This is a genomic window from Arthrobacter sp. P1_C12_2, assembly GCF_056406415.1.
This window is the reverse complement of sequence record NZ_JBFUAF010000017.1, coordinates 57,672-111,546: the sequence shown is the minus strand read 5'-3', so window position 1 is coordinate 111,546 and position 53,875 is coordinate 57,672. Positions and strand designations below refer to the sequence as shown.

51 protein-coding genes are annotated in these 53,875 nt (G+C 66.1%); 22 read left to right on the top strand and 29 right to left on the bottom strand.

Annotated features, from left to right (window positions below; all coding sequences use genetic code 11):
* Nucleotides 1-237: hypothetical protein (locus tag AC1DZQ_RS17185; RefSeq protein WP_476964624.1), on the bottom strand; the 237-nt coding region annotated here is incomplete at its 3' end.
* 148 nt (nt 238-385) lie between these two features.
* On the opposite strand from AC1DZQ_RS17185, the gene AC1DZQ_RS17180 reads away from it, so the two are divergent.
* The 8 genes from AC1DZQ_RS17180 to AC1DZQ_RS17145 all read left to right on the top strand — a co-directional run bounded on the left by AC1DZQ_RS17180 (nt 386) and on the right by AC1DZQ_RS17145 (nt 5,648).
* Nucleotides 386-1,345, top strand: coding sequence for a P1 family peptidase (locus tag AC1DZQ_RS17180; protein ID WP_476964623.1), 960 nt, complete (start codon nt 386-388; stop codon nt 1,343-1,345).
* A 188-nt stretch (nt 1,346-1,533) separates the two neighbouring features.
* Nucleotides 1,534-1,755, top strand: a complete 222-nt coding sequence (gene infA / locus AC1DZQ_RS17175) for a translation initiation factor IF-1 (protein ID WP_009358723.1) — start codon at nt 1,534-1,536, stop codon at nt 1,753-1,755.
* A 69-nt stretch (nt 1,756-1,824) separates the two neighbouring features.
* Complete coding sequence (gene rpmJ, locus AC1DZQ_RS17170; protein WP_009358722.1) at nt 1,825-1,938, top strand: 50S ribosomal protein L36; 114 nt, start codon at nt 1,825-1,827, stop codon at nt 1,936-1,938.
* A gap of 174 nt (nt 1,939-2,112) precedes the next feature.
* Complete coding sequence (rpsM, locus tag AC1DZQ_RS17165) at nt 2,113-2,487, top strand: 30S ribosomal protein S13 (protein ID WP_028275004.1); 375 nt, start codon at nt 2,113-2,115, stop codon at nt 2,485-2,487.
* A gap of 52 nt (nt 2,488-2,539) precedes the next feature.
* Nucleotides 2,540-2,941: a 30S ribosomal protein S11 gene (gene rpsK / locus AC1DZQ_RS17160; RefSeq protein WP_018773682.1), complete on the top strand. Its 402-nt coding sequence runs from the start codon at nt 2,540-2,542 to the stop codon at nt 2,939-2,941.
* A 133-nt stretch (nt 2,942-3,074) separates the two neighbouring features.
* Nucleotides 3,075-4,085, top strand: a complete 1,011-nt coding sequence (locus AC1DZQ_RS17155; protein WP_277526269.1) for a DNA-directed RNA polymerase subunit alpha — start codon at nt 3,075-3,077, stop codon at nt 4,083-4,085.
* Nucleotides 4,086-4,162: 77 nt separating this feature from the next.
* Nucleotides 4,163-4,726: a 50S ribosomal protein L17 gene (rplQ, locus tag AC1DZQ_RS17150; protein WP_476964622.1), complete on the top strand. Its 564-nt coding sequence runs from the start codon at nt 4,163-4,165 to the stop codon at nt 4,724-4,726.
* 31 nt (nt 4,727-4,757) lie between these two features.
* A complete protein-coding gene (locus AC1DZQ_RS17145) occupies nt 4,758-5,648 on the top strand; it encodes a tRNA pseudouridine synthase A (protein WP_476964621.1) in 891 nt (296 codons plus the stop codon).
* On the opposite strand, the gene AC1DZQ_RS17140 is transcribed toward AC1DZQ_RS17145, so the two are convergent.
* Nucleotides 5,645-7,342, bottom strand: coding sequence for a sensor histidine kinase (locus tag AC1DZQ_RS17140; protein ID WP_476964620.1), 1,698 nt, complete (start codon nt 7,340-7,342; stop codon nt 5,645-5,647). The two genes, AC1DZQ_RS17145 and AC1DZQ_RS17140, sit on opposite strands and share 4 nt — an antisense overlap.
* A 208-nt stretch (nt 7,343-7,550) precedes the next feature.
* Between AC1DZQ_RS17140 and AC1DZQ_RS17135 the strand changes: the two genes are divergently transcribed.
* The gene (locus AC1DZQ_RS17135; protein WP_476964619.1) at nt 7,551-8,318 is read left to right on the top strand and encodes a response regulator transcription factor; all 768 of its coding nucleotides are present in this window, start codon (nt 7,551-7,553) and stop codon (nt 8,316-8,318) included.
* Nucleotides 8,319-8,383: 65 nt separating this feature from the next.
* Here AC1DZQ_RS17135 and AC1DZQ_RS17130 read toward each other — a convergent pair whose 3' ends face one another.
* The 19 genes from AC1DZQ_RS17130 to AC1DZQ_RS17040 form a co-directional block, all read right to left on the bottom strand.
* Nucleotides 8,384-8,875, bottom strand: coding sequence for an Hpt domain-containing protein (locus tag AC1DZQ_RS17130; RefSeq protein ID WP_476964618.1), 492 nt, complete (start codon nt 8,873-8,875; stop codon nt 8,384-8,386).
* A gap of 131 nt (nt 8,876-9,006) precedes the next feature.
* Nucleotides 9,007-9,891, bottom strand: a complete 885-nt coding sequence (locus AC1DZQ_RS17125) for a type II secretion system F family protein (RefSeq protein WP_476964617.1) — start codon at nt 9,889-9,891, stop codon at nt 9,007-9,009.
* A 7-nt stretch (nt 9,892-9,898) separates the two neighbouring features.
* On the bottom strand, nt 9,899-10,834 hold the full coding sequence (locus AC1DZQ_RS17120; RefSeq protein WP_476964616.1) for a type II secretion system F family protein: 936 nt from the start codon (nt 10,832-10,834) through the stop codon (nt 9,899-9,901).
* Nucleotides 10,835-10,841: 7 nt separating this feature from the next.
* Entirely contained in the window at nt 10,842-12,347 is a 1,506-nt protein-coding gene (locus AC1DZQ_RS17115; protein WP_476964615.1) for a CpaF family protein, read from the bottom strand.
* Nucleotides 12,348-13,538 carry a CpaE/TadZ family protein gene (locus tag AC1DZQ_RS17110; RefSeq protein ID WP_476964614.1) on the bottom strand — a complete coding sequence of 397 codons (1,191 nt, stop codon included), beginning with the start codon at nt 13,536-13,538 and terminating at the stop codon, nt 12,348-12,350.
* Nucleotides 13,535-14,308: a Flp pilus assembly protein CpaB gene (gene cpaB / locus AC1DZQ_RS17105; RefSeq protein WP_476964613.1), complete on the bottom strand. Its 774-nt coding sequence runs from the start codon at nt 14,306-14,308 to the stop codon at nt 13,535-13,537. The genes AC1DZQ_RS17110 and cpaB (AC1DZQ_RS17105) overlap by 4 nt, the downstream gene beginning before the upstream one ends.
* 44 nt (nt 14,309-14,352) lie before the next feature.
* A complete protein-coding gene (locus tag AC1DZQ_RS17100; protein ID WP_476964612.1) occupies nt 14,353-15,393 on the bottom strand; it encodes a pilus assembly protein TadG-related protein in 1,041 nt (346 codons plus the stop codon).
* The gene (locus AC1DZQ_RS17095) at nt 15,381-15,755 is read right to left on the bottom strand and encodes a TadE/TadG family type IV pilus assembly protein (protein ID WP_476964611.1); all 375 of its coding nucleotides are present in this window, start codon (nt 15,753-15,755) and stop codon (nt 15,381-15,383) included. Before AC1DZQ_RS17095 ends, AC1DZQ_RS17100 begins: the two co-directional genes overlap by 13 nt.
* A 112-nt stretch (nt 15,756-15,867) precedes the next feature.
* On the bottom strand, nt 15,868-16,107 hold the full coding sequence (locus tag AC1DZQ_RS17090) for a Flp family type IVb pilin (RefSeq protein ID WP_476964610.1): 240 nt from the start codon (nt 16,105-16,107) through the stop codon (nt 15,868-15,870).
* Between the two features lie 64 nt (nt 16,108-16,171).
* On the bottom strand, nt 16,172-16,411 hold the full coding sequence (locus tag AC1DZQ_RS17085) for a Flp family type IVb pilin (RefSeq protein ID WP_476964609.1): 240 nt from the start codon (nt 16,409-16,411) through the stop codon (nt 16,172-16,174).
* Nucleotides 16,412-16,664: 253 nt separating this feature from the next.
* On the bottom strand, nt 16,665-17,546 hold the full coding sequence (locus AC1DZQ_RS17080; protein WP_476964608.1) for a type II secretion system F family protein: 882 nt from the start codon (nt 17,544-17,546) through the stop codon (nt 16,665-16,667).
* A 16-nt stretch (nt 17,547-17,562) separates the two neighbouring features.
* Nucleotides 17,563-18,513: a type II secretion system F family protein gene (locus tag AC1DZQ_RS17075; protein ID WP_476964607.1), complete on the bottom strand. Its 951-nt coding sequence runs from the start codon at nt 18,511-18,513 to the stop codon at nt 17,563-17,565.
* Between the two features lie 2 nt (nt 18,514-18,515).
* Nucleotides 18,516-19,988, bottom strand: coding sequence for a CpaF family protein (locus AC1DZQ_RS17070; protein WP_476964606.1), 1,473 nt, complete (start codon nt 19,986-19,988; stop codon nt 18,516-18,518).
* A complete protein-coding gene (locus tag AC1DZQ_RS17065; RefSeq protein WP_476964605.1) occupies nt 19,985-21,190 on the bottom strand; it encodes a CpaE/TadZ family protein in 1,206 nt (401 codons plus the stop codon). The genes AC1DZQ_RS17070 and AC1DZQ_RS17065 overlap by 4 nt, the downstream gene beginning before the upstream one ends.
* Nucleotides 21,187-21,969, bottom strand: a complete 783-nt coding sequence (cpaB, locus tag AC1DZQ_RS17060; RefSeq protein WP_476964604.1) for a Flp pilus assembly protein CpaB — start codon at nt 21,967-21,969, stop codon at nt 21,187-21,189. Before cpaB (AC1DZQ_RS17060) ends, AC1DZQ_RS17065 begins: the two co-directional genes overlap by 4 nt.
* 19 nt (nt 21,970-21,988) lie before the next feature.
* The gene (locus AC1DZQ_RS17055) at nt 21,989-23,014 is read right to left on the bottom strand and encodes a pilus assembly protein TadG-related protein (protein ID WP_476964603.1); all 1,026 of its coding nucleotides are present in this window, start codon (nt 23,012-23,014) and stop codon (nt 21,989-21,991) included.
* Complete coding sequence (locus AC1DZQ_RS17050) at nt 23,002-23,397, bottom strand: TadE/TadG family type IV pilus assembly protein (RefSeq protein ID WP_476964602.1); 396 nt, start codon at nt 23,395-23,397, stop codon at nt 23,002-23,004. Before AC1DZQ_RS17050 ends, AC1DZQ_RS17055 begins: the two co-directional genes overlap by 13 nt.
* A 109-nt stretch (nt 23,398-23,506) precedes the next feature.
* Nucleotides 23,507-23,710 (bottom strand): Flp family type IVb pilin, encoded by a 204-nt coding sequence (locus tag AC1DZQ_RS17045; protein ID WP_476964601.1) that lies wholly within the window; start codon nt 23,708-23,710, stop codon nt 23,507-23,509.
* Nucleotides 23,711-23,979: 269 nt separating this feature from the next.
* Entirely contained in the window at nt 23,980-24,681 is a 702-nt protein-coding gene (locus AC1DZQ_RS17040) for a prepilin peptidase (RefSeq protein ID WP_476964600.1), read from the bottom strand.
* 319 nt (nt 24,682-25,000) lie between these two features.
* Between AC1DZQ_RS17040 and rplM the strand changes: the two genes are divergently transcribed.
* The gene (gene rplM / locus AC1DZQ_RS17035; protein ID WP_015937805.1) at nt 25,001-25,444 is read left to right on the top strand and encodes a 50S ribosomal protein L13; all 444 of its coding nucleotides are present in this window, start codon (nt 25,001-25,003) and stop codon (nt 25,442-25,444) included.
* Nucleotides 25,445-25,480: 36 nt separating this feature from the next.
* Entirely contained in the window at nt 25,481-25,990 is a 510-nt protein-coding gene (rpsI, locus tag AC1DZQ_RS17030) for a 30S ribosomal protein S9 (protein WP_018773707.1), read from the top strand.
* A gap of 83 nt (nt 25,991-26,073) precedes the next feature.
* Here the strand turns inward: rpsI and AC1DZQ_RS17025 are convergent, their stop codons facing one another.
* Nucleotides 26,074-27,840 carry a glycosyltransferase family 39 protein gene (locus tag AC1DZQ_RS17025; protein WP_476964599.1) on the bottom strand — a complete coding sequence of 589 codons (1,767 nt, stop codon included), beginning with the start codon at nt 27,838-27,840 and terminating at the stop codon, nt 26,074-26,076.
* Between the two features lie 161 nt (nt 27,841-28,001).
* Nucleotides 28,002-29,240 (bottom strand): bifunctional glycosyltransferase family 2/GtrA family protein, encoded by a 1,239-nt coding sequence (locus AC1DZQ_RS17020; RefSeq protein ID WP_476964598.1) that lies wholly within the window; start codon nt 29,238-29,240, stop codon nt 28,002-28,004.
* 197 nt (nt 29,241-29,437) lie between these two features.
* On the opposite strand from AC1DZQ_RS17020, the gene glmM reads away from it, so the two are divergent.
* On the top strand, nt 29,438-30,799 hold the full coding sequence (gene glmM, locus AC1DZQ_RS17015; RefSeq protein WP_476964597.1) for a phosphoglucosamine mutase: 1,362 nt from the start codon (nt 29,438-29,440) through the stop codon (nt 30,797-30,799).
* A 156-nt stretch (nt 30,800-30,955) separates the two neighbouring features.
* On the opposite strand, the gene AC1DZQ_RS17010 is transcribed toward glmM, so the two are convergent.
* Together AC1DZQ_RS17010 and coaA are read right to left on the bottom strand one after the other, a co-directional pair.
* Complete coding sequence (locus AC1DZQ_RS17010) at nt 30,956-31,876, bottom strand: M15 family metallopeptidase (RefSeq protein ID WP_476964596.1); 921 nt, start codon at nt 31,874-31,876, stop codon at nt 30,956-30,958.
* A gap of 5 nt (nt 31,877-31,881) precedes the next feature.
* On the bottom strand, nt 31,882-32,847 hold the full coding sequence (gene coaA, locus AC1DZQ_RS17005) for a type I pantothenate kinase (RefSeq protein ID WP_476964595.1): 966 nt from the start codon (nt 32,845-32,847) through the stop codon (nt 31,882-31,884).
* 145 nt (nt 32,848-32,992) lie between these two features.
* Here coaA and glmS point away from each other — a divergent pair, with 145 nt between their 5' ends.
* The 8 genes from glmS (at nt 32,993) to AC1DZQ_RS16965 (ending at nt 45,764) form a co-directional block, all read left to right on the top strand.
* Nucleotides 32,993-34,885, top strand: coding sequence for a glutamine--fructose-6-phosphate transaminase (isomerizing) (gene glmS, locus AC1DZQ_RS17000; RefSeq protein WP_476964594.1), 1,893 nt, complete (start codon nt 32,993-32,995; stop codon nt 34,883-34,885).
* Between the two features lie 4 nt (nt 34,886-34,889).
* Complete coding sequence (locus AC1DZQ_RS16995) at nt 34,890-35,237, top strand: holo-ACP synthase (protein WP_018773713.1); 348 nt, start codon at nt 34,890-34,892, stop codon at nt 35,235-35,237.
* A gap of 68 nt (nt 35,238-35,305) precedes the next feature.
* Nucleotides 35,306-36,844: an NAD(P)H-hydrate epimerase gene (locus AC1DZQ_RS16990; protein ID WP_476964593.1), complete on the top strand. Its 1,539-nt coding sequence runs from the start codon at nt 35,306-35,308 to the stop codon at nt 36,842-36,844.
* 91 nt (nt 36,845-36,935) lie between these two features.
* Nucleotides 36,936-39,296 (top strand): glycogen debranching protein GlgX, encoded by a 2,361-nt coding sequence (gene glgX, locus AC1DZQ_RS16985; protein ID WP_476964592.1) that lies wholly within the window; start codon nt 36,936-36,938, stop codon nt 39,294-39,296.
* Nucleotides 39,293-41,617, top strand: a complete 2,325-nt coding sequence (gene treY / locus AC1DZQ_RS16980; RefSeq protein WP_476964591.1) for a malto-oligosyltrehalose synthase — start codon at nt 39,293-39,295, stop codon at nt 41,615-41,617. The genes glgX and treY overlap by 4 nt, the downstream gene beginning before the upstream one ends.
* A 40-nt stretch (nt 41,618-41,657) precedes the next feature.
* On the top strand, nt 41,658-43,463 hold the full coding sequence (gene treZ / locus AC1DZQ_RS16975; RefSeq protein ID WP_476964590.1) for a malto-oligosyltrehalose trehalohydrolase: 1,806 nt from the start codon (nt 41,658-41,660) through the stop codon (nt 43,461-43,463).
* 15 nt (nt 43,464-43,478) lie between these two features.
* A complete protein-coding gene (gene mgrA, locus AC1DZQ_RS16970) occupies nt 43,479-44,516 on the top strand; it encodes an L-glyceraldehyde 3-phosphate reductase (protein ID WP_476964589.1) in 1,038 nt (345 codons plus the stop codon).
* Between the two features lie 162 nt (nt 44,517-44,678).
* Nucleotides 44,679-45,764, top strand: coding sequence for an inositol-3-phosphate synthase (locus AC1DZQ_RS16965; protein ID WP_476964588.1), 1,086 nt, complete (start codon nt 44,679-44,681; stop codon nt 45,762-45,764).
* A 90-nt stretch (nt 45,765-45,854) separates the two neighbouring features.
* On the opposite strand, the gene AC1DZQ_RS16960 is transcribed toward AC1DZQ_RS16965, so the two are convergent.
* The 3 genes from AC1DZQ_RS16960 to mshA form a co-directional block, all read right to left on the bottom strand.
* Nucleotides 45,855-46,772, bottom strand: a complete 918-nt coding sequence (locus AC1DZQ_RS16960) for an endonuclease domain-containing protein (RefSeq protein ID WP_476964587.1) — start codon at nt 46,770-46,772, stop codon at nt 45,855-45,857.
* 134 nt (nt 46,773-46,906) lie between these two features.
* Complete coding sequence (locus AC1DZQ_RS16955) at nt 46,907-48,619, bottom strand: formate--tetrahydrofolate ligase (RefSeq protein WP_476964586.1); 1,713 nt, start codon at nt 48,617-48,619, stop codon at nt 46,907-46,909.
* Between the two features lie 80 nt (nt 48,620-48,699).
* Complete coding sequence (gene mshA / locus AC1DZQ_RS16950) at nt 48,700-49,965, bottom strand: D-inositol-3-phosphate glycosyltransferase (RefSeq protein WP_476964585.1); 1,266 nt, start codon at nt 49,963-49,965, stop codon at nt 48,700-48,702.
* A gap of 173 nt (nt 49,966-50,138) precedes the next feature.
* Between mshA and AC1DZQ_RS16945 the strand changes: the two genes are divergently transcribed.
* Nucleotides 50,139-50,705 (top strand): N-acetyltransferase family protein, encoded by a 567-nt coding sequence (locus tag AC1DZQ_RS16945; RefSeq protein ID WP_476964584.1) that lies wholly within the window; start codon nt 50,139-50,141, stop codon nt 50,703-50,705.
* Nucleotides 50,706-50,766: 61 nt separating this feature from the next.
* Here the strand turns inward: AC1DZQ_RS16945 and AC1DZQ_RS16940 are convergent, their stop codons facing one another.
* Nucleotides 50,767-52,200 carry a family 4 glycosyl hydrolase gene (locus AC1DZQ_RS16940; RefSeq protein ID WP_476964583.1) on the bottom strand — a complete coding sequence of 478 codons (1,434 nt, stop codon included), beginning with the start codon at nt 52,198-52,200 and terminating at the stop codon, nt 50,767-50,769.
* An 80-nt stretch (nt 52,201-52,280) separates the two neighbouring features.
* Between AC1DZQ_RS16940 and AC1DZQ_RS16935 the strand changes: the two genes are divergently transcribed.
* Complete coding sequence (locus tag AC1DZQ_RS16935) at nt 52,281-53,372, top strand: carbohydrate kinase family protein (protein ID WP_476964582.1); 1,092 nt, start codon at nt 52,281-52,283, stop codon at nt 53,370-53,372.
* Nucleotides 53,373-53,875: the final 503 nt, after the last annotated feature.

Below are 53,875 nucleotides of genomic sequence, written 5' to 3'. Positions count from 1 at the left end.
GGCACTCTGCCGCTTCGGTGTCATGGCACCCTCACGCGAGGACCGCTTACCCGTGGGAGTCGCAGCAAACTCATCATGATCCCGAGCGTAAGCCCAAATCCCGACCGCATGCCCCGAAATCCCATACTCACGCAACACCGCACCCTTTTGACCACGCGGGGCAGCCTCGTACTTCTCCAGGATCGAAAGCTTCTCCTCAAGAGTCCGGAACGGCACCTTCCCAGTCGACTTCGTCATGCCCAACCCGCCMGCCTGTCGCGAAGACAATCTGTCTCACGACAGGCTGACAGAGAGGGAATACCGGTAGCGCCAGGGATTTTGCGTGTCGCAGGGTAGCTGGCACCGCTGCGGGCAGTGGTTTGCGCCTGGGGCGCACAATAGAGCCATGGGAGCAACGGGAGCGATCACCGACGTCGCCGGGATCCGGGTAGGCCACGTCCAGAAGTCCGGCGACGGCTGGCTGAGCGGGGTGACGGTGGTTCTGCCGCCGCCGGGCACGGTGGGCTCGGTCGATGTCAGGGGCGGCGGACCCGCGACGCATGAGACGGACTCGCTGGATCCCACCACGCTGTCCCAGACCGTGGACGCCGTGGTCCTGACCGGGGGGAGCGCGTTTGGCCTCGCCGCGGCGCACGGCGCCCAGCGCTGGTGCGAGGAGAACGGCCGCGGCTTCCCGGTCCCCGGCGGGCTGGTTCCGATCGTGCCGGCGGCCGCGATTTTCGACCTTGGCCGCGGCGGCGATTTCTCTGCCCGCCCCGGCGAGGCGATGGGCTACGCGGCGACGGCCGCCGCCGCCGGGCAGCCGGAAGGGCACGACGTCGGCCGCGGCAACGTCGGCGCCGGCACAGGAGCGGCAATCGGCCGGGGTCAATACAAAGGGGGAGTGGGCACCGCCTCCATCACTTTAGACAATGGGGTCGTTGTAGCGGCGCTAGCGGTCGTTAATGCGCTGGGACTCCCATTTGGCACATCGCCGCAACGGGTGGAACCCGCGTCGGATGGCCCGAGCACGCAGGAACCGCCCCCGCTGAACACCACCCTCGTCGTCGTCGCCACCGATGCCGTCCTGGACAAGGCAGACTGCAAGCGGACGGCCTCTGCGGCCCATGCCGGACTGGCCCGGGCCCTGGCGCCGAGCCACACCCTCGCCGACGGCGATACCGTGTTCGCCCTGGCGACGGGCGCGGTCGCGCTTGACCGCAGCACAACGACGGCCCGGCAGATAAGCCTCATTACCCTGCAGAGCGCGGCCGCCGACGTCGTCCGGCTGGCCATCCTCGACGGGATCGCGCGGGCGGAGGCAGTGACTACGGCCGCCGGGACGTTAGGTGCGTACGGACGCTGAGTGCGCTACGATGGACGGTTTTATCTCAGGATTTAACAATCGGGCCGCAATGGCGTAGTGTTGTCTGTTGGTTGTCTGCCCCGGTGTGCCCTTTTGGGGTTCGGTGGCACCAGCCAATCAATCAAAAACGTCCGCGGTCATGACCGGTGCAAACCGGGAGGCTGCGGCAACAACAGTTAGCGGAGGGTATGGCCAAGAAGGACGGGGTCATTGAGATCGAGGGCGTTGTGACCGAGGCGCTGCCCAACGCGATGTTTCGCGTTGAGCTCACCAACAAGCACATCGTTCTGGCACACATCTCTGGAAAGATGCGCCAGCACTACATCAGGATCCTCCCCGAGGACCGCGTAGTGGTGGAGCTGAGCCCTTACGACCTGACACGTGGTCGTATCGTCTACCGCTACAAGTAAACACTGGGCGGCCAGGGCAACAGCCGAGGGCCGGTCCAGCTGACCAACTGCAACACGCAAAGGAACGCCATGAAGGTCAAGCCGAGCGTCAAGCAGATCTGCGAAAAGTGCAAAGTGATCCGCCGTAATGGCCGGGTCATGGTGATCTGCGAGAACCCGCGCCACAAGCAGCGCCAGGGCTAATTTCCTTCACGGGAAACCCTGGGTTGCTAACCCACGCAAGTAAATAAAGGCAGCACAAGCTGAACTGGGACGTATTGAGCCCGGACAGCTAACCCCCGGTCGGAGGCTGGGGCCGCACTGAAACTGCGGGTGTACTGCCTACGACCTCCGGTTTATACAAGGAGTACTGCCAATATGGCTCGTCTCGCTGGCGTAGACATTCCCCGCGAAAAGCGGTTGGAAATTGCGCTTACTTACATCTACGGCGTGGGCAAGACCCGTGCACACGAAACCCTGGCTGCTACCGGCATCAGCGCTGACGTTCGGGTCAAGGACCTGACCGACGCGCAGCTGGTTGAGCTGCGTGACTACATTGAAGGCAACTACAAGGTTGAGGGTGACCTTCGCCGCGAAGTGGCCGCTGATATCCGCCGCAAGGTTGAAATCGGCAGCTACGAAGGTATTCGCCACCGCAAGGGCCTGCCCGTACGCGGACAGCGTACGAAGACCAACGCACGTACCCGCAAGGGCCCGAAGCGCACCGTCGCAGGCAAGAAGAAGGCCCGTTAATCCCTGAGGGATTAACGAGGCTTTCCCCCAATAACTTTCTGTAGGAGAAAAAATGCCCCCGAAGACTCGTGGCGCGGTTCGCAAGCCGCGTAAGAAGGACAAGAAGAATATCGCGCTGGGCCAGGCGCACATCAAGAGCACCTTTAACAACACCATCGTGTCCATCACGGACCCGAACGGTGCTGTCATCTCCTGGGCTTCGTCCGGTGAGGTTGGCTTCAAGGGCTCGCGTAAGTCCACCCCGTTCGCTGCCCAGATGGCCGCCGAAGCCGCCGCAAAGCGTGCACAGGAGCACGGCATGCGCAAGGTTGACGTGTTCGTCAAGGGACCGGGTTCCGGACGCGAAACCGCCATCCGCTCGCTGCAGGCCGCTGGCCTCGAGGTTGGCTCCATCCAGGACGTCACCCCCAGCGCCCACAACGGCTGCCGTCCGCCGAAGCGCCGCCGCGTCTAAGGCTTTCCAGCGCCCAGGAGCTTGCCCGGACCCTCATCGGTCCGGGCAGGCCCGGCCGCGTTAAGTCTTCAGACCGATCTTTCCACCACCTGTGTTGCGTCATATAGCGGATGCTCGCCGAAAGGAAACCTAAGTGCTCATTGCACAGCGCCCCACCCTCTCCGAAGAGGTCGTCTCCGAAAACCGCTCACGGTTCATCATTGAACCGCTGGAGCCGGGCTTCGGTTACACCCTCGGAAACTCCCTCCGCCGTACCCTGCTCTCCTCCATCCCCGGTGCCTCTGTAACGAGCATCCGGATCGATGGCGTGCTGCATGAGTTCACCACGGTTCCGGGTGTCAAGGAAGATGTCACTGAGATCATCCTGAACATCAAGAGCCTGTCGGTTTCCTCCGAGCACGACGAGCCGGTTGTTGCTTACCTGCGCAAGCAGGGCCCGGGAGTCGTCACCGCCGCGGACATCGCTCCGCCGGCCGGCGTCGAATTCCACAACCCGGATCTGCACATTGCCACGCTGAACTCGAAGGGCAAGTTCGAACTCGAACTGACCATCGAGCGCGGTCGCGGCTACGTTTCGGCAGCTCAGAACAAGTCCGGCGACTCCGAGATCGGCCGTATCCCGGTCGACTCGATCTACTCGCCGGTCCTGAAGGTTACTTTCCGCGTGGAAGCTACCCGTGTTGAGCAGCGCACTGACTTCGACAAGCTCATTGTCGACGTCGAGACCAAGCAGGCAATCGCCCCGCGCGACGCCGTTGCTTCGGCAGGTACCACCTTGGTGGAACTGTTCGGTCTGGCCCGCGAGCTGAACACCGCAGCTGAAGGTATCGAGATCGGCCCGTCGCCGACGGACGCTGCCCTGGCAGCCGACATGGCCCTGCCGATCGAGGATCTGGACCTGACGGTCCGTTCCTACAACTGCCTCAAGCGTGAGGGCATCCACACCGTGGGTGAACTCGTTGCCCGCTCCGAGGCTGACCTCATGGACATCCGTAACTTCGGTGCGAAGTCCATCGATGAGGTCAAGGCCAAGCTGGTCGAACTGGGCCTGTCCCTCAAGGACTCCCCTCCCGGTTTCGATCTCGCAGCGCGTGCCGCAGCCATCGAAGAGGACGACGCCGCGTTCAGCGACGACGAGCTCTAACCAACAGATCTTGGCCGGCTGGCTGGATGCACCATGGTGTGCGCAGCCCAACGGCTTCCATATGAGGAGAAACTATTATGCCTACCCCCGCTAAGGGTCCGCGCCTCGGAGGCGGAGCGGCTCACGAGCGTCTTATGCTCGCGAACCTGTCCGCCGCACTTTTCGAGCACAAGCGGATCACCACCACGGTCACCAAGGCCAAGCGCCTGAAGCCGTACGCCGAGCGCCTGGTGACTTTCGCCAAGCGTGGCGACCTCGCTTCCCGCCGTCGTGTACTCGGCCTGATCAGCAACAAGGGCATCGTCCACGAGCTGTTCACCGACATTGCACAGGCAGTGGAGAACCGCGATGGCGGCTACACCCGCATCACCAAGATCGGCAACCGCAAGGGCGACAACGCTCCCATGGCTGTCATCGAACTGGTTCTTGAGCCGGTTTCCGCGAAGCAGGCCGTCGTAGCCGAGGCTACCTCCGCCGCCAAGCGCGATGCAGACAAGAAGGACGCCGAGAAGGCCGAAGCAGCTCCGGTTGCCGAGACCGAAGAGGCTCCCGAGGCTGAGGTCGTTGAGACCGAAGCCGCTGCCGAAGAGGCTCCGGCCGCTGAGGAAGCAGCTGTTGAGTCCGAGAAGGACGCGAAGTAATTCGCTAAATCTTTCTTATAGACTTAAGTCTATGAACGAGCTCAAACCCGCTGCCCCCGTCTTGGGGGGCGGCGGGTTTTTGCGTATCCGGATGGATGTGGCGTACGACGGCGGCGCGTTCAGCGGGTGGGCCGTGCAGCCGGGGCTGCGCACCGTCCAGGGCGTCCTGGAGGAGGCCCTCGCGCTGCTGATCCGCCGCCCCATCCGGGTCACGGTCGCCGGGCGCACCGACGCCGGCGTGCACGCCCGCGGCCAGGTGGTCCACCTGGACCTCAGCGAGGCGGAATGGCTGGGCTTGAACCGGGGCGCCGAACTGGATCCCGCCGTCGCCCTGCTCCGCCGCATCCGCGGCGCCTTGAGCCGGGGCCTAGGCGACCTCAGCGGGGCCATAGAGGTCCACAGGGTCAGTGTGGCGCCCGACGGCTTCGATGCCCGGTTCTCCGCCCTCTGGCGGCGCTATTCCTACCGGATCGCGGACGGCCCCGCGCTCTGGGACCCGCTGGGACGCGCCTCGACCCTGTGGCATAGGGAACCGCTCGACGTCGGCCTCCTCAACGAGGGCGCCGCACCGCTGCTCGGGCTGCAGGATTTCCGCTCCTACTGCAAGCCCCGCGAAGGCGCGACGACCATCCGTGAACTGCAGCGCTTCGAATTCGCGCGCGGCACCGACGGGGTGATTGTTGCCACCGTCCAGGCCGACGCGTTCTGCCACAACATGGTCCGCTCCCTGGTGGGCTCGGCGTTGTATGTGGGGGAGGGCGTAGAGGCCCCGGGCTGGCTTTACGAGCGGCTCCTCGCCCGGCAGCGCGACGCCCGCTCCGTGCTGGCAGCCCCGCATCCGCTGGTACTCGAGGAAGTGGCCTACCCGACAGCTGGCGGCATGCTGGCCCGGGCCGAACTGACCCGGGCCCTGCGCGCCTAGAACGCGGCCGGGGGTCCGTCGGAGGGCAGCTCGAGGGTGAAGGTGCTGCCGTGCCCTGGACGGGTGCGGCACGAGATGGATCCACCGTGCCGTTCCACAATGGCCTTGGTGATGGACAGCCCCAGGCCGGCACCCGGAATGGATCCGTCACGGACGGCCGGGCTGCGGAAGAAGCGCGTGAAGACCCGCCCGGCGTCGGCGGCGGTCATGCCCATCCCGGTGTCCTCGACGTGCAGGCGCACCAGGCCGTCGCCGGTGCTGGCGGAGACCCGCACCGATCCGCCGTCGGGTGAGTACTTGATTGCGTTGGAGACGAGGTTGTCCAGGGCCTGGCTGATCCGGAGCGGGTCCACGTGGGCCCAGAGCGGCCCCTGGACGTCCATGGCGAGGCAGACGCGGGACGCCTGGGCGTGGGCCTGGGCCGAGCCGAGGCTGGCCTCCACGAGCCCGGCGAGGTCAGTGCGGCGGGGATGGACATGAACTGCGGCGCTGGCGGACATGAGAAGGTCCGAGACCAGGGCCAGCAGGCGCTCCGCGTTGCGCTGCGCCACCTCGACACGGCGTACCACCGGGCTGTCCAGGCCCTCCGTGTCCGCAAGTACCAGGTCCAGGTTGCCGATGATGGACGTCAGCGGCGTGCGGAATTCGTGGGAGACGGTGGAGACCACCTCGTCCTTCGCTCCCAGGGCATCCACCAGGCCGGTGACCTCGTTGAAGACCACCACGGCGCCGCGGAAGTCGCCGGCGTCGTTCTTCAAGGGCCGGGCTCCCGTCGAGACCACCCGGCTGGCCGCCGCCTCACCGAAGCAGACTAGGTAGTCGGCAAAGGACTCACCGGCCAGCGCCCGGCGGATGGGACGTCGTTCCACCGGCAACGGGGTGCTTCGGTCCTGCCCGGTCAGCAGGAGCTGGCCTTCCTCCTCCGGCAGTACGTCCGCCGCCGGTTCGGCCGTCGGGCGGGGCGCCGCGGCCGCTGATTGCTCCAGTTCGGTCTGCCACGTGTTTGTCAGCAGGCGGCGGCCGCCGGCGTCCACTGCCACGATCCCGACGTCGACGGTGTCAAGAATGGTGTTCAGGAGCCGTTCACGTTCCCGGCTGTCCGCGAGCAGGACCTCCAGCTCGGCTTCCTTGGACTTGATCCGCCACTGCTCGTGCCGCAGGCGCGCCCGCGCGAAACGCATGGCCAGGGAGACCGCGAGCATCATCAGCGGCACCAGCATGGCTTCGGCCGTGCGGGCTGCAGGCGGTGCCGAGTGATCCGCCAGGAGCCAGGGCAGAGCGGCCAGCAGCGGCACCGAGAAGCTCAGTGAAAGGCTCGCGGGGGCGGACAGCCTGGATGCCGAAATCCACACCACGGGCAGGACCGAGAGCACCCCGGGATCCGGCAGTCCGGCCGTGGTGCCGTCCCGGAGCAATCCGATCGCGGCCAGGTCCAGGACGGGAATGACGAGCGGCGTCAACGGCCCAAAGCGCTGCCACGGAACCAGGACGCAGGCCGCAAGGAGCGCGGCCTGCAGGGCAAGGGCGTTCCGGCACAGGGTGCTGTCCGCGAGGCCGGGCCAGGCAGCGGGGGCAGCAACTACGACTCCGGCCATCATCAGGGCCAGCGGCAACTGGCAGGCGAAGACCCGCGCGCGCGGCCCCAGAGCCTTGCCGTATCGATCCGCACTTTGGATCAGCCGCAGTCTAAGCAAAGACGCCGCGCTCCCTTCCCGTTGCTCCAGTTTTACACCTTGTGTCACGCAAATTTGACATAAATCGAAGTTTTGCCATTTCTGTTACCGAGCTGCCGGGAATTTGCCCCATATGGTGGGTATTCTGACAATGCCGGTGGGGACCGGCGAGATCATTGCTGCCACCGCATCCGCGAACGGCAGCGCAGCGTGACACATGAGGGGGGCCATGACCGATCTGGGAGTCGCCGTCGTAGTAGAAGACGACGAAGATGTTCGGAACCTTGTCGAAGCCGTATTGAGCCAGGCAGGCTTCGAAGTTCATTCGGCGGCCGGCGGGCGTGAAGGGGTCGACGTCGTCAGGGCGCGGGAGGCAAGCGTGGTCACCCTCGATGTCGGGCTTCCCGATATCGACGGCTTCGAGGTGCTGCGCCGGATCCGGCAGTTCAGCGACGCCTACGTGGTCATGCTGACGGCGCGAACCGACGAACTGGACACGCTGACGGCGTTTCATACCGGGGCCGATGATTTCCTGGCGAAACCTTTCCGGCCCCGGGAATTGCGCGCCCGAGTGGGCGCCATGATGCGCCGGCCCCGGCAGGACATCCGTGCCGCGGAAGTATCCGGGACGGCTCCTGAGGCTGCCGCCGCCCCGGCAGAGTCCCGGAGCCCTGTGCTGCACCACAACGGCCTGGACCTGAACCCCGAGACCCGGTCCGTGAGTGTCGACGGCGTGGCGGTCAGCCTGACCCGCAGCGAGTTCGACCTCCTGCAGGCGCTCCTCAAGGGCGCCGGCGCCGTGCGGTCCAAGACCGAACTGGTGCGGGTGGTCCGGGGCGATTACTACCGGGCGGACGCCTACATCAGCGAGTCCGACGAACGCGCCGTCGAGGTGCATATCGGCAACCTCCGGAGGAAACTCGGCGAGGACCCGGTGCAGCCGCGCTGGCTGCAGACCGTCCGCGGCGTGGGCTACCGGCTGTCGCCGGCGCGGTAGCCCCCGGCAGGGCTTCCTGCGCCCGGCGCCCGGGCCGCCTGTACGGGGCAACGGTCCCGCTGGCCCTAGCTGTCCCACAGGACATAGCTGAACTGGAGCTCGTCTACGGTTTCCCCGCCGCGCTCGGCAACGTCGCGCAGCAGCGACAGGGCGCGGCCAATGTCTCCGGCCCTGAGGGCGTTCTCCAGTTCGCCGGCGAGCTGGGCCAGACGCAGGCCTCCGACCATGGCCGAGGACGTCTTCAGGCTCAGCACGGCGTCCATCGAGCCGGCGAGATCCCCGCGTTCGAGGGCCGACGCCAGCGAGCGGTAGCGCTGGTCCCACATCCGGGTGTAGTCCCGGGCAAATCCCTTCGCCACGGCGGGACTGTCGAGCTGGGCGCCCAGATCCTGAAGTGCGGCCGGGTCCACAAGCGGGGCCGCCGCCGTCAGGGCTTCCGGGACGGCCGCGGGCGCACTGGATGCCGTCTGGGCAGGCGCCGGCAGTCCGGGAGAGGTTATGGGAGCGAGGGCAATGCTCGCATCTCCGTCGTCGGGGCAAGCGCTTGGAAGGGACATGTGACCACGCTACTTGCTGATGCGGGCGATGCCTTGCAGCCCGGTCTATCCTGCGGAAACCCTGAGGCTTTCCGCAGGGGTACCAAAGACAGCTGCTATTGCCGGCTGGTCTCCATGATGACGGCGGCTGCTTAGTGGCCGCTGAACGTGTCAATGGCGTTGATGACGGCCGGACCCAGGATGGCGATGAAAAGCACGGGGAAGATGAAGAACAGCAGGGGAAACAAGATGGTGACGGGCAGCTTCATGGCCTTCTCCTCGGCCCGTTGCCGGCGCTTGACCCGCATGACCTTCGCCTGCACTCGCAGCACCCGGCTGATGGCAATGCCGTAGGTGTCGGCCTGGACCACTGCCTGGACGAAGCTGCGGAGCTCGGGCACGTTGGTCCGTTCCGCCAGTGCCACGTACGACTCGCGCCGGCTGCGCCCAACCTGCATGTCCTGCAGGGTCCGGATCAGTTCCTCCGCCAGCGGGCCCTTGCCGTTCTCGCCGGCCCGGGCCATGGCGCCTTCGAAGCCCATGCCCGCTTCCACGGAGATCAGCATCTGGTCCAGCGTGTTGGCCAGTTCCAGCTGCATCGTTTTCTGCCGCTCCTGCCCTTTGCTGTAGAGCAGGAGATCGGGGATGAAGTAGCCCAGCAGGAGCACAAAGATGCCGACGAGCTTGAGGATCGGCGTCGGGCCGTTGGCGCTGATGTAGAAGCCCAGCAGGGCACCCAGCAGGCCAAGGAGCGGCTTGGCCGCGAGCACGCGGCCCAGCGGCAGCGACGCGGGACGCCCGGCGAGGGACAGCAGCCGGTCCAGTTTGCGGACGTAGGCCGCGGGAGTCAGCCGGTAACCGGCCCGTTCCAGCAGGCTGCTGCGCTCCGGCCGGGTGAGTTCGGCAGCGTCCGCGCCCAGAGCGAGCAACTCCCGCATGGCGCGCTGCGACCTGCGGTCGACGGAGAGCATCGACCACGCGAGATAGCCGAGCGGCAACGCCACCAGCAGCATGGCAATAAGTACAGCAGGTGCCATGGCCGCCTCAGAACTTCAGGTCGATGATCTTGCGCATCCACAGACCACCAATGGTCATGAGGATGACGGATGCGGCCATCATGCCCCAGCCCAGCGCGTGCGTGAACATGACGTTCATGTAGCCGGGATTGACCAGCATCAGCATCACCACAATCCCGATCGGCATGGCCATGAGGATGTAGGCGGAGAACTTGCCCTCGGCGGCGAGCGATTTGATGTGCCCTTTGATCTCGCTGCGCTCGCGGATGGTCTCGTTGACCTGGTCCAGGACTTCGGCCAGGTTCCCGCCCACCTCACGGTTGATCTGGATGGCCTGGGCGATCCAGACGAAGTCTTCGTTCCGCATCCGGTCCGCCGTGTCGGTGAGGGAGTCCAGGAGGTCCCGGCCCAGGCTGGTCTCGGTGACCACCCGGCGCATCTCCTCCGACGTCGGGCTTTGCGATTCGGTCGCGGCAGCGTCGATGGCGCGCATGATGCTGTGTCCCGCCCGGAGGCCGCCGGAAAGCAACTGAAGGGTGTCGCCGAGCTGCTGGTCGAACTTGGTGCGGCGCTTGCCGGTCAGGAAGCCGAGCACGAGGTGCCCCACGACCGGTGCCAGCAGCACCAGCAGGACCGCCAGCAACGGCCCCGCGACGACGAACCCGGCAACGCCACCCGCAACCGCGCCGGCGAGGAGCAGGACGTAGAAGTCGGCCTGGCCCAGGCGCAGGCCGGCCTGTTCCAGCGACTCGCGGTTGAAAAGCCGGACTTTGCGGCCAGAGAAGAAGCCGTCGACCAGGTGGACGGCTGAGCCGGCGAACCGCGTCAGCTGCGAGTCTGAATGACTCTGGACGGGTCTGCGCCGGTCCAGCGGGATACTCGCCCCGCCGGGGGCGAGCAGCACGATCCCCAGGACCACCACTGCGCTGAAGAGCAGGCCGACGCCGATGGGCAGCAGAGTCATGGACGGATCACGCCCTTCCGGCCGGGGTCAGCGGCGCGGCAAAAACGCTGGGGGAAACATAGATGCCCAGGTCCTCGAAACGGTCGATAAAGCGCGGGCGGATGCCGGTGGGGACGGGTCTGCCGAGGAACCGGCCATGGGTGTCGACGCCGGCGGCGTAGTCGAAGACGAAAGCGTCCTGGAGCGTGACAATGTCTCCCTCCATGCCCTGGACCTCGGTGACGTGGGTGATTCGCCGGGTGCCATCCCGCAGGCGGGAGATCTGGATAATCAGGTTGACGGCCGAGGCGATCTGTTCCCGGATGGCGCGCAGCGGCAGGTCCATGCCGGCCATGAGCACCAGCGTCTCCAGGCGGGCCACGGCATCCCGGGGCGAGTTGGAGTGGACAGTGGAGAGCGAACCGTCGTGGCCGGTGTTCATGGCCTGGAGCATGTCCAGTGATTCTCCGCCGCGGACCTCGCCCACCACGATCCGGTCCGGGCGCATGCGCAGGGAGTTCCGCAGCAGTTCGCGGATGGTGACCTCGCCCTTGCCCTCGGTGTTCGAGGGCCGGCTTTCCAGCCGCACCACGTGTTCCTGCTGGATCTGGAGTTCGACGGCGTCCTCGATCGTCACGATCCGCTCGTCGTGGGGGAGGAAGGAGGAAAGGACGTTGAGCAGGGTCGTTTTTCCGGTGCCGGTGCCGCCGGAGACGATGATGTTGAGTTTCGCCTTCACACAGGCGTTCAACAGTTCCGCCATTTCCGGCGTAAGCGTGCCGAACTCGATGAGGTTCCGGACGGTCAGCGGCACCTTGCTGAACTTTCGGATGGTCAGCGAGGAACCGCCGACGGCGAGCGGCGGGATGACTGCGTTGACGCGGGAACCGTCCTCGAGCCGCGCGTCCACCAGTGGCGAGGACTCGTCGATGCGCCGGCCCACCTTGGAAACGATGCGTTCGATCACCTTGCGGAGGTGGTCCTCGGAGCTGAAGCGCGACTCTGTCAGGGTCAGTTTGCCGTTCCGTTCCACGTAGATCTGGTCCATCCGGTTAACCATGATTTCCGTGACGGCGGGATCGTCCAGGAGTCGCTGCAACGGGCCGTAGCCCAGGACGTCGTCGGCCACGTCGCGGACCAGCCGCGAGCGCTCTTCGGCGGACAGGGGGACCTGTTCGGCGTCGATGATGCGCGTCAGCTCTTCCCGCGCCGAGGTGCGGAGGTCCTCTTCCTTGGTTGCCGAATCGTTGAAGCGGGTTCCCATGCGTTCGAACAAGGCGGTGGCAGCCCGCTGCTTAAGGGCCGCGAAGGCATCGACTGGCTGCTGGCCCCGGGCGCGGGAGTCCTGGTGTTCAGGGAAGCCCGGCAGCGGTGGGTGACTTTTCTGGAGCGCGACGGCGGCCGGCTGTGCCGCCGTCGTCTCGCTTCCTCCGATGGGGGATATGGCCTGGAGAGACGCGGACTGCGGGGACACGGCCTCCGGTGCAACCGCGGGCGTTCCCTCGGCGGAGCGGAGCCGCTCGGAGAGCTTCATCTAGACCACCACCCGACGGTGCAGTTTCTTCTGGGCGGTGGCGCGCCAGGCGGGATCGAACCGGCTGACGAGCTGGCGCAGGCCCTTGATGGCCGGATCCTTGCGCCCGTCCTGAAGCACCGGGATGCCGCGGTTGGTGGAGAACGCCACTGCCTTGGACCGGGGGATGCTGACGTCCACGGGTGCGCCGATGGTCGCCTCGACGTCCTGGACGCTCAGCCCGGACTTGGAGTCCGCCATGTTCAGGACCACATGCCGGGTCTCGGGCAGCAGGTCGAGCCGCCGGAGGATATCCAGGCCGGAGCGCAGCCCGCGGATGCTTGGCACATCCATAGCGGTCACCCAGACGGCGTCGGTGCATTGTTCGAGGGCGGCCAGCCCGACCTCTGGGAGCCCGGGCGCGGTGTCGACCACCACGTACTGGAACTGTTCGGCCAGTTGTTCGAGCAGCCTCGTGACCTGCTGCGGTGTGATGTCGTCCGCCTCCTCAGGCGTCCGGGGGGCGCAGAGGGCGTAGATGCTCCCGGGGTGGACGGTGAGGAAGGCTTTGAGCACGAGGGAATCCTGGCTGGCCGCGGACGAGACGGCGTCGGTCACGGTGTGCTCCGGGTGCAGGTACAGGCCCGAGGCCACGTCCCCGAACTGCAGGTCCAGGTCCACGATTACCACGCCCATGGGCGCCACCTTGCCCAGCCCGATCGCGATGTTGGTGGCGATCGTGGTTTTGCCGACTCCACCCTTGGGGGAGAAGACGCCGATCACCAATCCCTTGGCGCTGTCAGGCTGGCTGGCCGCCGTGGTCCGGTTGCGGGTGGCGAACGACTGGCAGGCCCGCTCCAGCAACACCCGGATCTGGGCCGGGTCCGCCGCCGGGCTGAGGATGTCCCGGATGCCGGCCCGCATGGCCAGGAGGACGAAGTTCGGATCCGCCTCGCCGACCAGGATGACGCTGAGCTCGGGAAGCTGGACGTCGAACACCGTCGCCAGGCGCAGGGCGTCCTCCACCGGCACGTCCGGTCCCAGGATCAGGACCTCGGGACGTTCTTGGTTAAGGCTGGCGAAGAGCTCCGCCGGGTTCGCGGGATTGACGAACGCGAAGGTCTGCAGGCCGCCCGGGAGGCCGCCGGCCAGTGCATGGCGGACGCGGGCATCAAAGTCCGTGTTCGGCGAAATCAGGACAAAGCGGCTCATTTGTACACCTTGCTTCCTTCCATCACGGTTGGCCCGCTGTCTTTGGCGTTGAGCGGTTCCTTGCTCAGCCAGATGCTGGCGGAGTCAGTGAACTCCGAGGCGTAGACGATCTTGCCGGCGTCGACGTCGTTGACGGCGACAGTCAGCAGCAGCGAACCGGTGGGGAGCGAGGTGTCTTCGGCCGGTGTGGTGGTGCCATCTGTTGGGGGCTGGGCGGGCGGGGTAGCCACGGGGGCGCGTTGCACGGCGGTCACCAGGACCTTGTGGATGGTCAACTGGGTGGTTTCCTTCTCCGGCTTGGTTTCGAGGCCCCCGCTTTTGAAGGAAATGAAGATACCGACATGATCCCCCGGCGCCAGCCTGCCGCCGACCACGCGCTGGGGCTCGAGCTGGAAGGAGACTTCCTGCAGGCCGGCCGGGATCTGCGCGGATCCGCTGGTCTGCAGTTCCTCGGGCGCGATCAGGCGCTCCGCGACGAGCTGCTCGCCGGGGAGGAGCTCGACGGCGGTGACTTTGCCGGTTATTCCGGCGAGTGTTTTAACCGCGGACTGTGCCACGGCCTTGCCCGGAAGTTTCTCGGTCGCGAGGAACGGCTGGAGGGCCTCCACGGAGGTGCCCGCCGGTATGGCCTTGGCCACCACCAGGACGTCGACTGGTTCAAGTCCCTGCACTGCCCGGGTGTCGGCCCCCTGCGCGTAGCTGACCACCAGGATGGCTCCGACGACGGCCAGCACCAGGGCCGCGATTCCTGCCAATAAGCGTGACTTCAAAAACTGCTCCTGAACTGGTTAGTGGACGGTGGCGACGTTGGGTGCTATTGCGTGAGTTTGACGATCGTGGCTCCGTTGTCATCCACGGGCCCAAGTGTGAAGCCGTTCGCCAGCGACACGTACTTGATGAAGCTCCCGATGATGCCGCGGCAGTTGCCGTCGCATGCCACCGAAGAATTGACGTCGGGCGACTTGTTGTGGAACGAGTCAGGGAGGCTGTTGTTACCGCTGAAGCTCCAGCCGGCGACCTTGAAAGCCGCAAACGAGATCAGCCCATACACGGCGCCGGCGCCGGTGCCCGACACCCTGTCGAAGACCGGCAGGAAAACGACCACGTCACGGCCCGCGGTAATATCGGCGGCCCAGTTGGTCAGGGTTGCCTGGCACGCGCCCGGGGCGTTGTTGCCTGGGTCGCTTCCGCCTTCGGCAACGGCTAGATTGATCAGTGCCCCGCAGATGCCCGGATCGTTTGGCAGCCAGCCGAAGCCGCCTTCCACCGCAGCCCCCGATGGCCCGTATAGGCAGTCCGGGTTGGCGTTGCTGCCGTGGTTCTGGAGCAGTTGGAGCGTGCCGTCCACATGGTTCTTGACCTGGCAGATCGAGAAGGTGACGGGGAAGACCGTCGGACCGGCGAGTGGACTGCCCCACTGGACCGTTGAAGCCGCCGTGACTTCGGTGGTGTTGATGCCCAGTGCGCGGGCGAAGAACAGTGAAACCTGGTTGGGCGCCTTGCCGGCCTCCTGCGATCCGGCGGTGACACTGACGGTGCGCGCCGTCTTGTCCAGAGCCAGTGAGGCGATATTACTCAAACCATCACCCGCATTGCTGCTGGTCAGGCTGCGCGCCAGCGGAGAAGCAGCGGAACACTCCGCGTCGTTGACGTCCTTGGCGCATTTTTGCGCAACGGCGATGGCAGCGGCGTCGGATCCGTTGCGAAGCTGGGTTCGCTCGGCGTAAAGCATTCCTACGTCGACAGCCAGGGCGGCGAAGCCCAAAAGCGCCACCATGAGGATCGCCACGAGGACGCTGATGGCTCCTCGCTCGCTGTCCGGAGCAGCTGATGCTCTACTGCCTAGCCGCCGCATACCATGACTCCTTTGCCTTCCATCGGGAACGGACCGGCGATTCCGGTCATTGTGGTCAGCGTGTAGGTGATCTTGACGGTCGCCTGGACGCCGGCCGTGCAAATAGATGGGGTGATGGTGATGTTCCCGTCTGCCAGGGCCGGTTGCAGCCCGGTGGACGCATTCTTGACTGCGGTCCGGGCGGCCGTGGTGTTGTTGCCGATGGCCATGACCCGGACGCCCTCGCGGGCAGCGCTCGAAAGGGTGACCTGGGCGTTGTAGGCGCGGCCGAACTCCATGATTCCCAGAAGGAGCATCACGAGGACCGGGGCCACGATGGCGAACTCCACGGCGACGGCTCCCCGTTCCTTTGTCTTGGACATGGGGGACCGCCTTCCTGGATAGCGTTTGCGCTGATACCTGAAGCGGACAGGGCCGGGAATAGGCGGAGCCTACCCAGCCCTGTCCGGCGTGTCCGGTCGATCGACGTGCGCGCTACTTGGAGCAGCTGCCGTCGGTACCGGCCGGGGAACCTGCGGCGGCTGCCGTATAGCTGCCGCCCTTGACGCTGCACTGCACGGAATTGAAAGTATCTTTTAATGTCCCGCCGAGCGCGGTGACGGCGAGGATTATCACGACGGCGATGAGGGAGACCATGATGCCGTATTCGACGGCGGTGGCGCCGCGCTGGTCCCCGCGAAGGCGCGCTGCGAATCTAGAGAAGGGAGAACGCACGAGTGGCTCCTAACTGATTTGAGGGACGGCCCTGCACGAGCGGAGAAAAGGCCTTCGGCAGGTGCTACTTCGAGCAGGTGCCGGAAGTACCGGCAGGGGCGGTGGATGCGGCTGCAGTGTACGCCCCGCCCTTGACGCTGCACTGGACTGACTCGAAGGTGGTCTTCAACGTCCCGCCGAGCGCGGTGACGGCGAGGATTATCACGACGGCGATGAGGGAGACCATGATGCCGTATTCGACGGCGGTGGCGCCGCGCTGATCTCGGCGAAGACGGGCTGCGAAGCTGGAGAGAATGGAACGCATTGGGGACTCCTGAGCGAGTTGGGCGGCTGGCCCTGCACCAGCACTGAGAGGAACTTAGCAACGGACGACACGCCGGGGATTCGCCTTTGACGCATCCTGTGCTAAGGCTTCCCAAACTGCATGTTTCCTGTACATTCCCTGCGCCCATACTGCGCTGGGCGAGCGCTTTTGCCCGGACACACAGGAGGACCCCCTCGGCTCTGGGTCCAAGGGGGTCCGGTCTGGTGGGCTGGCCACGGAAGGGACAGCGGGACTAGCGGCCCGCGAACATGTCCATGATGCTCAGTACTGTTGGTCCGAGAACGATGATGAACATGGCGGGAAGGATGGAGAAGATGAGCGGGAAGAGTATCTTCACCGGCATCTTCATCGCGTGTTCTTCGGCGCGCTGTCGCCGCTTGACCCTCATGACCTGCGCCTGCGACTTCAGGACGTTGGCGATCGCGATTCCGTAGGTGTCAGCCTGGACCACGGACCGGACAAAGGAACGGAGGTCCGGTACATCTACGCGTTGGGCCAGGGCGAGGTATGCCTCCTTGCGAGACCGCCCCACCTGAATGTCCTGAAGGGTTCTGACGAGTTCATCTGCCAGGGGGCCCTTGCCCGTTTCGCCGGCGCGCGCCATGGCAGACTCAAAGCCGAGACCCGCCTGGACGGAAATCAGCATTTGATCCAAAGCGTTGGGAAGTTCCAACTTGATTTCGGCCCTGCGCTTTTCCGCGTAGTTTCGGACCAGGATGTCCGGCACGAAATAGAACAGGACAGGGAGCCCGAGCATCAGGGCAAACTTCAGTGCCGAGTGGTCAGAAACATAAGCAAAAATGCCGAGCACGGCCCCGGCCAGTGCCAGCAATGGCTTTACCATGACCAGCCTGGCCAACGGCCAAGCCTTGGGTCGGCCTGCGCCGGCGAGCTTCTTGTCCAGCCAGCCGGTGTAACCCTTGGGCGTTACATTCAGGCTCCAAGCCGCGAGCTGTCCCTTGGATCCCAGCGCCGGTCCGCTGATCTGTGGGCGGTTGCCGAGGTTGGACTGGATGTTCTTGAACCCGGCACGGTCGCCGGTGACCACCAGCCAGGTCATCACCGATAGCGGTGCGGTAACCGCCAGAATCGCAGCGTAGGCAATCATGTCCATGACGTTCGCCTTCCTTTCAGAACTTCGGCTTAATGAGCCGGCTGAGCCAGAAACCACCAACAGCCAGCAGAACCGCCGCAGCGGCGATCATGAGATATCCCGGTATCGTGCTCGTGAAGATTCTTGAATAAAAGGGATTGAGAAAGGTGAGCCCCAGGAACATGACAATCGGCAACGCCATCAGGACAACAGCCGAGATCCTTCCTTCCGCGCTCAGAGCCCGAACTTGTCCACGGATCTGGTTCCGGTCCCGAATGGTTTCCCCCACATGGTCCAGGACTTCGGCAAGGTCGCCGCCGACCTCGCGGTGGATCTCCACAGACCGGGCGATCCAGCCGAAGTCCTCGTTGTCGGTCCGGCGTGCCACCTCGTCGAGCGATTCGCCCAAGTCGCGGCCGATCCTTGTCTCGTTTACCACCCGGTTTAGTTCCTCGGCCATGGGCGCATCGCTTTCCTGGGCCGCGGCATCGATGGCCCGAAGGAGACTGTGGCCAGCCCGTAGGCCACCGGTAAACAACTGCAGCGTGTCCGGAACTTGCTCATCGAATCTCCGACGTCGGCGGGAGATCAGTACCGCGAGCAACCCCCGCAGCACCACCGGCACCAGAATTACCAAGAGGATCGCGGAGAAGAGCCCGCCGGCGAAATATCCCAGGACTCCGGCCACGAGGGTCGATGCTCCGGCCATCAGCAGGTAGTCGCCGGGTCCCTTCTTGAGGCCGGCGGCATCGAGGCGATCCCGGCTCAGGATTCCGCCGCTGCCGCCGCGAACGCCGCTGTTGATGGCTCGGACCGTCTGATTCGTCAACTTGGTGAAGGCCGAGGATTGCGGCACTTCGTCAGGGCGCCGACGGGACAGCGGTACTGCCGACCGTGACTTCAGCACGACTGTGAACGTGATCGCCAGCGCTCCGTAGACCATCAGGAGGCCCGCCACGAAGGCGATGGGCGAAATTTCCGGAAGCATCGCTACCGCCCCCTGACTGGCTGGACCCCGAATACGGCCGGGGAGATCGAGATACCCAATTCGGCGAACCGGTCGGTGAATCTCGGACGGACCCCTGTGGGGATGGGCTTGCCGAGGAACCGCCCGCTGGCGTCAACTCCAGCTGAGTAGTCGAAAACGAAGGCGTCCTGCAAGGTGACGATGTCGCCCTCCATACCCTGAACTTCGGTGATGTGCGTGACTCGGCGGGAGCCGTCCCGGAGCCGGGAGATGTGCACGATCAGGTTCACGGCTGACGCCACCTGCTCACGAACGGCCCGCAGCGGAAGGTCCATGCCGGCCATGAGTACCAGGGTCTCAAGCCTGGCGATGGCGTCCCTCGGCGAGTTGGCGTGAACTGTCGAGATGGAGCCGTCGTGACCAGTGTTCATGGCCTGCAGCATGTCAAGGCACTCACCGCCGCGGACTTCGCCGACGACGATTCGGTCCGGCCGCATACGCAGCGAGTTCCTGACAAGGTCACGGATGGATATTTCACCCTTGCCTTCGATGTTCTGGGGCCGACTTTCCAACCGGACCACGTGGTCCTGCTGGAGTTGCAGTTCCACGGCGTCTTCGATGGTCACAATCCGGTCTGAGGGAGGAATGAACGAGGAAAGCACGTTCAGCAGGGTCGTCTTGCCAGTGCCGGTGCCGCCGGAAACGATGATGTTCATCCTGGCCTGCACGCAGGCCTGCAACAGCTCGGCCATCTCCGGGGACAGGCTGCCCATCGAGATCAGGTTGTTGACGGTCAGCGGGTCCCTTCCGAACTTGCGGATGGTCAGTGCGGGGCCGTTCACTGCGAGCGGCGGAATGATGGCGTTGACTCGGGATCCGTCAGACAGCCTGGCGTCGACGAGCGGCGAGGACTCATCAATACGCCGGCCCACATTGGAAACGATCCGCTCGATCACCCGGCGAAGGGCCTCATCCGAGGTGAACTTCGTGTCCGTCAGGTAAAGCTGACCCTCACGTTCCACGTAGATCTGGTCGAAGCGGTTGACCATGATTTCCGTGACGGCCGGATCGTCCAAGAACCTCTGAATGGGCCCGTGACCGAGGATGTCGTCGGTGATCTCGCGAATCAGCCGCTGGCGTTCCTGGCCAGAGAGCGGGATTTGCTCTTCCTCGACCACCAACTTGAGTTCGTCCTTGACGGACTGATGGAGCTCAGCCTCGCCAATGGACGAGTCTGTAATCCTGGAGCCCAGCCGTTCGAACAGCGCCTGGCTGGCCCTCTCTTTGAGCGCATTGAGCGCCTCGCTGGCGATGGAGGCGGTCTGCTGAACCTCCACGACGTCGCTCCGGGCTTCGGCGGCAGTCTTGGCCTCGTGAATGCGACCCAATGTCGACGGAGACTGGAAGACATCCGCCGGAGCCGGATGCTGCGGCTCCTCGGGCTTTCCGGCGGGGGCCTCCCCACGCAGTTGCAGGAATCGGTCTGTGAGGCTCACTGGAATACCGCCCTTCTGTGCAGTTGCTTGTGAGTTCTTGCTTCCCACTCGGGCCTGAATCGCTCTACCAGTTGGCGCAACCCCTTAGAAGCGGGATCCCTGCTGCCGTCTTGGAGAACGGGAACTCCTTTATTCGTGGAGAACGGCAGGTTCTTGGAGCGTGGCAGCACCACATCTACTGGAGCACCGACGGTCGCCTCGACATCCTTAAGGGTCAGGCCGGCCCGCCGATCCGCCATGTTCAATACGATGTGGCGTCGCTCCGGCACCAAGTTGAGTTCCTCCAGGATCTGGAAACCAGTCCGCATGCCCCGGATGCTCGGAACATCCATGCCGCAGATCCAGACCGCATCCGTGGCCTGCTCGAGGGTCGCCAGGACATGTTCACCCAGGCCGGGAGCCGTATCCACCACGATGTAGTGGAATTCCTGCCGAAGCTGGTCCAACACGTGGGAAACGTGTGCTCCCGTGATCCGGTCCATTTCGATCGGACTGCGCGGCGCGCACAAGGCGTAGATGCCGGCAGGATGAACGGTCAGGTACGTCTTCAGGACCATAGAATCCTGGCTGGCCGCCCCCATCACTGCATCCGTGATGGTGAACTCAGGTTCGAGCATCAGCCCGCTGGCCACATCACCGAACTGGAGGTCGAGATCGACGATCACCACACCCATCGGCGAGGTCTTTCCGAGCCCAACCGCGAGATTCGTGGCCACCGTGGTCTTACCCACACCGCCCTTGGGCGACATCACCGCGATGACGCGGCCAGCGCCGCCGTGATCGGCGTGCTCTGACGCCTGAGGGGCGAGTCCGCGCCGCCGGCCGGCTGCCGCCAGGCTGGCGCGCTCCAACATGATGCGGATGGTGTCGGTGTCGGATGCCGGATCCAGGAAGTCCCGAACGCCGGCCCGCATGGCCTGCAGCACCGCCTCGGGGGTAGCAGTGGCGGCGAGCACGACACTGATTTCGGGGTATTGGAGGTCCACAACGGAGGCCAGCTTGAGCGATCCCTCCACCGGCAGGCCAGGTCCGAGGATCAGGACCTCCGGGGGTTCCCCCTGCATCTGGCGAAGAATATCGGAAGGCCCCTCAGGGAGGTAGTCGACCTGAAAAACGTGCAGGCTGCCGTGGAGTCCAGTGACGGCCAGGCGGACCAGCCTTTCAAAGTCGCCGTTCGGGCTGATCAATACGAAGCGGCTCATCGGAACAGCCCCGCCGTGTCTACGGCACCAGTGCTGGACTCAAGTGCATCGCCCGGCTCTTTGGACAGGTAGATCTTGCCGAACTCTGCGGCGAAGACGATTCGTTCCGCGTCGGCAGAGTTCCTGGCCAATGTGATGAGGTAGTTGCCGCCGGTCTGGGCATTGCTGCTCGATGTCGAAGAAACCTGGCTGGCACCGGAAGCGGTGTCCGAAGAGCCAGACTGCGTGGCTGCGCCATCGCTGAACTGCGCCGCGGTTACCAGGACCTTGTGAAAGCTGAGTTGAGTCTTGCTCGCTTTGCCGCCCGACTTTGAGTCAGAGGCCTGTTCCAGCGAGAGGAAGACTCCCACGGTGTCGCCGGCCTTCAGTACCCCGCCGGCCACCCGCTCAATTGGCAATTTGAGCGTGAGTTCCTGGAGTCCCGAGGGAACCTGGACCCGGGACGGGCCGAGGAAGGCGTTTTGCTCCACCATCCGGGAGGACAGCAGCTGCTCGCCGGGCATAAGGGCCACGGCGGAGACCTTCGAACCCAGGGACGCCAGATCCGTCACGGTGTTTTCGGCGACGGCGAGTTTCGGTACTGATTTCGTGGACACGGAGCCGGCGATCGCTTCGGCGGAGGCGCCGGCCGGTATGGCTTTCTGGACTATGTAGACGTTTTGGGTTTCAGTATTGGCCAGCGCGCGCTTATCAGCATTCTGAACGTACGCGACCAGCATTACGGTCCCAATAATTGCTACGAGTAATGCGGCGATGCCCCCCAGCAGGCGTGTTTTCATGATATCCCCTTAGAATTTCTTATTTAATGAGCAGGATCTTGACGGATCCGAGGTCGGGGCCGGTACCCGACGAATCTTCCGCGGTATCAATGGATTCGTATTTGATGAATTGTCCGATGATGCCGCGGCAGCTTCCGGTGCATTCGTTGGCCGCGCTCCCCACATACGGCAGGGTCTCGCGGAAGACTTGGGGCGTCCCGCCTCCAGAGAACGCCCAGCCGATCAACTTGAACGTTGCGTAGCCTCTGATGTGGAACCAGCCGCCACTGCCTGTTCCGCCCGCGTTGTCGTAGACAGGGAACGTGGCTTCCACAGAGCCGCCGGCCAGGATGGTGGTGCGCCAGGCCGAAACCGTCGCATCGCAGGCACCGGGGTAGTTGGCACCCGTGTCCGTGGGCACAACGTCGCTAACGTCAGTGACCGCAAGGCACGGACCGCCGGTGTGCTCCAGCCAGCCGAAGCCACCCGGAATAACGTGGCCCGACGTAGAAGTACAGGTACCGCTGCCCGGCTTGTACTTGATGAGCTGGATAGCGCCGGTGACGGCTGCACCCGAGAGGTCGTACTGACAATCAGAGATTGCCAGGGGGAAGGCTGTGGCCCCGCCGATTGGGTCAATGGACGCCGTGGCGCCGGCGCGGACCGTCACCGGCGGCGCATTCAGCGCGCTGGCGAACATTTTTGTCAGGAAGCCATTGGCGCCACTGCGGGTGGACGTGACGACCTTCACCTGGCGCGGAACGGAAAGATCCACGGAATCCACAGTGCTGGCGCCATCGTTGGAGTTCCCCCCGGTGAGTTCTTCTGCCCAGAGTTTTGCCTGCGCGGCTGTGCAGCCGCCGGCCTTATGGCACTGCTGCGCAACAGCGAGCGCGCCCGCATCTGCCGCATTTTGCAGTTGCGCGCGTTCGGCGTAGATCTGGCCCGTGTCGACGGCCAATGCCCCGGCTCCGATCAGCACCAGCATCATCACTGCAACCAGGACACCGGCGGCACCGCGCTCCTTGTCGTGCTTCACCCGCGGGGTGGCGTTCAGCCGTGGCATCGCATGGCTCCTGTCCCGCGAACGGTGACGGAACTGCCAAAAATCCCGGTCATGGTGTTGGCCGTGTAGGCAACGGTGACCTGCGCATTGCCAGGGCAAGCGCCCGTAAAGGTGTACGCGAAGCCGGCCGGGCTTAGCCCCGGTGCACCAGCCACAGCCGCCGCCCTGGCCAATCCTTGATCGTCGGAGATGGCCATGGTCCTGGCGGCCTCGCGGGCAGCCTGGGTGACGGAAATCTGCAGGTTATATGTGTACGAAAATTCAATGATCCCGCCAACCAAGGCGAGTAGGACGGGTGCGACAAGTGCGAACTCGACGGCGGCGGCCCCCCGTTCACGTCCTTGCGCCCCAGATCCGGGCGCTCTTGACCTGCTGCGTTTCATTGGATCCCCCCCGGKATAGATGCAGCTTAAAAAGGAAGGTGTGCCGCGTCCGCGTTCTGCGGACGCGGCACACCAGATGTTGCTGAGACCTGTTGTTGAGTGGGGCGGGCTAGACCCAGAGGGCGACTCGGCCGCCGAGGTTGGTGAACCAGGTGTTGAGGGCGGTGCCGAAAGCACCGACGCCGATAACGATGCCGAGAGCAATGAGCCCAACCAGCAGCGAGTATTCCGTCGCGGTGGCTCCCTTTTCGGGAGTGAGCTTGTCCTTGACGCCGGCAACAAATACGAGCATTGAGACCATGAGACCAGTCATTTTATTTTCCTTTTCCAGAGTATTGAATATTGAACGAATTTCCAGCAAATCCCCGATTGCTTATTTGCTGGATCTTCGTTGGGACAACATTTGCACGGCCGCAATCGGCACGGCAATGATGTTCGATACTCGACTTTTTAGAGGAAAAAATGGGTATCACCTGCCTCTCAAAGAGGGGTGTACTCAGTTTCCAAGTAGGAGCGGGGCTCGACTACTTGGTTTGATAAGGCGTCTTACTTAAAAGCTGCCGACGAGGAGGTGGAGGCCACTTACGGGAGCAGCAGGATGACGGCCAGGCCGGCAGCCAGCATCGAGGGCCCGTAGGGAACTTCTTTCGGCTTGTTTCCGCGGTTCTTGAGGATCAGAAGCAGCGAAGCGACCCCTCCAGCGGCGAACCCCAGGGCACCGCCGTAGAACAAGTGGGACCAGCCTAGGTAGCCCAAGTACAGTCCAAGTGGTGCTGCGAGCTTCACATCGCCCATTCCAAGGCCGTTTCGGCTGGTCAGAGCAAGAAAAAGGTACAAAACGAACAAAATTGAGGCGCCGGCCACACCCCGCAGCAGGCTACCTACCCCGCCGGACACCCCTGCGGCGGCCCCGAGTAATACAATTCCGGCCCCCAGTAGCGGCAAGACCATCCGGTTGGGCAGCAGGTGGTGCAGCAGATCGATCCGTGCCAGCTGGACGCCGGCTACAGCCAGCAGGATGTAGGCGGCGAGCTCAGCCGAGGGCCCGAAGCGCCAGGCCAACAGTGCGGACAGCGCAAAGGTGGCTCCCGCCGTCGTAAGCCTCATGCGTGCCGTAAGGGGTCCGCCCAGGCGGGGGAGCGTGCGCAGGATGAGGAGCTCGGCCAACAGGGACAGGCATGCGCCCGCGAGGCCAATGCCGGCAACGAAGAGAACTCCGGTGAGCGATCCGGTCGGCTGCGCAAGCAGCAGGGAGATGGGGCCGGCGGCGGCGGGATCGGACACGGTTCCTCCAGGGATGCGACGGGCCGGCACGGGACAGTCTGCGAAACAGGGAGCAGACAGGATGCATCCGGACACCCCATTTTGACCCAAGAGGCCGCCGTCGGCTATTCTTGGTAGTCGTTGTGCGTGTCCTATCTCGATGGTGCGTGCCCGCTTGAGAATCCGGTTGCAGGATAGCTACTCAACGTGCACATTCGAGACTTCAGGATGACTGGTTACATAGAGCCCTCACCTCTGTTCCGGTAGCGCATAGATAGTAGGTGCACCGTAAGAGTGACGCCTAAAACAAGAACGCCAGAACAAGAACGAGGCAAACACCGTGCGTACGTATACCCCGAAGCCCGGCGATATCAACCGCCAGTGGCACGTCATTGACGCCACCGACGTTGTCCTTGGTCGTCTTGCTAGCCAGACCGCAATCCTGCTGCGCGGCAAGCACAAGGCCACCTTTGCGTCCCACATGGACATGGGCGACTTCGTCATCATCATCAACGCTGAAAAGGTTGCCCTCACCGGCGCCAAGCTGGAGCAGAAGCGCGCATACCGCCACTCCGGCTACCCGGGCGGCCTGACCTCCGTCAACTACGCGGAGCTGCTTGAGTCCAACCCGGTTCGCGCCGTGGAGAAGGCCATCAAGGGCATGCTCCCGAAGAACTCCCTCGCTGCACAGCAGCTGGGCAAGCTGAAGGTGTACCGCGGTGCAGAGCACCCCCACGCCGCCCAGCAGCCCAAGACTTTCGAAATCACCCAGGTCGCCCAGTAGTCCTGGCCACCAACCAACTTTTTATCAAGGAGAATCGTGGCTCAGAACGAAGAACTGACCACCGAAGCCGTTGAGGCTGAGGAAAACCTGACCAGCTACACCTCGGAGAGCGGTGCTGCGGAAGCAGCAGCGCCGAAGAAGGAACGCCCGGCACTGACCGTTGCCGGCGCTGCAGTTGGCCGTCGCAAGGAAGCCGTTGCACGCGTTCGCGTTGTGCCGGGCTCCGGCAAGTGGACCATCAACGGCCGCGAGCTGGCGAACTACTTCCCGAACAAGCTGCACCAGCAGGACGTCAACGAGCCCTTCAAGATCCTCGATCTTGACGGCGCCTACGACGTCATCGCCCGTATCCACGGTGGCGGCATCTCCGGGCAGGCCGGTGCCCTGCGCCTCGGCATCGCCCGTTCGCTGAACGAGATCGACACCGAGAACAACCGCGCCACCCTGAAGAAGGCCGGTTACCTGCGCCGTGACGCCCGCGTCATCGAGCGTAAGAAGGCCGGTCTCAAGAAGGCCCGCAAGGCTCAGCAGTACTCGAAGCGTTAATTCTGCTTCCAAGCGCTTCTGGCGCTTGCACGAAAGCCCGTTCCGCCACTCGGCGGAACGGGCTTTCGCCGTTTCACGAGTTCCTATTTGGCGAGTTGGAAGTATTGTGCTCCGTCGACGTCCTCGGCAACGAAACGCTGCCGCACCCACTCGAGGATTCTGGCCGACTCGCCGTGGCCGTCGAGAGTTTGCGGCGGAAGGCCCTGGATCACGACCGATCCTACCCGGCCCTCGTCTACAAGGACTTTGAACTGCTCCAGGGTCGGAAACGGGTCCGTGCCATCAAAGCCACCGAGCGGCAACACTGCCCGCCCTAGGTCTAATTGATAGTTAGCAGCCGTCTCCGAGCCCACGACAGCTGCTGCCCATGTCGCGGACGACGGCGACTGACGGAGCCTCTCCAACAGCGATCTTGACGGCAGATCTCCGTACGAAACCGACAGGTAGCTTGCTGGAGTGTCCGGTGATGCGCGGGAACGGTCATCAGTCCGCGCCCCGAGAATACTGGGCCCGGCGATAACGCCCGCTCCTGAATGGGGGCTCAGGACTGTATTCCCGGACCAGATGAGGGGGCCCGTGAACAAGGTGACAATAAGCAGAGTGGTCGTCATCTTTGCCACAGTGGTGCTGGGTGGCCGAACGAGGACCGCCGCGATGGCTAGTCCCCACATTAGGAGCAGGGACACTGGAAGCCATGGGAACTCTTCAGCGGAGCGCGAGGCCGAGATGAAGGTGAAAATCATGCTCGCGGTCAGGGTGAGCCCGATCAAGATACGGATTCTGAGCCGTTGCATCCCACGTAGGAAGTGCATCAAAGCAAACGCAGCCAGGAAGCACAGGGGCGGAACTGCCGTGAGTACGTAGTAGGAATGGACTATTCCTGACATGAAAGCGATCACAGTTACGGCGCAGGCAAACCAGACGCAGCATGCCAAGATGAGTGGGCGTGCCGCTGGTGGTCCCTGACGCCGCCATAAATACCAGATGCCCACGCCCAGGCCCGCAACTGCCAGTGGAAGAAACCATCCGCTTTGCCCGGAAAACTGCGGGTGAAGGAAGCGCTGGAAGCCCACATCCAACATTTCCGACGGCCCAGTGACGTCGATGCTCATTGTCCTGCTGGCGTCCACGCCTGTAAGACGATCAAGCCCGTTGTAGCCCAAGGTCAGTTCGACGACGCTATTGTTCCTTGACCCGCCGATGAAGGGTCGGTTGGCAGGGCTCGTCAGCTGGACGACGAGCAACCACCATCCCCCGGCAAGCAAAGCCGCCCCGAGTGCCCCCAACAGCTGCAGGAACCGTTTGACCATTGAGGTCCGCGCAAAGACCAGGTAGGTCACGCCCACGGACGGCAACACCAAAAGGACTTGGAGCTGTTTTGTCAGGAACGCGGCGCCGGTAAGAACACCGGCCAGTAGAAGCCACCGGAACCTGGAGTTATCTACGGCTTCCAGAGTCGAGTACACAATGCCAATCACGAGCAGCGTCAAGAGGGCATCTGGGTTGTTGTAGCGGAAGATGACAGTGGCGACCGGGATGACGGCCATAAAGGATCCGGCCAGCAGTGCAGTCGCCGCATCGACGCGCTTGCGGACCATGCGGTGGAGAAGATACACGCTAAGGACGCCCATGAGGGCTTGGGGGAGCATCAGGCTCCAAGAATTCAGTCCAAAAAGCCGGACCGACAGCGACATGACCCAGAGGCTGAGCGGGGGTTTGTCTACGCTTATGGCATTGTTTGGATCCGATGAACCGAACATGAACGCGGTCCAATCGAGCGAGCCGGACATCGCGGCTGCTGAATAGAACGAATTCGCCCACCCGTTGCGGTCCAGCCCCCAGGTGTACATCAACGTTGTCAACGCAAGGAGGACCAGCAGGGCCGGGCGTTCCCAGGCTGGATCCGCAGATGGGCCCCGAATAATTTTCGCTAGCTGCTGCCCGAGTGTCCGATGGTGTGGCCGGACACCATTTGCCCCGCCAACACGGCCGAGGTTGGCAGTGGTGCGACTCAATGTACCGGCCCAGGGGCCGGCGCCAGGCTGTGCGCGGCACGGCGCTCGTCAGCACGACTCACTCGGAATACCCAGGCGCGCAGCAACACAAATCTCATCAGGGTTGCAAGAACATTCGCTGCGGTGAGCATCATTAGTTCGTGATTCGGAGACGCCCCGGCGTTGACCGCATGGAGGATGGCCAGCGACGACGACGTTATTAGCCAAGCCAGCACGAACACCACAAGTCCCTGGAATTGATGGGCGAACAGCTTCACCGGACCCCGGATGCCAAACGTAAACCGGCGGTTGGCTGCGGTATTGCCGACGGCGGTCAGAAGCAGCGCCAAGAAGTTCGCCTGCTGTGAGCCAAAGGGTGCCTGAAGGGTCAAGTAGAGCAAAGCAAAAGCGATGGTGGAAGCCCCGCCCACCACTCCGAACCGCAGCACTTGGCCGAAGAAGCTCGGCCGCCCAGGAGCAACGATGGGCCGGCGCCCCAGTTCTGCGTAGATCGCTTGAACTGGAATGCTTCCATTCAATAGTGAACCTGCAACGCGGATTAGGCCACGGAAATCATCCACAGCCGTCTGTCTGATATCAACCCTGCTGTCGGGATCGTCAACCCAGTCCACTGGAATTTCATGGATCCGCAGACCGGAGCGTTCGGCAATGATCAACAACTCTGTGTCGAAGAACCAGCCGTTGTCCTCAATGTGGGGAAGGATCCTCCTGGCGACATCCGCGCGGATGGCCTTGAAGCCACATTGCGCGTCCGAAAAACGCACTTGCATGGTCCGTCTAAGCAGATAGTTGTAAGCGCGGGAAATAAATTCACGCTTGGGACCCCGGCTAACCCTGGAACTCTGCCCCAGCCTGGTCCCGATGGAAACATCAGAATGCCCCGACAGCAGGGGAGCCACCAGGGGAGGCAGGGCGGCGAGGTCGGTTGACAGGTCAACATCGAGATACGCCAAGACCCTGGCCGAGGATGCGCTCCAGGCATCCCGCAGCGCGAAGCCGCGCCCCTTGACGTCCAGCCTGCGATAGGCGACGTTAGGCAATTTTGTGGCCAAACGGGAGCCAATAGCACCGGTATTATCCGTGCTCGCATTGTCCGCGATTGTGATTTGCCACGTTGAAGGCATTTCTTGCAATAAATAATTCGCGAGCTTCGTGATGCTCTTTTCGAGTACCGCCTGTTCATTAAAGACCGGTACTACAATTTCAAGCGCCAAGCCCCCAGAGCTAGGTGTCATGCCACGAAGCATAAACGGACACCGGAAGGGGTGGCGAGCAATTTGGAAAATTAGAGTACACGAATCGCTGGAACCAAGTAGTCGACGGCCGCTTCCAGCCGGAAGTGGACCTTCCGAGCGGCCGCCCGGTTGCGTAGAAAGATGATGGACACCGGCGCGCCACCGCGTACAGCCGGCCATCGACTAAACTTGGTCCGATGTCTAGATTATTTGGAACCGATGGAGTCCGCGGCCTGGCGAACGGGTTGCTGACCGCCGAGCTCGCATTGCAGCTGGCCCAGGCCGCCGCCGTCGTACTTGGCCATGACCGCAACACGACCGGGAAGCGGCCGATCGCCGTGGTGGCACGCGACCCGAGAGCCAGCGGCGAGTTCCTCGCGGCCGCCGTGGAGGCCGGCCTCTCAAGCTCGGGAATCGACGTCTACGACGCCGGCGTGCTGCCCACCCCGGCCGCCGCCTACCTCGTGGCGGACCTCAACGCCGACTTCGGCGTCATGATCTCCGCCTCCCACAACCCCGCGCCGGACAACGGCATCAAATTCTTCGCCCGCGGCGGCCAGAAGCTGCCCGACGACGTCGAGGACGCCATCGAAGTGCAGCTCGCCAAGGAGCCCTTCCGGCCCGTCGGCGGTGAGGTGGGACGGATCCAGCGCTTTTCCGACGCCGAGGACCGCTACATCGTGCACCTGCTCGGCACGCTCCCGCACCGTCTGGACGGCCTGAAGGTCGTGCTTGACTGCGCCCACGGCGCAGCCAGCGGCTGTTCCCCGCAGGTCTTCAAAGACGCCGGCGCCAACGTGATCGTCATTGGCGCCGAACCGGACGGGCTCAACATCAACGAAGGGGTCGGCTCCACCCACCTCGGCCCGCTCAAGCGCGCCGTCCTGGACCACGGGGCGGACCTTGGCATCGCCCACGACGGCGACGCCGACCGCTGCCTCGCCGTGGACCACGAAGGCAACGAGGTAGACGGCGACCAGATCATGGCCATCCTGGCCGTAGCCCTCAAGGCCTCCGGAAAGCTCAAGGACGATGTCCTTGTGGCTACCGTCATGAGCAACCTGGGCCTGAAGCTCGCCCTGCGCGACGCCGGGATCAGCCTGCGCGAAACCGGCGTGGGGGACCGCTACGTCCTCGAGGAAATGCGCAACGGCGGCTTTAGCCTCGGCGGCGAGCAGTCCGGGCACGTAATTTTTGCCGACCACGCCACCACTGGCGACGGCGTACTGACCGGCCTGCAGATTGCAGCCCAGGTGGCCCTCACCGGGCGCCCGCTCAAGGAACTGTCCACCGTGATGACCAAGCTGCCCCAGGTCCTCATCAACGTCAAGGGCGTGGACCGTACCCGGGTCAAGGGCGATGCGGTGGTGGCGCAGGCGGTATCCGTTGCCGAAACCGAACTCGGGGACACCGGACGCGTCCTGCTGCGCCCCTCAGGCACCGAACAGGTGGTGCGTGTGATGGTGGAGGCCGCAGACCACGAGACCGCCCAGGGCGTCGCCGAGCGGCTGGCCCAAGTGGTCCGGACCGAACTGGCTTTGGAGCTCGTCCCCGAGTAGCCCGCCTGCAACGGTTCCGTCCGCGGATCGCTGTGCCCGGCGCCGCCGGGTTTCCCCACCTATGCCAGCGTCCGACGGCGTGTCGGCCGGTTGCGTCGGCGTGTACCGGCGTCGTGGTGGCAAAGATGGGGAAAATCCGCGCGGATCTGCCCCGCCCTACAGGTACGCCGGGGCTGCTTCCAGGCCGAAGTACTCCTCGAGCGTGCCGATGCCGCGGGCGCGCATGTCCGCGGCCGCCTCTTTGCCGATGAAGCGCAGGTGCCAGGGCTCGTAGAAATATCCGGTGATTTCGTGCAGCATCCACGGGTAGCGGACCACGAAGCCGAAGCGGTGGGCGTTCGCCTTGGCCCAGATCGCCGCGGGACGGTCTTTGAACTGGGGCGTGAAAGCGTCCGCGCCGCTGCCGTCGCCGATGTCGAACGCCCAGCCCGTCTGGTGCTCGGAGTAGCCGGGCCGGGCCGAGGCGGTGTCGGCTTCCGCCTGTCCGCGGGAATTCACGTAGCTGCCGTAGGTGGCCCGCTGCGTTGTGAACGAGCGGTACCCGCTGGCCAGGGTGATGATGACGCCGTCGGCAGCCGCGGCCGCGAACATCGTCTCAGCCGCTGCCGCCGTCGTGCTGTTCACCAGCGCCGCCTCGCCCGACGTCGCCAAACGGACGGCCGGCCGGGACAGATCCGGCGGCACAAAGGTGGCGGGGGAGAGCGGGCGGTGCTTGTTGACGACCACCCACGGGCTGGTGGGGTCCGAAAGTGAATGCTGCGGCCCCGGCGCCGCGGCCGAAGGTGGGTGCGCCGCGACCGATGGCGGGACAGCCGACGACGTCGCGGGCGTCGGAGTCTCCGACGCTGAGCCTGCCGGCGAATTCGACGCAGCAGCTGCAGTCGGCGTCGCACTGCCCGTGCCCGGCGCAGGGTCCGGGGTCGGCCCCGGCGTGCCGGACGGCGTGAAGGACTGGGCCGGGGTACAGGCGGACAGGGCCGCGAGGCCGGTGCCCGCCAGCAGGAGCCGGCTGAAGGCCCGGCGGCTCGGCGAATCCGGGCCGGCCTCCTGCCGTCCTGCCGTTCCGTCGTAGCACATCTGTGCTAGACCTTCCTCAGCAGCATCCGGCGGATGGAGTGGTCGGCGTCCTTGGTCAGGACCAGCTGCGCGCGGCCCCGGGTCGGGAGGACGTTTTCCTCGAGGTTGGGCTCGTTGATGCGCTTCCAGATCTCACGGGCGGTTTCTTCGGCCTCGGCATCGGAGAGCGTTGCGTAGCGGTGGAAGTACGATTCCGGCTGGGCGAAGGCCGTGGTTCGCAGTTTGCGGAACCGGTCCACGTACCACTCCTCGATATACGAGGTTTTCGCGTCGACGTAGATGGAGAAGTCGAAGAAGTCACTCAGGGCCAGGCCCTGCCTGCCGTCCTGCCGCGGCCGGGCCGGCGCCAAAACGTTCAGTCCCTCGACAATCAGCACGTCCGGCCGGCGCACCACCACTTCCTTGCCGGGGACGATGTCGTAGGTGACGTGCGAATACCAGGGGGCACGGACTTCCTCGGCGCCGCCCTTAATCTCGCTCACAAAGCGCAGCAGGGCACGGCGGTCGTACGACTCCGGAAAGCCCTTGCGCTCCAGCAGCTGCCGGCGCTTGAGCTCGGCGAGCGGATAGAGGAATCCGTCCGTGGTGATGAGCTCCACGTTGGGGGTGCCCGGCCAGCGGCGGAGCATTTCCCGCAGGACGCGGGCAATGGTGGACTTGCCCACAGCCACCGAACCGGCCACGCCGATCACAAACGGCGTGCGCTGGGTGGATTCGCCGAGGAACGTGGTGGTGGCTGCGTGAAGCTGGCCCGCGGCTTCCACATAAAGGTGGAGCAGCCGGGACAGCGGCAGATAGACCTCGCGCACTTCCTCGATGTCGAGGGGGTCCCCGAGGCCGCGAAGGCGGAACACATCCTCTTCATTCAGGGGCTGCTCCATCTGGGCAGCGAGCCGGGACCAGGTCTGCCGGTCCAGCTCCACGAACGGCGAGACACCTTCCCCGTTCGCTTCATTGCGTTGCAAAGTCACCCTAGAGATTCTGCCCTTCACAACGCCGAGAGCGAAATGGACTGGCCGGTGAGAGCCGGGACAGGCGTTCTACGGCCCCGCGCCGGGGCCCTCGCGCCCTGCTGTCCCACGTCCTCCGTCCCGGAAACCCGTTAGGCTTATGACCATGTGTGGAATCGTTGGATATGTGGGCCACTCAGATGGCCGGGTAAATGCTGGACACAATGCCTTGGACGTTGTCCTTGAAGGATTGCGGCGCTTGGAGTACCGCGGCTACGACTCCGCGGGCATTGCGGTGGTTGCCGACGGCACCATTTCTTCCAGGAAGAAGTCGGGCAAACTAAGCAACCTCATCGCGGAGCTGGACACCCGCCCGCTGCCGGAATCCCTCACGGGAATCGGCCACACACGCTGGGCCACGCACGGCGGCCCGACGGACCAGAACGCGCACCCGCACCTGTCCGACGGCGGCAAGCTGGCCCTGATCCACAACGGCATCATCGAGAACTTCGCCGAGCTCAAGCTGGAACTCCAGCGCAAGGGCGTCACCTTCGAGTCTGAGACCGACACGGAAGTTGCTGCGGCCCTGCTCGGGGACATCTACCGGAACCAGCTCGGCGGTGACGTCACCAACGGCGGCCTCACCCTGGCCATGCAGCTTGCCTGCCAGCGGCTCGAGGGCGCTTTCACGCTCCTCGCCGTCCACGCAGACCAGCCTGACGTGGTGGTCGCGGCCCGCCGGAACTCCCCGCTCGTCGTCGGCCTCGGCGACGGCGAGAACTTCCTCGGCTCCGATGTCTCCGGGTTTATCGACTACACCCGCCGCGCCGTGGAACTCGGCCAGGACCAGATCGTCACGATCACCGCCGACTCCGTGGAAATCACGGACTTCTACGGCGCCCCCGCCGAGGGCAAGGAATACCACGTCAACTGGGACCCCGCCTCTGCCGAGAAGGGCGGCTTCCCGTCCTTCATGGAAAAGGAAATCCACGACCAGCCGGACGCCGTGCTGCAGACCTTGCTGGGCCGTTCCGACATCCACGGCAAGCTGACGCTTGATGAGCTCCGCGTTGATCCGGAGCTGCTCAAGAACGTCAACAAGATCATCGTCCTCGCGTGTGGCACCTCCGCCTACGCGGGACAGGTCGCGAAATACGCTATTGAGCACTGGTGCCGGATCCCCACCGAGGTCGAGCTCTCGCACGAATTCCGCTACCGGGATCCGATCGTGGACCAGAACACGCTGATTGTCTCCATCTCCCAGTCCGGCGAGACCATGGACACCCTCATGGCGGTCCGCTACGCCAAGGAGCAGGGCGCCAAGACGGTCTCCATCTGCAACACCAACGGGTCCACCATCCCGCGGGAATCGGACGCCGTGCTCTACACGCACGCCGGACCCGAAATCGCCGTGGCCTCGACCAAGGCGTTCCTGGCCCAGATCACGGCCGCCTACCTGCTGGGCCTTTATTTGGCACAGCTGCGCGGTAACAAGTTCCAGGGCGAGATCAAGGACATCCTGGCGGATCTGGGCAAGATTCCGGCCAAGATCCAGCGCATCCTCGACAACGAGGCCCAGATCAAGGAACTCGGCCAGTCCATGGCTGACGCCAAGTCGGTGCTGTTCCTGGGCCGCCACGTCGGTTTCCCCGTCGCGATGGAGGGCGCCCTCAAGCTCAAGGAGCTCGCGTACATCCACGCCGAGGGCTTCGCCGCCGGAGAGCTCAAGCACGGCCCGATCGCGCTGATCGAGGAAGGCCAGCCGGTCTTCGTGGTGGTCCCGTCCCCGCGCGGCCGCGACTCGCTGCACTCCAAGGTGGTCTCCAACATCCAGGAAGTCCGGGCCCGCGGCGCCAAGACGATCGTGATCGCCGAAGAAGGCGACGAAGCCGTCAAGGCGTACGCCGAGCACGTCTTCTACATCCCGGAGACCCCCACGCTCCTGGCACCGCTGCTCGCCACTGTTCCGCTGCAGATCTTCGCCCTCGCACTCGCCTCGGCCAAGGGTTACGACGTGGACCAGCCACGCAACCTGGCCAAGAGCGTGACCGTAGAATAACGCCATGATTGTTGGCATAGGCGTAGACGTCGTAGACATTGAGCGGTTCGGGCGGCAGCTCGAGCGCACCCCCGGCCTGCGCGACAGGCTGTTCGTCCCCGCCGAGCGGGAACTGAACACGCGCTCCCTCGCCGCGCGGTTTGCGGCCAAGGAGGCCGTGGCCAAGGTGCTGGGGGCACCTGCCGGCATGAACTGGCAGGACTGCTGGATCGGGCTGGACCAGAACGGTCCCACCGTCCAGGTCAAAGGCACCGTGCTGGCCGTGGCAGAGTCCAAGGGCGTCAAGCGCTGGCACTTGTCCATGAGCCACGACGGCGGAATTGCCACCGCGACGGTTGTCGCCGAAGGCTGACGCGGCCGTCCAGGCAGAACCGGCCCCAGCGCCAGGCATTCCCCAGCGACCGCGAATGGACTGAAACCATGATCAGCGCCTACACCGGAACCCAGGTTCGAGAAGCCGAAAAGCCATTTCTCGACGACACCTTGGGCTCCGGTGCGGGCGCTGTTCTCATGCAGCGGGCCGCTTACGGCCTCGCCAACGCCGTCATCGGCGGCCTGCGCGGCCGCGGCCAGCGGCTCTACGGCTCCAGCGTGGCCGTGCTGGCGGGCAAGGGCAACAACGGCGGAGACGGGCTCTTCGCCGCCGCGCTGCTGGCCCGCCGCGGCATGCGCACGACGGCGGTGCTCACCGCCGGCGCGGCCCACGACGCCGGGCTGGCGGCGTTCCGGAAGGCGGGCGGGCATGCCGTGGCCCTGACCGGGGGCAACGTGGCCGAACTCGCCGCGCTGGCCGGCGGCGCCGACGTCGTAATCGACGCAGTCCTCGGAACCGGAGCGCAAGGCGGTCTTCGCGGACCGGCCGCAGAGCTGGTCGCGGCCCTGGGGCGCACCCGGCCGGGCTCCCGTTCCCCCTTGGTGGTGGCCTGCGACGTCCCCAGTGGCGTCGACGCGGACACGGGGGAGGCGCACCCGCCGGTGCTGGCCGCCGACATGACGGTGACCTTTGGCGCCGCCAAGGCAGGCCTGCTGGCTGACCCAGGCGCGGACTTCACGGGCACCATCCGTGTGGTGCCGATCGGAATCGAGCAGGCGCTGCCGTGGCCGTCCCTGCGGCGGCTTGAGGCCGGAGACCTTTCCGCCCTCCTGCCACGCCCGGAGCGGCGGGCGCACAAGTACTCCAGGGGAGTGCTTGGGGTGGTCGCAGGCTCCGGCGCTTATCCCGGCGCCGCGGTGCTGGCTTGCGAGGGCGCCCTGGCAGCCGGCGTCGGAATGGTGCGTTACCTGGGGCCGCCGGACGTCGCCGACCTGGTCCGCCGTTCCTGTCCCGAGGTCGTGTGCAGCGCCGGTACCGTGGCCGACACGCACGTCCAGGCCTGGCTCGTTGGCTCCGGACTGGATGACTCCGATGAGCAGCAGTTGCAGCGCGCCCGCGACGCCGCAGACTCGGGCCTGCCGACGATCGCCGACGCCGGCGCGTTGGCCGCCCTGCCTGATGTGCTGGCCCCGCAAGTGATCCTGACGCCCCACGCCGGCGAACTGTCGGCATTGCTGCAGCGCGTCGGGGCGGCAGTGGACCGCTCCGCGGTGGAAGCATCCACGCTCAACGCGGTGCGGCGGGCTGCTGGCCTGACCGAAGCCACCGTGCTGCTCAAGGGCGCCACGACCCTTGTGGCCTCGCCCTTCCAGGACTTCTTCAGCCAGGCCGAGGGCACGCCCTGGCTCGCCACGGCAGGCAGTGGTGACGTCCTGGCCGGAGTTATCGGTGCACTGCTGGCCCAGTTGGGTGCCGACGTCGGGCGCTTCGGTGACCATGACATCGACCCCGACGCCAGATGGGCGGCGATCGCGGCGATGGCAGCCAGCATCCACGGTCTCGCTGGAGTCCGGGCTTCCCGCGGGGGACCGGTGACGGCAACGGCGATCGCCCGTGCCGTTCCGGAGGTGATGCGGGAGCTGTAACAAACGGGGGCGCTCAGAGCGCCCGAACAAATACTAACCTTGCTTACCAGTAGTCTATCTAGAGAATATTCGTCCCGCACGAGGAGTACAAATGGAAGTCTGGCCCGGATCGGCTTACCCGCTGGGAGCCACCTTTGACGGCACTGGAACCAACTTTGCCCTGTTCAGCGAGCGCGCCGAGCGGGTGGAACTGTGCCTCCTGGCTGACGACCTGTCCGAAACCCGGATCGAGCTGACCGAAGTTGACGGCTATGTGTGGCACTGCTACCTGCCGCAGGTCCAGCCCGGCCAGAAGTACGGCTACCGTGTCCACGGAGCGTACGAGCCCGACAACGGCAACCGGTTCAACGCCAACAAGCTGCTGATGGACCCGTATGCCAAGGCAATCCAGGGGCAGATCGACTGGGACCCCGCGCTCTTTTCCTACAACTTCGGGGACCCTGCGTCCCGCAATGACACGGACTCGGCCCCGCACACCATGCACGGCGTGGTCATCAACCCGTTCTTCGACTGGGACGGCGACCGCCAGCTGCGCATCCCGTACCACGAGTCCGTTATCTACGAAGCGCACGTCAAGGGCCTGACCGAGCTGCACCCGGAAGTCCCGGAGGAGCAGCGCGGCACCTACGCGGGCGTCGCCCACCCCGCCGTCGTCGAGCACCTCAAGAAGCTCGGCGTCACCGCCGTGGAACTCATGCCCGTGCACCAGTTCGTCAACGACGGCACGCTCGTGGAGAAGGGCCTCAACAACTACTGGGGCTACAACACGATCGGCTTCTTCGCCCCGCAGAACACCTACAGCTCCTCCGGAGACGTCGGGCACCAGGTGCAGGAATTCAAGGCCATGGTCCGTGACCTGCACAAGGCCGGCATGGAAGTCATCCTGGACGTGGTCTACAACCACACCGCCGAGGGCAACCACCTAGGCCCCACCCTGTCCTTCAAGGGCATCGACAACGCCGCCTACTACCGGCTGGTGGACGATGACCTGAAGCACTACATGGACTACACCGGCACCGGCAACTCGCTGAACGTCCGGCACCCGCACTCGCTCCAGCTGCTCATGGACTCCCTGCGCTACTGGGTCACGGAAATGCACGTGGACGGGTTCCGCTTCGACCTCGCCTCCACCCTGGCCCGGGAGTTCTACGACGTCGACAAGCTCTCTACCTTCTTCGAACTGATCCAGCAGGACCCGATCGTCTCCCAGGTCAAGCTGATCGCCGAGCCGTGGGACGTGGGCCCCGGCGGCTACCAGGTGGGCAACTTCCCGCCGCAGTGGACCGAATGGAACGGCAAATACCGCGACACCGTCCGTGACTTCTGGCGCGGGGAACCGTCCACGCTCGGCGAATTCGCCTCGCGCCTGACCGGTTCGGCCGACCTCTACGAGAGCTCTGCCCGGCGTCCGGTGGCGTCCATCAACTTCGTCACCGCCCACGACGGCTTCACCATGCGCGACCTCGTGTCATACAACGAGAAGCACAACGACGCCAACGGTGAAGGCAACAACGACGGCGAATCGCACAACCGCTCCTGGAACTGCGGCGCGGAAGGCGATACCGAGGACGACGCCGTGCTGACGCTGCGCGCGCGCCAGCAGCGGAACTTCATTGCCACCCTGCTGCTGTCGCAGGGCGTCCCGATGCTGCTGCACGGCGACGAGCTGGGCCGCACCCAGCAGGGCAACAACAACACCTACTGCCAGGACTCCGAACTCAGCTGGGTGCACTGGGACGCCATGGACCAGCCGCTCGTGGAGTTCACGGCCGTGGTCAACAAGATCCGCCGCGACCACCCCACCTTCCGGCGCAGCCGCTTCTTCGACGGCCGCCCCGTCCGCCGCGGCGAAGGCGAGAAGCTGCCGGACATCGTCTGGCTCAACACCGACGGCAAAGAAATGCTGCCGGAGGACTGGGGCAGCGGATTCGGCCGGACCATCGGCGTGTTCTACAACGGCCACGGCATCCAGGAACAGGATTCGCGCGGACGCCGCATCACCGACGACAGTTTCCTGCTGGCGTTCAACGCCCATGACGACAACGTCGACTTCCTGCTCCCGGCCGAGGAATACTCGCCGTTCTGGGACCTCCTCGTGGACACCGCCGACTCGGCGGACACCGGCGAGCCGCTCAAGGCCGGGAGCGTCCTGAAGCTGGCGGCGAAGTCCCTCGTGGTGCTGCGCGCCCACTCGGGACCGGAAGTGGAGGTGGACTACTCCGCCGCTGCATCCCTGGCCGCCCGGGCCGAGGCTCCCACCGAGGAAGCGCCGGCGGCTCCCGCCGAGCCCGCGGCGGCACCGGAGACCCCGGCGGAACCGGCCCCCGAGACTCCCGCCGAGGCTCCCGCCGAGGCTCCCGCCGAGGCCGCGGTTTCGACACCGGCCCCGGCCAAACGCGGCACGTCCAAGGCCGGCAAGAAACCCAGGTCCAAGAAGGGCCCGGCCTCATGAGGACGCCCGTCTCGACGTACCGGCTGCAGATCCGTCCCGGGTTTACGCTGCAGGACGCCGCGCAGACCGTGCCGTACCTGAAGTCGCTGGGCGTGGACTGGATCTACCTCTCGCCGATCCTCACCGCGGAGAAGGGCTCGGACCACGGCTACGACGTCACCGATCCCTCCGCGATCGACCCTGACCGGGGCGGCGCGGACGGCCTGCTGGCGGCGTCGACGGCCGCGCGGGAGGCCGGCATGGGCGTGCTGGTCGATATCGTGCCCAACCATGTCGGCGTCGCGACCCCGGCCCAGAACCCGTGGTGGTGGTCCCTCCTGAAGGAGGGGCAGCTGTCCCGCTACGCGCAGGCGTTCGACGTCGACTGGGACTTCGGCGGCGGCCGGGTGCGGATCCCCGTACTGGGCGCGGACTCGGACGTGGATGCGCTTGAGATCCGTGACGGGGAACTGCGCTACTACGACCACCGCTTTCCGCTCGCCGAGGGCACCTACACCGCAGGTGACTCTACTGCCGATGATCCCCGCGCGGTCCATGACCGGCAGCACTACGAACTGATCGGCTGGCGCCGGGCGGACACGGACCTGAACTACCGCCGGTTCTTTGCCGTCAACAGCCTGGCCGGGATCCGGGTGGAGATCCCCGAGGTCTTCGATGAAGCCCACGCGGAGGTTGTGCGCTGGTTCCGGGAAGGGCTCGTCGACGGGCTGCGGATCGACCACCCGGACGGCCTCGCCGATCCGGAGGGATACCTGCAGCGGCTGCGGGAGGCCACGGGTGGCAGTTACCTGCTGATCGAGAAGATCCTGGAACCGGGCGAGGCCCTGCCGGCCGGCTTCGAGTGCGAGGGCACCACCGGCTACGACGCCCTCGCGGACGTGGACCGGGTGTTCATCGACGCCGCCGGCCAGGGCCCGCTCGACGCGCTCGACGCCGAACTGCGCGGCGGCGCTGCCGACTACGAGGAGATGATCCGCGGCACCAAGCGGCGGATCACGGACGGGATCCTGCACTCGGAAATGCTCCGGCTGGCACGGCTGGTCCCGGCAGGGGCAGGGCTGGCCCAGGATGCCGCGGCGGACGCCCTGTCCGAGATCATTGCCGCGTTCCCGGTTTACCGCAGCTACCTTCCGGAGGGCGCCGACGTCCTCAAGGAAGCCTGCGAGCTCGCGGTCCGCCGTCGCCCGGAACTGGAAGGCGCCGTCGGCGTGCTGCTGCCGCTGCTGCTCGACGCGGAGGCCGAGCTGGGCATCCGCTTCCAGCAGACCTCCGGGATGGTCATGGCCAAGGGTGTCGAAGACACCGCGTTCTTCCGCTACACCCGGCTGGGCACCCTGACCGAAGTCGGCGCCGACCCCACCGAGTTTGCCGTGACGCCGGAGGAATTCCACACCCGGATGGCCCGCCGCCAGGCCGAACAGCCGTTGTCCATGACTACGCTCAGCACCCACGACACCAAGCGCAGCGAGGACACCCGCGCCCGGATCTCGGTCCTCGCCGAGCTCGCGCCGGAATGGCAGGCCTCCCTGCAGCGGCTGCAGAAGCTGGCGCCCCTGCCGGACGGTCCGCTGGCCAACCTGCTGTGGCAGGCCATCGCGGGCGCCTGGCCCGCGGACCGGGACCGGCTGCAGTCCTACGCGCAAAAAGCCGCCCGGGAAGCCGGGAACTCGACAAACTGGATCGATCCGGACGAGGCCTTCGAGGCGACACTTTCAGCCGCCGTCGACGCCGCCTTCGACATCCCGGAGGTGACGGCCGAGCTCGAGTCCCTCGTGGCCCTGCTGGAGCCGTACGGGGCCGGCAACTCCCTTGGCGCAAAGGTCGTGCAGCTCACCATGCCCGGGGTGCCGGACGTGTACCAGGGCACCGAGTTCTGGGACCGTTCGCTGACCGATCCGGACAACCGGCGGCCGTTCGACTTCGGCGCCCGCCGGCGTGCCCTCGCCGCGCTCGACGCCGGTGAGCGTCCGGCGTCGTTCCTGGACGAGGCGGCGAAACTCCTCGTCACCTCGCGGGCCCTGCGCCTGCGGCGGGACCGGCCGGAGCTGTTCACCGGGTACACCCCGGTCACGGCCGCGGGCGCCGCTGCTGCGCACCTGCTCGCCTTTGACCGCGGGACTCCCGCAGCCCCGGGCGCGCTGACGCTCGCCACGCGGCTGCCCCGCGGCCTCGAGCAGCGCGGCGGATGGCAGGACACGACCCTCGAGCTCGCCGGGGCCATGGCCGATGAACTGACCGGGCGCACGCACGGTCCGGGCACCGTGGCCGTCGGGGAGATCCTGCGGGACTACCCCGTGGCACTCCTGGTGCCCACCGCCTAAGCAGTCCATAAAGTACCGACATGGGGAACGGAAGAATGCCATGAGCTTGCCTTCACACGGAAGCGACCGCTTCGATCTCTGGGCACCGGAAGCGCAGGCGGTCACGCTCCTCGCTGACGGCCGGAAGTATGACATGAACCGCCGCGGCGGGGAGGCGCCCGGCTGGTGGACCGCCGGCGGGGCGCCCGCCTCAGGGGACGTGGACTACGGGTACCTGGTGGACGGGGATCCCACCCCGCTGCCGGACCCGCGGTCCCGCCGCCAGCCCGCGGGCGTGCACGCGCTCTCCCGCACGTTCGACGCCGGACGCCACCAGTGGGCCGACGGCCAGTGGCCGGGACGGGAGCTCAAGGGCGCAGTCATCTACGAACTCCATGTGGGCACCTTCACCCCTGAAGGAACCCTGGACGCCGCGGCGGGGAAGCTGGCGTACCTGGCGGAGCTGGGCATCGACTTTGTGGAGCTGCTGCCGGTCAACGGGTTCAACGGCACGCACAACTGGGGCTACGACGGTGTCCTCTGGTATGCCGTGCACGAAGGCTACGGCGGGCCCGCCGCGTACCAGCGCTTCGTGGACGCCGCCCACGCCGCCGGCCTTGGCGTCATCCAGGACGTGGTCTACAACCACCTCGGCCCCAGCGGCAACTACCTTCCCCGGTTCGGGCCCTACCTGAAATCGGGGGAGGGCAACACCTGGGGCGACTCCGTCAACCTGGACGGCCCGGAGTCGGACGAGGTGCGCCGCTACATCCTGGACAACGCCGCGATGTGGCTGCGGGAGTACCACGTGGACGGCCTGCGGCTGGACGCCGTGCACGCCTTCAAGGACGAGCGCGCCGTGCACCTGCTGGAGGACTTCGGCGCCCTCGCCGACGAAATCTCCGCCGAGACCGGGCGCCCGGCCACGATGATCGCCGAATCGGACCTCAACAACCCGCGCCTGCTCTACCCGCGGGACATCAACGGGTACGGGCTGGCCGGGCAGTGGAGCGACGACTTCCACCACGCCGTCCACGTGAACGTGAGCGGCGAAACCACCGGCTACTACGCCGACTTCGACTCGCTCGGGGCACTCGCCAAGGTCCTGGAGCGCGGCTTCTTCCACGACGGCAGCTACTCCAGCTTCCGCGCCCGCCACCACGGCCGGCCCATCGACCCGGCCCAGGTTCACCCCGCCGCGCTGGTGGTGTGCAGCCAGAACCACGACCAGATCGGCAACCGGGCCACCGGGGACAGGCTGTCCCAGACCCTGGGCTACGGGCAGCTCGCGCTCGCCGCCGTCGCCACCCTGACCTCGCCGTTCACGCCCATGCTGTTCATGGGGGAGGAATACGGGGCCACCACCCCGTGGCAGTTCTTCACCTCGCACCCTGAGCCCGAGCTCGGCAAGGCGACGGCCGAGGGCCGGATCAGGGAGTTCGAGCGGATGGGCTGGGACCCCGCCGTCGTGCCCGATCCGCAGGATCCGGAGACCTTCACCCGGTCCAAGCTGGACTGGGCCGAGGCGTCCGGAGGGGACCACGCCCGCCTCCTGGAGCTGTACCGGGCGCTGATCGCGCTGCGCCGCACCACGCCGGACCTGACGGAACCAGGCTTCGAGGACACCGCCGTCGACGTCAGCGAGGACGAGGGCTGGCTGCTGCTGCGCCGCGGCCGCACCGAGGTGGCGATGAACTTTTCCGCCGAGGCGCGGCGGCTCCCGGTCCGCGGGGTGGCCCTGGCCCTGGCCACCGACGACGCTGTCCGGCTGGCCCCGGCCCCCGGCTCAGACCCCACTGCCGGCGGCGCGCCGCCGGCCACAACCCTTCATCTACCCGGCCACAGCGCCGCGATACTCACCCACTAAGGCAGGATAGGACGTATGACTTATTTGGCAGCTGATACCCGCTACGACTCCATGCCCTACCGCCGCGTGGGGCGCAGCGGCCTGAAACTCCCGGCCATCTCGCTGGGCCTGTGGCACAACTTCGGCGACGACAAGCCGTTCGAGGTCCAGCGCGCCATCCTGCGCCGCGCCTTCGACCTCGGCGTCACCCACTTCGACCTCGCCAACAACTACGGCCCGCCCTACGGCAGCGCCGAGATCAACTTTGGCCGCCACTTCAAGGACGACTTCAAGCCGTACCGCGACGAACTGATCATCTCCACCAAAGCCGGCTACGACATGTGGCCCGGCCCGTACGGCAACTTTGGCTCCCGCAAATACCTGCTGGCCAGCCTCGACCAGTCGCTGGGCCGGATGGGCCTGGACTACGTGGACATCTTCTACAGCCACCGCCCGGACCCCGAGACGCCGATGGAAGAGACCATGGGCGCCTTGGACCAGGCCGTGCGTTCCGGCAAGGCGCTGTACGCCGGCATCTCCTCCTACACCCCGGAACAGACCCTCGAGGCCGCACGGATCCTCAAGGAACTCGGCACCCCGCTGCTGATCCACCAGCCCAGCTACTCCATGCTCAACCGCTGGACCGAGAACGGCAGCCCCAACCTCTACGAGGCGCTGGAGCAGGTGGGCGCCGGTTCCATCGCGTTCTCGCCGCTGGCGCAGGGCATGCTCACCGACCGCTACCTGAAGGGCATTCCGGCCGACTCCCGGGCCGCCCAGCACAAGTCCCTGGGCGAATCCATGATCACCGAGGACAAGCTGGACCGCGTGCGCGGGCTCAACCGGATCGCCGCGGGCCGCGGCCAGACCCTCGCGCAGCTGGCCATCGCCTGGATCCTGCGCGAGCAGGGCAAGGGCTCGTCCGTCACGTCCGCACTGGTGGGCGCGTCCAGCGTCCGGCAGCTCGAGGACACCCTGTCCGCGATCAACAACCTGGATTTCACGGCCGATGAGATCAACGCGATCGATGAGTTCGCCGTCGAATCCGACATCAACCTGTGGGCCCAGAAGTAGTAAACGCCCGCAATTAACACAAACGCCGGGGCCGCCGGGAACAACCGCGGCCCCGGCAGTGTTGACTAGACTACTAAGGGCGCCTTACGGCGCCGTGTCCGCCTGCCGCCCGCACAACAGAGTGTGGCCGCGCCGGTCACCCTTGTTCTCAAAAGGAGTTCCGTGTCTTCACATCCGATTCGTGTTGCAATCGTCGGCGTAGGTAACTGCGCCACTTCGCTGGTCCAGGGCGTCCAGTACTACAAAGATGCCGACCCCAAGGCCACGATTCCGGGCCTGATGCACGTGGAGTTCGGCCAGTACCACGTCGGCGACGTCGAGTTCGTTGCCGCGTTCGACGTCGACGGCAAGAAGGTGGGGCAGGATCTGTCCGCCGCCATCCTGGCCAGCGAAAACAACACCATCAAGATCGCCGACGTCCCGCCGACCGGTGTCACCGTCCAGCGCGGCCACACCCTGGACGGACTGGGCAAGTACTACCTCGAAACCATCGAGCAGTCCCCGGAGGAGCCGGTCGACGTCGTCCAGGCCCTCAAAGACGCCCAGGTTGACGTCATGGTCTGCTACCTGCCGGTCGGCTCCCAGCAGGCCGCCGAGTTCTACGCCCAGTGCGCGATCGATGCCGGCGTGGCGTTCGTCAATGCCCTGCCGGTGTTCCTGGCCGGTACCAAGGAGTGGGCGGACAAGTTCACCGCCGCGGGTGTGCCGATCGTGGGCGATGACATCAAGAGCCAGATCGGTGCCACCATCACGCACCGCGTCATGGCCAAGCTGTTCGAAGACCGCGGCGTCACCCTGGACCGCACGTACCAGCTGAACGTCGGCGGCAACATGGACTTCAAGAACATGCTCGAGCGCGACCGCCTGGAGTCCAAGAAGATCTCCAAGACCCAGGCCGTCACCTCCAACGTCGAGGCCGAGCTCGCCGCCAAGGACGTCCACATCGGCCCGTCGGACTACGTCCAGTGGCTCGATGACCGCAAGTGGGCCTTCGTGCGCCTCGAGGGCCGCAACTTCGGCGACGCCCCGGTGTCCTTGGAATACAAGCTCGAAGTCTGGGACTCGCCCAACTCGGCCGGTGTGATCATCGACGCTATCCGTGCCGCCAAGATCGGCCTGGACCGCGGCATCGGTGGCCCGCTGGTCTCGGCGTCGAGCTACTTCATGAAGTCCCCGCCGGAGCAGTTCAACGACGACCTCGCCCGTGAAAAGGTCGAGGCCTTCATCCGCGGCGACCTGGAGCGCTAACCCCTTCGCCTCCTCTCCCCCCGGTTGCCCTATCACTTACGGCTCCTAAACCTCTGGTTTGGCCGCTGCAAGTGATAGGGCAACCGGCGTTTAACGCGGACGAAGGGCCGACCGGACTCGTTGGGCCGCGCCGCGGAAGTCATCTGCCAGGTCGTCGGCGTTGAATTTGAAATAGCGCCAGCCGGCCGCGTTGAACGATTCGTCGCGGCGGTTGTCCCGGGACTGCTGTTCGCGTGTCAGGTGGTGGCCGCCGTCGTACTGGATGGCCACCCGCTGCCGGCGGTAGCCGAGGTCCGCGGCGGGGGAGTAGGGGTCTTCCGGCACAATCCGGAGCTGCAACTCCGGCTCCGGCAACCCGGCCGCGGTTAGCGCCAGGCGCAGGAATGTCTCGGGGGCCGAGTCGGCACCGGGCCGAATGAGTTCCATTGCCTCGCGTGCTTTCACGATTCCCTTGAGCTTTGGATGCCGTTTTAACATTGTGTTCAGCTCGGGAAGGGTGGCCCACGGCTCTTTGCGGCTCTCCAGTTCAGGGCGCGGCCGCCGCACGAGTTGGTCGCCCACTGCCACGAGATCGTCCAGCGGCAGGATGCGGGCAAGGTCCAGCCAGGTCCGGGCGGGTGTGGAAATTCGGATGCCGTCCTGGACCATGAGCTCGTCGTCGAACGCAAGGACGGTATGCCCGACCACGCCTTCTCGCCGGACCGGCGGCAGGGCCCGGCGCTTGCTGAGATGGAGTTCGCGGCAGCCGCGGTACCAGGACGGGAGCCACAGCCCCAGCAGCACGGCCGCCGTGAGGTGCGAGATCCACGCGCCCGGCGTCGCGGCGGAAAGGGCACGGGCCAGGCTTCGGAGTTCAAACTCCCAGCCCGTGGGCACATGGATCAGCCGGTCCGCCGACGTGATGTCGGAAGAACGGAGCCGGGCACTGGCCAGGCTCGCGGCCCGCGCCTCATAGACCGTGAACGGGGCTGTGGAAAGGTGGGCCGGCAGGGGTGCTGGTGGGTGCATGCGGACCATTCTTGTCCGCATGCAGGGTCCCCGCTCCGGTTATCCACAGAGCCCCGGTTGCGCTATCACTTGGAGCGGTCAAGGGCCGGAATGGCAGCCCAGAGTGATAGCGCAACCGGAGGGAGCGTCGGGTGTTAGAAGAGGCCGACGGGGTTGCCGGCGTCGTCGACGTCCATCCGCATCGCTGCCGGCACCTTGGGCAGGCCCGGCATGGTCATCACCGCGCCGGTGAGGGCCACGATAAAGCCCGCGCCGGTCTTGGGAATGAGGTCCCGGACGTGGATGGTGAAGCCCTTGGGGGCGCCGAGCCGTGTGGCGTCGTCGGTGAAGGAGTACTGGGTCTTCGCCATGCATACCGGCATCCCGGACCAGCCGTTCTTCTCGATCTCGGCCAGCCGTTTGAGCGCGGGCACCGAGAAGTCCACGCCGTCGGCGCCGTAGACCTCCTGCACGATGGTCCGGATCTTGTCCTCCACGGACATCTCCAGCGGGTACAGGTGCCGGAAGCCGTGCGGGGTGTCGATCGCGGCCGCGACCTTGGCCGCGAGCTCGTCCCCGCCGTCGCCGCCCCCGCCGCGGCCCCAGACATCGGCCACCGCAGCCTGGACCCCCTCCGCGGCGCACCACTGAAGCAGCCAGTCCAGCTCCTCTGCGGTGTCCGTGCCGAATTTGTTGACCGCCACCACCGGGATGATGCCGAACTTCTCGACGTTGCGGATGTGGCGCTGGAGATTGGCGACGCCGGCGGCCAGCGCCCCCACGTTGGGCTCCGTGAGCCGGTCTTTCGCCACGCCGCCGTGCATCTTGAGCGCCCGGACGGTGGCCACGAGGACGACGGCGGACGGGGCGACGTCGGCCATCCGCGCCTTGATGTCCATGTACTTTTCGGCGCCCAGGTCCGCGCCGAAGCCCGCCTCGGTGATGACGATGTCCGCCAGGCTGCGGGCCGTCTGTGTGGCGATGAGGGAGTTGCAGCCGTGGGCGATGTTGGCGAACGGCCCGCCGTGCACCAGCGCCGGGGTGCCGGCGATGGTCTGCACGAGGTTGGGCTTGATCGCGTCCTTGAGCAGCATGGTCAGGGCGCCCTGGACGCCGAGGTCGGCCACGGTCACGGGCTGGCGGTCGTAGGTGTAGCCGAACGTGATCCGGCCCAGCCGTTCGCGCAAATCGTTCAGGTCCGTGGCGAGGCAGAACACGGCCATGATCTCCGAGGCCACGGTGATGTCGAAGCCGTCCTGCCGCGGCGTGCCCTGGGCCGGGCCGCCCAGGCCGATCACGACCTCCCGGAGGGACCGGTCGTTCATGTCCAGGACACGCTTGAACGTCATCCGGCGCGGATCGATGTTGAGCTCGTTGCCCTGGAAGATGTGGTTGTCCACGAGGGCCATGAGGGCGTTGTTCGCCGAGGTGATGGCGTGGAAGTCGCCGGTGAAGTGCAGGTTGATCTGGTCCATCGGCAGCACCTGGGAGTAGCCGCCGCCGGTCGCGCCGCCCTTCATGCCCAGGATGGGGCCGAGCGAGGGCTCGCGCAGCGCGATCATCACGCTGTGCCCGGCACGGGCCAGGGAATCCGCGAGCCCCACCGTCGTGGTGGACTTGCCCTCGCCCGCGGGCGTGGGCGACATCGCGGAGACCAGCACCACTTTCCCGGGGGTACGCACGGGAGCGCCCGCCGGAACGGTCAGCTTCGCCGGATCGATCTTGGCCTTGTAGGGTCCGTAGAGTTCCAGCGCGTCCGGGTTGATGCCGGCGGCCGCCGCAATCTCCCCGATCGGCTTCATGACTGCCCGCTGGGCAATCTCCAGGTCGCTCGGTACGTGGTTCCCGGCAGTGGTGGTCTCAGACATCGTTGTCCTTCGGCTCGTGGCGTCGGCGGGTTTGTCCCGGTCCGGTGTTGCCGGCCCGGGGTGTGAGGGGCGGATCCGGTTCAGGGCGTGTGGCCCACCGGGATGGTCAGGCTTCCAAAATACTGGCTCACGGCGGTGTGGTAGCTCTCCAGCGTAATCGCGGCGGTGCGCTGCCAGCCGAAATCCTGGGCGTGGATCGCGGCGGCGCGCCCCATGTCGGTACGCGTTTGGACGTCGTCGAAGAGCGACTCGAGGGCGTCCGCCCAGTCGCTGGCCTTGTGGCCCTCGATCAGCATCCCCGTCCGCCCGTCCTGGACAGCGCGGGAGAGTCCGCCCACTTTCGTGGCGAGGACCGGCGTCCCGCAGGCCTGCGCCTCCAGCGCCACCAGGCCGAAGGACTCGCTGTAGGAGGGCATCACCACGACGTCGGCCGACCGGTACCAGCCGGCCAGCTCCGGGGCGTTCACCGGCGGGTGGTGGGTGGCGACGTCGTCCATTCCGGCGGCGCTGATCAGCGCCTTGAGGTTGAAGTCCTTGGCGCCGCTGACGGCCCCCAGGATGGTCAGCTGCAGATCGATGTCCGGGCGCCGGGACCGCAGGAGCGCCGCCGCCTTGATCAGGATCTGCGGGCCCTTGAGCCGCTGGATCCGGCCCGCGAAGAGCAGGTGGAACTTGCCCGCGGCGATGCCGTGCTGGGCCCTGGCGCGGTTCCTGAAAGCCGGTGTGAAGACGGCCAGGTCCACGCCCGGCGGCGCGACGTCGATGCGGTCGATGTCGGCGTCGTAGTGCGAGACCAGCTCGGCCGCTTCGGTGCCGGTATTGGCGATCAGCCGGGTGGCGCCGTCGACAATCCGGTGCTCGCCGTCCTCGCGCCGCCGCGGCTCGGGCTGCTCGCCGGACTCCAGGAGCTGGTTCTTGACCTTCGCCATCGTGTGCATGGTGTGGACGAGGGGCAGCCGCCACAGCTCCGAGAGCTCCAGCCCGGCCACCCCGGAGACCCAATAGTGGGAATGGATGACGTCATACCGGCCGTGCGGCTGGAGCTGGCGGATCCGGTTGATCTCGGCGACCATGCTGTGCAGCAGCCCCGGAAGCTCCTCCTTGGGTAGCTTCCGCGGCGGCCCTGCGAGGACGTTATGCACGCACACGCCCGGGGACGGGTGTTCGACGGCAGGCTGCGTGGACGAGGTGGACCGGGTGAAGATCTCCACTTCCACGCCGGTCTCGGCGAGGGCCGCGGCCAGCGCCCGGACGTAGACGTTCATTCCGCCGGCGTCGCCGGAACCGGGCTGCTCCATGGGCGAGGTGTGCAGGGAAAGGAAAGCGACGCGGCGGATCAGCGACACGGTTCCCCTTTCCTCTGCCCATTTCTCTCTGCCAACTGCATGTCGATAAAACATTACTCCTGAAGTGCCGGCCGGTTCACGGCTCCGTTCCATGGTCCCCGTGACGGGGTTCGTTTCCGCATCATGCCCACGGCTCAGTTCCCAGACCGGGGCGTACTGCTAACGTGGCGCCTGTGAGCGCAACGACAGAACTGAACACCGCAGCCGGCTGGACAATCCGGGAGGCCCGCCCGGAGGACTGGCCCGGCATCTGGGCGATCCTGGAACCGGTCATCCGGGCGGGGGAGACTTTTACCTGGGACCGGGACACCGCCGAGGACGAGGCCCGCGGGCGCTGGTTCAAGCAGGCGCCGGGGCAGACCTTCGTCGCCGTCGCGGTCGGGGCCGCTGACGGCGACCCTGACGGCGACCCTGACCGGGCTGCGGGTGCCGTCCTTGGCACCGGCGAGCTGCACCCCAACCAGGGCGGCGGCGGCAGCCACGTGGCCAACGCGGGCTACATGGTCCATCCCGCCCAGGCCGGCCGCGGACTGGCCCGGGCCCTGTGCGCCTATTCGCTCGACGCCGCACGCGACGCCGGCTTCCGGGCCATGCAGTTCAACGCCGTCGTGGAGAGCAACGTCCGGGCCGTGGCCGCGTGGAAATCCATGGGCTTCGAAGTGCTCGCGACCATTCCCGAGGCGTTCAACCACCCGGAACTGGGCTACGTGGGCCTGCACGTGATGTACCGAAAGCTGTAGGGCTACCAGCCCGTTGCCCGCGGGACGCTAGTGTCTGCGAGCCGCCGCTGCCGGCGGCCCGTTACTGGCCGCCGTGCCAGAGACGGCCCAGCTCCGGGAACGCGGCTTCGTATCGGGCGAGCAGTTTGCCGGCAAGCGCATCCGAATCCACGAGCGGATGCCCGGCGAACGCCGCGAGGGCTGCCCCCCGCCGCCCGGTCGTCGCCGCCTCCACCACGAGCCGTTCGACGTCCTTGACGCGCCGCATCAGCTTCAGTTGCGCCGGTCCCGGACGGTCCTGCGGGACCGGCGCAGCGCCGTCGGGCGTCACCTTGCACGGAACTTCGACGACGGCGTCTGCCGGCAGCCCCGGCACGGCCGGCACTGCCTGGCCTGTCTGGCCTCCGGGCCCGGCAGCGGCCGCTTCCGTACCCGCGGGCCTGGGGGTGGTGACTGTGTTGCGCGTGTTGAGGATCAGGTCGGCCGCGCCGCCTCCGGCGAGGGCGCGCATGGCCGCCAGCGCCACCCGCTCGTAGCCGCCGCCGGCGAGGTCGGTCTCGTCGCGGCGTTCCCCCGGGGTGCGGGCTTCGGCGAGATAGCCTTCCTCGCGGGACCGGCGGGCGGCCTCCCACAGCGCAAAAGCCTCCGGCCCGGCGGCAGCCAGCCGGGGATAGAGCTCGGCCTGCTGCCGGGCGATGGATTCCCCGCGGGTTTGCCCTGCTGCCCGCATGCCGGCCACCGCTCGAACGGTGTCGTAGTAATAGAAGAGGTATTCATTCGGCAGGCAGCCAAGGCCGGCCAGCAACCCGGGCGGAAACAACCGGCCTTCCTCGAACTCGGCCAGCGCCGCAGGATTCGCGAGCAGTTCCGGGAGGGCGTCCCGGCCCCCGGCGTCCAGGCGGTACAGCCAGCCGAGGTGGTTCAGGCCGTAGTAGCCCACGCCGTCGAGCGTGCCCTCCGGCAGCGCGATGCCGGCGGCCCGCGCCGCGCGGTGCACCAGGCCGCTGGCGGAGTCGCAAATCCCGATCACCCTGGGCCCGAGCACCGGGACCAGGGCCTCCGTGACCATGCCGGCGGGGTTGGTGAAGTTGAGCAGCCACGCCGCGGGGCATCGGCTCCGCATTTCCTCTGCGAGCCGCAGCATCGGCGGAATGGACCGCAGCGCGTAGGAGATCCCGCCGGCGCCGGTGGTTTCCTGGCCCAGGAGTCCGAGGTCCAGGGCGATCCGCTCGTCGGCGGTCCGCCCCGCGGTGCCGCCGGGCCGGATGGCAGCGAAGACCATGTCGGCGCCGTCGAGGGCCTCGGGGAGCGAGGACACGGCAAGGATCTGCGGGCCGGAACCCGGCGGACCCTGCTGGGCCAGGGAGGCCAGGACCGCCTCGATGGCCGCGAGCCTGGCGGGGTCGACGTCGTAGAGCACCAGCTCCCGCACCAGCCCCGCGAAAGGCCCGGCAGAGAGCGCCCGGTAAACCAGGGGGACCCGGAACCCGCCCCCGCCGGCGATCGTGAGCCGCATGCGGACAGTCTATTCCCCGCCGTCCAGGGCCCCGCTGCCCCTGGTATCCCTCGACGGCGGTACAGCGTAATGTGCCGTATATGGACGCGACTCCGGCGCGGCGCTTTGATCCGCTCTCTGCCGTCCGCAGCCCGGCCGCGGACGGGTTCGACCTGCTCCTGACCGGGACCGTGTTCCAGGACATCATCTTCACCGGGCTGCCCCACGCGCCGCAGCCCGGCACGGAAATCTGGAGCGACGGGATGGGCAGCTGCCCCGGGGGTGTCGCCAACCAGGCGATCGCCGCCTCCCGTCTGGGACTGCGGACCGGCCTTGCCGCCGCGTTCGGCGATGACGGCTACGGCGACTACAACTGGAAGATCCTGGCCGCCCAAGAACATGTGGACCTGTCTCTGTCCCGGCGCGTACCGGGCTGGCATTCGCCCGTCACGGTGTCCTTGAGCGTGGAAAAGGACCGGTCCATGGTGACGCATGGGCACCCGGCCCCGGTGACCTCCACCGAGCTGATCGGATGCCCGCCCCCGGCGCTCGCAGCCGTTGCGGAGTTGGGGGAGGAACTCGAACCGTGGGCCATCGACGCGCACAAGAACGGCGTCCGGCTGTTCGGCGATGTCGGCTGGGACCCCACCGGCGCGTGGTCCTCGACCCGGCTGGAAAACCTGAAGTACTTCCACGCCTTCATGCCGAACCAGCACGAGGCCATGAACTTCACGGGCCGCGACGACCCGTGGTCCGCGTTGTACTCGCTCGCGGAGAGGGTTCCGGTGGCGGTGGTCACTCTCGGCGCCCAGGGGTCCATGGCCGTGGACTCGGAAACGGGGGAGGAGGAGTGGGTCCCGTCCCTGCCAGTCCGGGCCTACGATCCCACCGGTGCCGGTGACTGCTTCGGTGCGGCGTTCATTGTCGGTTCACTGGCCGGCTGGCCGCTGGGAAACCGGCTCCGCTTCGCCAATCTGTGCGCCGCCCTGGCCGTCCAGGAGGTGGGCGGCTCGCTTGCCGCACCCGGCTGGGGGGACATTGCCGACTGGTGGCAGCGGGCCAACGCCCGGAAGGAACGGCAGGGCAGCCAATGGCTTCGCCGCTACCGCTTCCTGGAGGAGATCGTCCGAGATGTCCCACCCGAGGCGCAGCGGCGCGCGACGGCGACCATCGCCCACCTGTCCGACGCGTAGCTGGGCGCGGGGGCGCCGGGGCGGGTTCGTTGCTGTCGCCACTGGACATGTCCTCCGCTGAGTCCCCACCACCACTGGACATGCCCTCCGCTGGATCCCCACCACCACTGGACATGCCCTCCGCTGGGGCCCCGCCACCACTGGACATGCCCTCCGCTGGGGCCAAGGTTTGGACATGGACCCGTTCTGCGCGGCCTTGGGCGTGAAGAATGGGCATGTCCCGCGGTGGGCGCCGCTGGGTTCCTGCCACCAGTGGACATGTCCTCCGCTGGGGCAAAGGCTTGGACCTGTACCCGTTGTGTGCGGCCTTTGGCGCGAAGATTGGGCATGTCCCGCGGTGGGCGCCGCTGGGTTCCTGCCACCAGTGGACATGTCCTCCGCAGGGGCCAAGGCCGATGCCGCGGCACCTTCTTCATGGATGAGCATCACTCGGGCTGATCCGCTTGTCACTGCCCTTGGCACGCTACGCACGTGCTTTCTGACGTCCGGGCAGCACGCCGTCG

Coding starts and splice junctions, on each gene's coding strand:
- AC1DZQ_RS17080 (WP_476964608.1), bottom strand. CDS start 17,546: ATGGACATGATTGCCTACGCTGCGATTCTGGCGGTTACCGCACCGCTA.
- AC1DZQ_RS17110 (WP_476964614.1), bottom strand. CDS start 13,538: ATGAGCCGCTTTGTCCTGATTTCGCCGAACACGGACTTTGATGCCCGC.
- AC1DZQ_RS16955 (WP_476964586.1), bottom strand. CDS start 48,619: ATGTCTGAGACCACCACTGCCGGGAACCACGTACCGAGCGACCTGGAG.
- AC1DZQ_RS17045 (WP_476964601.1), bottom strand. CDS start 23,710: ATGACTGGTCTCATGGTCTCAATGCTCGTATTTGTTGCCGGCGTCAAG.
- AC1DZQ_RS17095 (WP_476964611.1), bottom strand. CDS start 15,755: ATGTCCAAGACAAAGGAACGGGGAGCCGTCGCCGTGGAGTTCGCCATC.
- cpaB (WP_476964604.1), bottom strand. CDS start 21,969: ATGAAAACACGCCTGCTGGGGGGCATCGCCGCATTACTCGTAGCAATT.
- treZ (WP_476964590.1), top strand. CDS start 41,658: ATGAGCTTGCCTTCACACGGAAGCGACCGCTTCGATCTCTGGGCACCG.
- rpsM (WP_028275004.1), top strand. CDS start 2,113: ATGGCTCGTCTCGCTGGCGTAGACATTCCCCGCGAAAAGCGGTTGGAA.
- AC1DZQ_RS16990 (WP_476964593.1), top strand. CDS start 35,306: ATGATCAGCGCCTACACCGGAACCCAGGTTCGAGAAGCCGAAAAGCCA.
- AC1DZQ_RS16960 (WP_476964587.1), bottom strand. CDS start 46,772: ATGCACCCACCAGCACCCCTGCCGGCCCACCTTTCCACAGCCCCGTTC.
- AC1DZQ_RS17130 (WP_476964618.1), bottom strand. CDS start 8,875: ATGTCCCTTCCAAGCGCTTGCCCCGACGACGGAGATGCGAGCATTGCC.
- AC1DZQ_RS17125 (WP_476964617.1), bottom strand. CDS start 9,891: ATGGCACCTGCTGTACTTATTGCCATGCTGCTGGTGGCGTTGCCGCTC.
- glmS (WP_476964594.1), top strand. CDS start 32,993: ATGTGTGGAATCGTTGGATATGTGGGCCACTCAGATGGCCGGGTAAAT.
- AC1DZQ_RS17115 (WP_476964615.1), bottom strand. CDS start 12,347: ATGAAGCTCTCCGAGCGGCTCCGCTCCGCCGAGGGAACGCCCGCGGTT.
- AC1DZQ_RS17010 (WP_476964596.1), bottom strand. CDS start 31,876: ATGTGCTACGACGGAACGGCAGGACGGCAGGAGGCCGGCCCGGATTCG.
- glgX (WP_476964592.1), top strand. CDS start 36,936: ATGGAAGTCTGGCCCGGATCGGCTTACCCGCTGGGAGCCACCTTTGAC.
- glmM (WP_476964597.1), top strand. CDS start 29,438: ATGTCTAGATTATTTGGAACCGATGGAGTCCGCGGCCTGGCGAACGGG.
- AC1DZQ_RS17145 (WP_476964621.1), top strand. CDS start 4,758: ATGAACGAGCTCAAACCCGCTGCCCCCGTCTTGGGGGGCGGCGGGTTT.
- AC1DZQ_RS17135 (WP_476964619.1), top strand. CDS start 7,551: ATGACCGATCTGGGAGTCGCCGTCGTAGTAGAAGACGACGAAGATGTT.
- AC1DZQ_RS17065 (WP_476964605.1), bottom strand. CDS start 21,190: ATGAGCCGCTTCGTATTGATCAGCCCGAACGGCGACTTTGAAAGGCTG.
- AC1DZQ_RS17180 (WP_476964623.1), top strand. CDS start 386: ATGGGAGCAACGGGAGCGATCACCGACGTCGCCGGGATCCGGGTAGGC.
- AC1DZQ_RS17085 (WP_476964609.1), bottom strand. CDS start 16,411: ATGCGTTCCATTCTCTCCAGCTTCGCAGCCCGTCTTCGCCGAGATCAG.
- mgrA (WP_476964589.1), top strand. CDS start 43,479: ATGACTTATTTGGCAGCTGATACCCGCTACGACTCCATGCCCTACCGC.
- AC1DZQ_RS16935 (WP_476964582.1), top strand. CDS start 52,281: ATGGACGCGACTCCGGCGCGGCGCTTTGATCCGCTCTCTGCCGTCCGC.
- rpsK (WP_018773682.1), top strand. CDS start 2,540: ATGCCCCCGAAGACTCGTGGCGCGGTTCGCAAGCCGCGTAAGAAGGAC.
- AC1DZQ_RS17055 (WP_476964603.1), bottom strand. CDS start 23,014: ATGCCACGGCTGAACGCCACCCCGCGGGTGAAGCACGACAAGGAGCGC.
- treY (WP_476964591.1), top strand. CDS start 39,293: ATGAGGACGCCCGTCTCGACGTACCGGCTGCAGATCCGTCCCGGGTTT.
- AC1DZQ_RS17020 (WP_476964598.1), bottom strand. CDS start 29,240: ATGACACCTAGCTCTGGGGGCTTGGCGCTTGAAATTGTAGTACCGGTC.
- AC1DZQ_RS16940 (WP_476964583.1), bottom strand. CDS start 52,200: ATGCGGCTCACGATCGCCGGCGGGGGCGGGTTCCGGGTCCCCCTGGTT.
- AC1DZQ_RS17025 (WP_476964599.1), bottom strand. CDS start 27,840: ATGTACACCTGGGGGCTGGACCGCAACGGGTGGGCGAATTCGTTCTAT.
- AC1DZQ_RS17120 (WP_476964616.1), bottom strand. CDS start 10,834: ATGACTCTGCTGCCCATCGGCGTCGGCCTGCTCTTCAGCGCAGTGGTG.
- AC1DZQ_RS17100 (WP_476964612.1), bottom strand. CDS start 15,393: ATGCGGCGGCTAGGCAGTAGAGCATCAGCTGCTCCGGACAGCGAGCGA.
- AC1DZQ_RS16995 (WP_018773713.1), top strand. CDS start 34,890: ATGATTGTTGGCATAGGCGTAGACGTCGTAGACATTGAGCGGTTCGGG.
- rpmJ (WP_009358722.1), top strand. CDS start 1,825: ATGAAGGTCAAGCCGAGCGTCAAGCAGATCTGCGAAAAGTGCAAAGTG.
- AC1DZQ_RS17050 (WP_476964602.1), bottom strand. CDS start 23,397: ATGAAACGCAGCAGGTCAAGAGCGCCCGGATCTGGGGCGCAAGGACGT.
- infA (WP_009358723.1), top strand. CDS start 1,534: ATGGCCAAGAAGGACGGGGTCATTGAGATCGAGGGCGTTGTGACCGAG.
- AC1DZQ_RS17075 (WP_476964607.1), bottom strand. CDS start 18,513: ATGCTTCCGGAAATTTCGCCCATCGCCTTCGTGGCGGGCCTCCTGATG.
- rplQ (WP_476964622.1), top strand. CDS start 4,163: ATGCCTACCCCCGCTAAGGGTCCGCGCCTCGGAGGCGGAGCGGCTCAC.